Source organism: Pseudomonas sp. B21-009 (assembly GCF_024749345.1).
Lineage (GTDB): Bacteria > Pseudomonadota > Gammaproteobacteria > Pseudomonadales > Pseudomonadaceae > Aquipseudomonas.
This window is the reverse complement of the sequence record NZ_CP087199.1, coordinates 890,091-945,068: the sequence shown is the minus strand read 5'-3', so window position 1 is coordinate 945,068 and position 54,978 is coordinate 890,091. Positions and strand designations below refer to the sequence as shown.

Sequence of the window (54,978 nt, the reverse complement as noted above, 5' to 3'; positions counted from 1 at the left end):
CCCTGGTACTGCACCAGCACATGCTTGTCGACGTCCACCTCGGCACGGCCGCGCAGAGTCTGGCTGCCATCCAGGTGGCGCACCGGCACCGCATGCCAGGGGCTGGACACCCGGGTCAGGCCGTCGGCCAGGGCCACGGTGAATTTTGGCCCGGCATTGTCGTACTGATGCACCGACAGGCGGATGTCGTCGGGGAAGAAGCGATTGACCGCAGCATTCAGCGCCTGGCCGCGGAACATCATCTGATAGGCCTTGTAGCCGATCTGCTGCAGGTGCTCGTCTTCGCTCTGCCCAGCTTCGCGGCACAGGCGCAAGTCGTTGTAGAGGTGGCTGCAGAGCTTGTCGTGGGCGTGGCTGAGGGTTTCATCAGGGCGGCTCTGCTCGATCAGTGCCTCGACGTTCTTCCACGGCAAACGTGCCTGTTTGACCAGGGTCGCGCGTACGGCATCGGCACTGCTGGCCTGGGGGAACAGGTCTTCCATGCTCACCCAGTTGATCGTGTGGGTGGTGCACAACTCGCGCAGGGCCTGGTTGTAGGCTTTGCGCAGGTCATCAGGTACACCAACGATGTCGTTGAAGGTGGTGCCATCGCTGAGGATCGACACCACGCAGCCCGGCGCGTGCAGCGCGGCAATGTCCTGGCCGAGTTGGTCGAGGCGCTCGATGGCCATGGCTTCGCCGTAATCCGGCATCGTGCCGAAGGTCTGGTCGCGGGCGTTCGGCGACTTGCACGGGAAGCCCGGCAGCACCAGACGCACCGGCGCCTGCTGATCGTAGAAGCGGGCCAGGCTGACGGCCAGATTGGCCCTGCCCGCCGCGTCAAAGCGATCGTCATTGTCCTTGAGCAGATAACCCGCCAGCACGTCGCTGACCGCCTTGATCCAGGTGTCCTTGTGTTGCATGACCTTTCTTCCTTGAGAGGTGGTGTTTCAACGTTGGCTGGCGAGAGTGCCAGCCATGCAAGAAGTGAGTGCCTGTTGCAGGGCCCGCAACAGCTCTGCCGGCTGCTCGCAGTAAAGATCCGCCGCCTGTGCCTGCAGGGCATAGACCGGGCCATAGCCCCAGGTCACGGCGGCGCAGTGCATGCCGGCCGCCCGCGCGGTCATCAGATCGATGACGGTATCGCCGACAAACAGGCAACGCGCGGGCTCGACGGCCAGGTAGCGGGCCGCCTCCAGAGCCGCGTCTGGCTGCGGCTTGAGCGGGTGGCCGCGGCGCTGGCCAAGGACAAGCTCGAAGGTGCCCGACGGGAACAGCTGCGCAGCCACCTGCAGCGCCATGTCATGGGCCTTGTTGGTGACGATGGCCATCGGCAGTTGCAGCCGGCGACAGCCTTCAAGCAGCTCCGGCACGCCATCGAACGGTCGCGAGAACTGCACCAGGTGCTGCTGGTAGCAGGCGATGTAGTGCTCATGCAGAGCCTTGTCGTCGACAATCCCCAGGCGCGCAGCAACCCGCTCGAGCATCGCCCCGGTACCGCCGCCTACGTAGGCACTGATGGTCTCCAGTGACAGCGGCGGGTAGCCCTGCTCTTGCAGCACGTGGTTCAGGCACCAGACGATATCGGGCAAGGTGTCGACCAGGGTGCCGTCGAGGTCGAAGATCACCGCATCAGCCGCCAGCGCTACCGGCATCATTGCGCACTGGCGTAGTGGCAAGGACGGCCCTGGCGGAACACCAGGCGGCTGTAGCGCTCATCGATGTTGCTGCGCTTGTCGAGCATCACTACCCCGCTACGCTTGATCGCCACCGAGTGCCAGGGCGTACGCCAGAGGTCGCTGGTAGGCACCAGGCGAATGCCGATTTTCGCCGATACCGCCAACTGCGGGTGGATCGACAGGCGCAGGCACTGTGGATAACGCGCCTGCAGCAAGGCACTCCAGGCTTCACTGCGCTGGATCACCCGTTGCGAGGCCGGCTTGGCGATCTTCTTCACCGCGTTCAGGCTCATGCCGGCGAACTCGCCAAGGCCTGAGTAATCCTCGGACAGAAAGCGGTGGATGCCGCAGTACATCAGCATCATGTGTGGCTCGTCCTGAAAGCGCTGGCCCAGCGCAATCAGCGACTGGCCGTACTCGATCATCAGCTCTTCGCGCATGGAGTCCAGGCAACCCAGTTGCGGATAGGCATCCTTGAGATCGAACAGGGCGAAGCTGTTCGGGTAGTGCTGCTCGGCGTAGCGCTGGATCTCGTCGGTGTAGGCTTTGACGTGCTCATCCGGCACGCGCACCAGGTCGGAGAACACATAGCCGTCGGAGCAGATGTGAATCAACGCACCCGGTGCGTACAGGGCCTGGATTTCCGCGCACAGCTGCTGCAGCTCGTCGATGGCGTGGCGCTCGGCAAGGTCTGGCAGGTGGCTGAGGGTTTTCTGCCGGTTCGGCGATTTGCCCGGGAAGGCCGGCAGAACCATCTCGATGCGCTGGCCGGCTTCGATGGCGGTGAGGACTTTATCCAGATGCGGTTCGAGCACCTCGGCCGACAGCTCGTCATCCTGCCCGGGCGCCAGGCTGCGACGACGGAACAGGCAATCGAGCACCTGCAAGGCGGTGTCGAAATGAGCGGAAGTGTGGCGTTCGCGCAACAGCGCGAGGCACGCCCGTTGAGCAACGGCGTTTGGCTCGGTCATGAACAGTCCCTTGTGTGATGAATCACGGCCAGCATCCTCTGGCCCTGCGCAGATACTCCTTACCTGCGCGGCGATAAAATCCGGCAAACACGGGGTACTTGTCAACAGCAGTTTCGGTCGTTTGTAGAAACGCCGCACAAACAAAAACGCCCCAGGCTTCGCAGCCTGGGGCGTTTTCATTACACGCTGATGAATCAGTGCGCGTAAGTCAGCAGCAGCTCGGTCGGCACTTTGGTGTCCAGCGACATCATCACGCTCAGGGCAGTGATGGTGAAGATCGAGAACACGAACAGCTTGCGTGCCCACAGGCGGTCATCGACAGCCTTGTAGCCGGTCCAGGCCATGTACAGCCAGTACATGCCCATGGCCGCGGCTACGGCCATGTAGCTCATGCCGGCGTAGCCACCCAGGGTCAGCATCAGGGTCGCTACCAGGAACGCCACGATGTACCAGAGGATGTGCTTCTTGGCCACCAGGATCCCGCGCTTGACCGGCAGCACCGGAATCGATGCGGCCAGGTAGTCGTTGAAGCGGAAAATCGCAATGGCGTAGGAATGCGGCATTTGCCACAGGCTGAACATCACCAGCAGGGTCAGTGCAGCCAGGTCGAAGCTGTTGCTTACCGCGCAATAGCCGATCACCGGAGGCATGGCACCGGACAGGCTGCCCACCAGGGTGCCGTGCACCGATTTGCGCTTGAGGTACAGGCTGTAGAACCCGACGTAGATGACAAAGCCGATCAGGCCGAACAACGCTGCCAGAGCATTGGCCTGCACATACAGCAGGCCAAGGCCGGCCACCCCGAGCAGGGTGGCGTAGGCCAGCGCGACTTTCAGCGAGATCTGGCCCTGGACCATCGCCCGGTTCTTGGTGCGCTCCATCTTGATGTCGATGTCACGGTCGATGCAGTTGTTGAACACGCAACCAGACGCCACCACCAACGAAGTGCCAATCACCGTGGCCAGGAACAGCATGAAGTCGACATGCCCTTGCGCGGCAAGGAAGAAACCGCCTGCCACAGAAAGCACGTTACCGAAAATGATCCCCGGTTTGGTGATTTGGATAAAGTGCTTAACGGACATGTCGTCTTACCTCACTTCGCCATCATGCTGGTGTGGATGCTGAACATGATCCACAGCGACAGGCCGACCAACAGTGCAATGACCATCACGGTAAACATGAAGGTCGACACGTTGGAGCGCTGCTCGGCGGAACGGTCCATGTGCAGGAAGTACACCAGGTGAACCACGACCTGGATGACCGCCAGGGCCACCACGACCATGATCGTGATGTCCTTCGGCATGCTCGGGAACATCACCAGGCCGAACGGAATCGCTGTCAGGATGACCGACAGGATGAAACCGATCACATAGGACTTGACGCTACCGTGGTTGCCCTCGGCGTGGCTGTTATGTGCGTTAGCCATTTACAGAACCCCCAGCAGATACACGACGGTGAACACGCAGATCCAGACCACGTCCAGGAAGTGCCAGAACAGGCTCAGGCAGCTCATGCGGGTCTTGGCGGTGCCAGTGATACCGTGCTTGTTGATCTGGTACATCATCACCGCCATCCAGATCAGACCTGCGGTTACGTGCAGACCGTGGGTACCGACCAGCGCGAAGAACGCCGACAGGAAGCCACTGCGCTGCGGGCCGAAGCCCTCGGCGATCAGGTGATGGAACTCATAGACTTCCATCGCGATGAAGCCGGCACCGAACAGGAAGGTGACAGCCAGCCAGCCCAGCACGCCGCCCTTGTTGCCTTTGAACATCTGCAACATGGCGAAGCCGAAGGTGATACTCGAGAACAGCAGCAGTGCGGTTTCGACCGCGACAAAGTCCAGCTGGAAAATGTCGTGACCCGACGGGCCGCCGGCAAAACTGCCGGACAGCACCGCGTAGGTGGCGAAGAGCGACGCAAACAGGATGCAGTCGGTCATCAGGTACAGCCAGAAACCGAATACGGTCATCTGGCCCGAGTCGTGGTGGTGGTCGTCATGCCCATGGTCGTGACCATGAGCATGAGTATCAGCGTTAATTACATGACTGGACATTGATTAAACCCGTTCAAACGATTCGACACGTGCGCCAACCGGGGTACCGGTAGCCAGGCCCAGGGACTTCATGCGCTCACCTTCGATGCGCGCCACTTCCTCGGCTGGAACCATGTAACCCTGGTCGTCACGAGCAGCGTGGGCGACGAAGACCGCGATGGTACCGATCAGGCTTGCGCCGACCAGCCACCAGATGTGCCAGATGAAGGCGAAACCGAACACGGTCAGCAAGGCACCCATGAACACACCGGTAGAGGTGTTGTTCGGCATGTGGATCGCTTCGTACTTGGCTGGAACCTTGTAGGCAACACCGGCTTCCTTGGCTTCGTGCCAGGCATCCAGGCCGACTTTCTCAGGCATGGTGGCGAAGTTGTAGAACGGTGGTGGCGACGAAGTCGACCATTCCAGGGTACGGCCGCCCCATGGGTCGCCGGTCACGTCCATGTTGTCCTTGCGGTCGCGGATCGACACGTACAGCTGGATCAGCTGGCAAGCGATACCGAACAGGATCAGCACGGCGCCGACAACGGCTACGTACAGGTAGGGTTCCCACAGTGGGTTGTCGGAGTGGTTCAGACGACGGGTCATACCCATGAAGCCCAGTGCGTACAGCGGCATGAAGGCCACGTAGAAACCGGAGATCCAGAACCAGAAGGCAGCTTTGCCCCACTTCTCGTTCAGGGTGAAACCGAAGGCTTTCGGGAACCAGAAGGCGAAGCCGGCGATGTAGCCGAATACCGCACCACCGATGATCACGTTGTGGAAGTGAGCGATTACGAACAGGCTGTTGTGCAGAACGAAGTCAGCACCTGGAACAGCCAGCAGTACGCCGGTCATACCACCGATCGAGAAGGTCACCATGAAGCCCAGGGTCCACATGATCGGCGCGGTGAAGCGCAGACGGCCCTGGTAGATCGTGAACAGCCAGTTGAACAGCTTCACCCCGGTTGGGATCGAGATCAGCATGGTCGCCAGACCGAAGAAGGTGTTGACGCTGGCGCCCGAACCCATGGTGAAGAAGTGGTGCAGCCATACCGCAAAGCCCAGTACCGCGATCGCGCCCGAAGCGTAGATCATCGACTTGTGGCCGAACAGGCGTTTGCCGGCGAAGGTCGAGGTGACTTCCGAGAACACACCGAAGGCCGGCAGGATCAGGATGTAAACCTCAGGGTGACCCCAGGCCCAGAACAGGTTGACGTACATCATCGGGTTCCCACCAAGCTCGTTGGTGAAAATGTGGAAGTCCAGATAACGGTCAACGGTCAGCAGAGCCAGTGCAGCGGTCAGGATCGGGAACGAAGCGACGATCAGCACGTTGGCCCAGGTGCAGGTCCAGGTGAAGATCGGCATGTCCATCAGCTTCATGCCAGGCGCGCGCATTTTCAGCACGGTGGCGAGGAAGTTGACACCCGTTAGCGTCGTACCCAGGCCCGATAGCTGTAGCGCCCAGATGTAGTAGTCGACACCCACGCCAGGACTGTACTGGATACCCGCCAACGGTGGATATGCGACCCAGCCGGTCTTGGCGAACTCACCAACACCCAGCGAGACGTTGACCAGCACGACGCCGGACACCAGCAGCCAGAAGCTCAGGGAGTTGAGGAACGGGAAGGCAACGTCACGTGCACCGATCTGCAGAGGCAGGGCCAGGTTCATCAGGCCGGTGAAGAATGGCATTGCCATGAAGATGATCATGATCACACCGTGAGCGGTGAAGATCTGGTCATAGTGTTCGGGCGGCAGGTAGCCCTCGGATCCGCCGGTGGCCATGGCCAGCTGCGTGCGCATCATGATGGCGTCAGCAAAGCCGCGCAGCAGCATGATCATCGCGACGATGATGTACATCACCCCGATCTTCTTGTGGTCGACCGAAGTCAGCCACTCGGACCACAGGTAGGTCCACTTCTTGAAATAGGTGATAGCACCAACGAGCGCGAGACCGCCGAGCGCGATCATGGCAAGCGTCACCATGACTATCGGCTCGTGATACGGAATCGCATCCAGACTTAGTTTACCGAACATCTCTTACTCCTCTGCCCCAGCAGCTGAATGCATACTCACGTCCATCCCTTCGGTACCGGCCGCTTCTTTGCTCTGCTCTTGTTCGTGGACCGGCCGGCCGCGGTTCATGCCTTCGTACTTGTCGACGATGGACTGGAACTGCTCAGGCGAGGCCACGCTGTACAGCGCGACTGGATTGTTTTCGCTTGTTTTGGCCAATGCTGCGTATTCAGCGGCATCCAGCTTTTTAGGCGATTGCTTGACTTCGTTCACCCATGCTTCGAAATCGGCCTGGGAGGTGGCGGTTGCCTTGAACTTCATACCGGTGAAACCAGCACCGCTGTAGTTGGCGGAGATACCGTCGAACTCACCGTTCTCGTTGGCGATCAGGTGCAGTTTGGTGGTCATGCCCGCCATTGCGTAGATCTGCCCGCCCAGGCCCGGGATGAAGAAGGAGTTCATCACCGAGTCCGAGGTCACGCGGAAGTTGACCGGGGTGTTGGCCGGGAAGACGATCTTGTTGACCGTGGCAATGCCTTGTTCCGGGTAGATGAACAGCCATTTCCAGTCCAGGGCGACCACGTCGATCTGCACCGGCTTCACGTCGGAAACCAGCGGACGATACGGGTCCAGCTCATGGGTGGTCTTGTAGGTCACGTAACCCAGGGCAATGATGATCAGCACCGGGATGGTCCAGACCGCCACTTCGATCTTGGTCGAGTGCGACCAGTCCGGGGTGTAGGTGGCTGCCTTGTTGGAAGCGCGGTACTTCCAGGCAAACGCCAGGGTCATGAAAATGACAGGAATCACCACCAGCAACATCAAGCCGGTAGCGATCAGGATAAGGTTCTTTTGCTCAATGCCGACCTGGCCCTTCGGGTCGAGCAGGGTCCAGTTGCACCCACTGAGTAAAAGCATGCCTAAAAAGGGCAGAATGCCAAACAGTCTGGGGTAACGCTTTTTACTCATCTCACGACCTCTAGAGCAGCTTGCTTCAATGCAATTTGTGTTTTGGTCGCCAACACTTCGTCCTGCCAAGCGTCAGCATTTATGGGATCGAATACGGTCATACCTTGAGGCCAGCTGCGGCGGCTCGGCATAAACCGGGTATTGCGGTGTTTATTATTTTGACTTCAGTAGGCAACAGGCCTGTGTTCAGACCAATTCCATTTGGTGCGGGAAATCACGGAGGGGGGTCAGCCCGGCATCGCCGCAGGCGATGCTCGTCAGAGTCAGCGAAAAGAGCCCTGGAGCTCCTTTAATCCTGCGACTCGCAAGCGGTGCCGAACGGAAATTGGGGGCGATTGTAGATAGGTAACCTATCGTTGACTATGACTTATTGAGCAACAGTCCTTTACCAATTGTGTAACAATCGCACCCGAAAAATCAGTTTCGCGACAGTTTGTCGCACCCCTTTCAATACCCCTGGAACGCCCGTTCTACAAGGGTTAGAACTTGATCAGGATCAAGTTTGGTGCGACAAACTTTGCAAATCTGATTGCACAACAGGCTTGCGTCAATACATGACTTTTGTCTAAGCCTGACGGCGGTTGCGGTAGATACCCAGGGGTACCAGTACGGCGGTCAGTATAAAGGCTACCAGTGCCCATTGCGCCAGGGACAGGCCCATGACCGGCGGGTACGGCGTGGAACAGAAGCCATCGACCTGGAACACCAGCGGCAGCACCGAGGCCAGCGGCAGGCCGTCGACGATCGGTTGCAAGGTGTCGATGCCGCAGCTGACTGCCGGATTGGAGAGGATGTACACGTGGTTACCGGCAGCGGCGATGCCACCGATGGCGCTGAGCACCACCAGGCCTTCGAGCAGGGTCAGGCTGCGCTTGCCGGGCATGGCTGCGCCAATGAAGGCAAACACGGCGATCAGCAGCAACGCATAGCGCTGCAGGATGCACAGCGGGCATGGCGCCTCGCCGAGCACGATCTGCATGTACAGCGCACCGCCGATCAGCGCCAGGCAGATCACCCCCAGCAGTACCAGAAAGCGCCGTTCCCGATTCAGGCGCGATGTTTGCTCGTTCATTGCTGTTCCTTCGTAGACTGGATGGCTCGACTGCCGATGCGCAATTCTACACGCTGAAGCAGACCATAGAGAGCGGCAAAAGTGCCGTCCCAGGCCCTGGTGAAGAATGGGCAACAGCAGAATACTGATTTGCCACTATCTTAGTCCTGTGGATTACCCTATCATTAACACTGTACAAATAAACAGTATCGAATACATCGATTACCAAAGGCATGTGAGGTGATGAATGGCCGTCGAAGTGGTATACCGCAGCAGCCGCGACCTGGAGCGCTTGTTCATGGATAAAGCCGAAGCAGACCGTCACGACAAGATGCTGGAGCTGGCCGAGCTGCTGGCCGAGGTCCTGAAAAAAGCCGTGCCGTCGCTGAGCGAACAGCAGGTCGAGGATGCCGGTATCTATATGGCGAAAAACCGTGACGTGTTCGCCAAGGCCTTCAAGAGCCAGCCCGACGCCCTGTCCGAGCTGCTCGCCGAGGGCGCCGCCGAGTAGGCGCCGTTCAGTTGTAGATCATCTGCTCGGCGAGCATCTGCGCCACTCGCGCCGGCGAGCGTTTTTCTGCCTGGGCGTGGGCGAACACTTCGGTCAGGCGCGAGGGAATGCGCGCCAGGTGCGCGGTAATGGTGCCCAGGTCCTCGCCACGGTGCTTGAGCGCCACATAGATCAACCCGCCGGCATTGATCACGTAATCGGGCGCATACAAAATGCCGCGGCTTTCCAGCTGGTCGGCCACCTGCAGGGTGGTCAGCTGATTGTTCGCCGCCCCCGCCACCGCCGCACAGCGCAACTGCATCACGCTCTGGCCGGTGAGTATCGGCCCTACCCCGCACGGGGCAAAAATGTCGCAGGGCGTGCTGATCAACATTTCATTGGCCACCGGCCGGGCATTGAACTGCTCGATCGCCAGCTGCACCCGGCCCGGGTCATGGTCACTGACCAATAGCTCGGCGCCCGCGGCATGCAGCTGCTCGGCCAGGGCGTAGCCGACATTGCCCAAGCCTTGCACGGCGATGCGCAAGCCTTCGAGGTTGTCACTGCCCAGGCGCGCCATCGAGGTGGCGCGAATGCCGGCGAACACGCCCATGGCCGCATGGGGTGACGGATCACCGGCAGCGGTGGTGCTGGTGACGTGTTGGGTGGTCTGGGCGATGCAGTCCATGTCCAGGGTCGAGGTGCCGCTGTCCACGGCCGTGATGAAGCGCCCCTGCAGGGTTTCGACGAAGCGCCCGAACGCCTCGAACAAGGCCGCGCGGTTTTCCACATGGGGGTTGCGAATGATCACCGCCTTGCCGCCACCCAACGGCAACCCGGCCAGGGCGGCCTTGTAGCTCATGCCCTGGGCCAGGCGAATGGCGTCGACCATGGCGCTGTCGTCGTCCGGGTAAGCCAGGTAGCGACAGCCTCCCATGGCCGGGCCCAGGTGTTCGCTATGAATGGCGACCACTGCTTTGAGGCCGGTCGGCGGATCGATGCACAGGTGCAGCGACTGCGTGCGAGTGCTTTGCATGAGAGCGAACATCGGCAGGCTCCTCGATGAGGTGCTGATCCCAGTATAGGTCGCGCTTTACACCCCGATGACAACACTCGGACCACTGGACGAAAGGCCGCGCCAGCGCTACAACAGAAGCTTGAGCGGAGGTTGTGATGAACCCACGTAGTGCCTGCCTGGCTTGCCTTGAACGTGACCCGGTCGCCTTGCTGGAGGCGGCGCTGTGGATCGCTGCCGAGCACGATGACAGCGTGGTGCCTGCGCGCGTCATGGCCGAGGTTCAGGCCCTGCAGCAGGAAGTCAGCACCGGGCTGCCGATGCTGCCGCTCAGCGAACTGGCCCAGCCGTTGTTACGCCGCCTCAACGCCCTGGGCTTCCAGCAGGACGAATACCACCCGCTGCGGCCCCAGGCGGCGCTGCTCGACAAAGTCATGCAACGCCGCCGCGGCCAGCCCCTGGCCTTGGCCCTGCTGAGCCTGGAACTGGCCCGCGGCCTGTCGATCCCTCTTGAGGGAGTGAACTTCCCCGGGCACTTTCTCTTGCGCGTGCCCGGTGCCGACCACCTGCTCGACCCCTGTGGCGGCCGACGCCTGTACCCGGCCGATTGCCGCGAGCTGCTTGGCCGTCAGTTCGGCCCGCAACTGGCCTTGAGCGCCGACCACCTGCTGACCGCCAGCCCGCTGCAGATGCTCCAGCGCCTGTCACGCAACCTGCGCCAGCTGCACGCCAGCCACGACGATCATCTCGAAGCCCTGAAGGACGCTGAACGGGTGTTGCAGCTAGGCCCTGGCACTGCCGCCGACTACATGGCCCGCGCCACCCTGTATCAGCACCTGGAGTGCCCCCAGGCCGAACGCTTCGACCTGGAGCACGCCTTGCTGCTCAGCGACGATCCAATCCAGCGCTTGCGCCTGACGGAACGCCTGAGCCATCTGCCGCCAGCGTCGCAATCGGTGCACTGACATTCTGCTCCGGGCTGAGCAGCATGATTTATGGTGCGTCGGGCTGCCTCGACGGATGAGCCTGGGCAAACGCCGAATGCGCCTCGGCCAGGGCCGCGACCCGGCGAATGCGCGGGAAGCCACTGAGGTCGATATTGAAGCGCTCGGCGGCGTACAACTGCGGAACAAGGTAGACATCGGCCAGCCCCGGCTCGTCGCCAAAGCAGAAGCCCTGGTCACCGATCAACTGCTCGACCGCGGCAAGGCCCTGGCTGATCCAGTGGCCGATCCACTGGTTGACCTGGGTGTCGTCATGACCCAGGCCGCGCAGCTGATTGAGCACGCTGACGTTGTGCAGGGGGTGGATGTCGCAGCCGATCAGCGCCGCCACGCCACGCACCTGGGCCCGGCGCAGCGGGTCCTGGGGCAACAGCGCGGGTTGTGGATAAACTTCTTCCAGGTACTCGATGATCGCCGGCGACTGCACCAGCAGCTCACCGGAGTCGATCTTCAGCGCCGGCACTCGCCCTTGCGGGTTGAGGGCCAGGAACTGTGCTTCGCGCTGTTCGCCCTTGAGCAGGTTGACCGGCACCTGCTGGACCTCCAGCTGCTTGAGCGCCAGGGCAATGCGCACCCGGTAGGATGAGGTCGAGCGGTAGTAACCAAAGAGTTCCATGGCCCTGCCCTCTCAGTGCGCCGGCAGGATCTTGCCGCGGCACTCGCCGAAGCCGATCGAGGCTACGCCGTCGCGCTTGCAACGGGCACGCAGGATGATTTCGTCGCCGTCCTCAAGGAACTTGCGCACCTCGCCCGAGGCCAGTTCGACCGGTTCCTTGCCGCCCTGGGTGATTTCCAGCAGGCTGCCGAACTGGCCAGGCTGGGCACCGGACAGGGTGCCGGAGCCGAACAGGTCGCCCGGCTGCAACTGGCAACCGTTGACGCTGTGGTGGGCAACCATCTGCGCCACGGTCCAGTACATGCTCAAGGTGTTGCTCAGGGTCAGGCGATGGGCTGGCAGGTTCTGCTCGCGCATGCGCTCGGTCAGCAGCAGCACTTCCAGCTCGATATCAAAAGCGCCATTGGCCTGGTCGCGTTTGTCGAGCAGGTACGACAGCGGCTGCGGATCACCTTCCGGGCGCGCCGGCTGGGCGCAGCGGAACGGCTCCAGGGCTTCGGCAGTGACTACCCACGGCGAAACGGTGGAGATGAAGCTCTTGGACAGGAACGGCCCCAGCGGCTGGTATTCCCAGGCCTGGATGTCACGCGCCGACCAGTCGTTGAGCAGGCAGAAACCGGCGATGTGCTCGGCGGCTTCGGCCACCGGAATCGAATCGCCCATGTCGTTGCCTTGGCCGATCCAGATACCCAGTTCCAGCTCGTAGTCCAGACGCGCGCACGGGCCGAAGCTTGGTTCGCTCTGGCCAGCAGGCAGGGTCTGGCCTTTTGGCCGGCGCACGTCGGTGCCCGAGGGGCGAATGGTCGAGGCGCGGCCGTGGTAACCGATCGGCACATATTTATAGTTGGGCAGCAGCGGGTTGTCGGGCCGGAACAGCTTGCCGACGTTCTTGGCGTGCTCGATGCCGACATAGAAGTCGGTGTAGTCGCCGATGCGCGCCGGCAGGTGCAGCTGGCACTCGCTGGCCGCATGCAGCAGCGGCTTGAGCGCGGCCTGGTGCTCGCTGTGCTCGCCGAGCAGCTCCAGCAGGCGTTCGCGCAGGGCTACCCGGGCGCCCCGGCCAAGGGCGAAGAAAGCGTTCAGCGCACCACCACGGGTGGCCTCGACTGCGGCGCGGGCCTGGCCGTCGAACAGGCCGGCGGCCAGCACTGCTTCGAGGTCGAGAATGGCATCACCGATGGCCACGCCACAGCGCGGCGCCTGGTCCTTGCGGCTGAAGATGCCCAGCGGCAGGTTCTGCAGCGGGAAGTTGCCGTGGCCGTTGGCGTGTTCTACCCAACTGCGGGCAAGGGCGGACTGATTCATGGGTTATCTCCGATTCGGGGTAAAGGTGCTCGGCAACGAGGCCCAGCAACTATCGTAGTCGGCCTGCAATTGCGGGCATTCGAGCGCATGACGGCTCGGGCGCAGCACCTGGCTGGTCTCGAACATGAAGGCCATGGTGTTGTCGATCTTGTTCGGTGCCAGCTCTACGGCGATAGCCTTGCTGCAGGTCTCGGCATCCGGGCCGTGGGCGCTCATGCAGCTGTGCAGCGAGGCACCGCCGGGCAGGAAGCCTTCGGCCTTGGCGTCGTACTCGCCCTTGATCAGGCCCATGAACTCGTTCATCAGGTTGCGATGGAACCACGGTGGACGGAAGGTGTTCTCGGCCACCATCCAGCGCGGCGGGAAGATCACGAAGTCGAGGTTGGCCATGCCCGGTACGCTGGTCGGCGAGGTCAGCACGGTGAAGATCGAAGGGTCCGGGTGGTCGAAGCTGACCGTGCCGATGGTGTTGAAGCGGCGCAGGTCATATTTGTACGGCACGTTGTTGCCGTGCCAGGCGACTACGTCCAGGGGCGAATGATTGAGCTGGCAGCCCCACAGTTCGCCGAGGAACTTCTGCACCAGCTGCACCGGGGCGTCGGTTTCTTCGTAATGGGCCACCGGCGCAAGGAAATCGCGCGGGTTGGCCAGGCCATTGCTGCCAATCGGCCCCAGGTCCGGGATGCGCAGCGGCGCACCGTGGTTCTCGGCCAGATAGCCACGGGCCTTGCCGTCGAGCAGTTCGACGCGAAACTTCAGGCCACGGGGCAACACGGCAATCTCCAGCGGCTCGACTTCCAGCACGCCCAGCTCGGTGACGATGCGCAGGCGACCTTGCTCGGGCACCAGCAGCAGTTCGCCATCAGCGTTGAAGAACACCCGCTCCATGGAGCGATTGGCGCAGTAGGTATAGATGCTGATGCCGGCGGGTTTCTCGCCTGCCGAGTTGGCCGCCATGGCCACCCAGCCGTCGATGAAGTCGGTGGCCTCGCTCGGCATCGGTTGCGGGCTCCAGCGCAGGCGGTTGGGCGTCACCGGGCCCAGCGGGCCACCGGCCAGTTGACGCTGCAGGCGCTCGAAGCGCGGGTGCAGGGCCGAAGGGCGAATGCGGTACAGCCAGGTGCGGCGCTGTTCGTTGCGGGCCATGGTGAAGGCAGTGCCGGAAAACAGTTCGGCATACAGGCCATACGGGGCTTTTTGCGGCGAGTTCTGCCCGACCGGCAGCGCGCCAGGCAAGGCTTCGCTGGCGAATTCGTTGCCGAAACCGCTCTGGTAGCCAAGGACGGGGGTGTTATCGAGGTTCATCGAGCCTCCGGGCCCAGTGCAGGCCGGTCAATGGCAGTTGGCTGCGGGCCTTGAAGGAATGGCAGCGCTTCTGCGTTATTTTTATCGTAATCACATTACGCATAACGTAATTTGATTGGTGAAGACCGTCAAGCTATAAAGACGCCCATCTAACTCCCCGGATCGACTCCCCCCATGGCCAAAGCCAGCTCCCCCGCCGACAGCTCCGGCAAACAGAAGGTCCGCTCGGCCGAGGTCGGCACCGACATCCTCAAGGCCCTGGCCCAGTTATCGCCGTCCACCTCGCTGTCGCGCCTGGCCGAGCACGTCGACATGCCGGCGAGCAAGGTCCACCGCTACCTGCAGGCCTTGATCGCCAGCGGCTTTGCCGAGCAGAACCCGGCCACCAACCATTACGGCCTCGGCCGCGAAGCCCTGCGCGTGGGCCTGGCGGCACTGGGCGGGATGGACGTATTGAAAGAGGCGGCGCTGCCGCTGTCGCAACTGCGCGACGAGCTCAACGAAAGCTGCTTCATCGCCGTGTGGGGCAACCAGGGCGCCACCGTGGTCAACATCGAGCCGGCGGTGCGCGCGGTTACCGTGGTCACCCAGATCGGTTCGGTGCTGCCCTTGCTGACGTCCTCCACTGGCCTGGTGTTCGGCGCTTACCTGCCAGAACGTGAAACCATCGAGCTGCGCGAGCAAGAGCTGGCCGCATCAGGTCACAGTGCCGACGAATACCAGGCATTGTTTGCGACCATCCGCCAACGCGGCCTGCATCATGTGCATGGCCTGCTGATGCCCGGAGTCGATGCGCTTTCCGCTCCTGTGTTCAACGCCGTGGGCAAGATTGCCGCAGTGCTGACCGTGGTCGGCCCGACCTCGATTTTCCACGCGGATGAACAGGGCCCCGCTGCGCAACAACTGCTGGCCACCGCCAGGACCATCAGTTGGCGCATGGGGTATGAGGCCTGAGCCCATCTCGTCAGGCAGGAACCGTTCGCTCCAGGTACTTGAGGAACAAGGTGAGTTCATCGTCCAACGCCTCACCGACGCTGGAGACTGTTTCCGAACCCGCCTTGCCCAAGTCGGCGACCAGCTTTTTCAGTAGCTCGGTGGTCGGCGAGCCGGGGCCCTTGGACAGCTTCGATAGCGCTTTGGCGAAGCGCCCTGCCACGCCGGAAATCGACACGACCCCCACAGCCGTGACAACAAACCACTTCAAGGCTGAAGCCCGATCGCCATCCTCGTAGGCCAGCGCACCTTGCACGAACGAGCGCAGGGTCAGCACCACGTTCAGCGCCAGGGTGGCCGGTGGAAAGGGAATCGAAAGAATCGCCGCAACGCCGATGGCGACCTCGAAGAGGATGCCCCAGATTCGTTCGGCCACACTGGTGGTGTCGGCGTCCACATCGGCAATGATCCGCTCGACCATCACGTCGAATTCATGGGCAAGATCGGTCACGCGCTTATAGTCGCTGATCGCCTCGAGGACCATTGCCTGACCATCAGCTGCTCGTTCAACACTGTCGATCAGGCTGCCGATGGCCGGCTGATCATCGATGCTCACGCGCAGGTAGAAATAGTCCTGCAGCGCTTCCCATTGAAGCGCCAACGCTTGCGGCGTACGGAAGATCAGGTCATCCGGCGCATCGGGGGTGTAGACAAGATCTTCGACAACACTTTGCGATACGTTCCTGAACAGGTACACACCCTCTACCCTGCGGCCCCTCAGGGCCAGCTGGAACAGACCGTTCTTGCCAGAGGTCCGCTCACCGCCAACGACCGCAGGCTCCAGATCAACCAGCTTGTCGACAGCAATGCCCAGCCACCCGCTCTGCTCGGACGTCAGGCGCCCCGCCATGCTTTCACTCAGCCAGGCGCGGCGGATCTGCAAACGCAGCAGCTCGCGGTGAAGCAGGCGACGGCGCTTGTACTGTGGCTCAACGGGGACGAGCAGGCGCCGGCGAATCATCTGGATGTAGCGCTCACCCAGCTTGGCAGATCGAATGTAGCCATCGACAGAGGGACGATCGAGTCGCGACAGGTCCTGGCCGATGGTGGAGGTGATTCTGGCAAAGTCGGCGAAGTTGAAACTGCTGTCGTAACCTTCAATGACCGTGCGGGTGAGCGTCTTTATGTCACCGTCCTCAAGCTCCACCAGTACGGTATCAGGGTCTATATCAGACGCAGGTAGAAGCTTCTTGATCCAGTCCTGCACCTGGCGATGGGCGTATTTGGCAAAGGGCTCGATAGTGTTGAGCTGTTGGTAGGCGTCCTGTATCGCACCCAGTTGAGCATCAACATGGCTCAGTTGCTGGCGCTGAACTCGGGATGCATCGATGAACCACTGAGGCGTGGCCAATTGCTGTTGCTCAAGTAACGCCGAGACCTTCCTGAAAGCAACTTGCGACAATACCCTCGGCCAGCTCGCATCGGGCCAGCGCTCCAGGGCCACTGTTTGTCGGGACCAGGTGCCCGGCAATTTTTGCGTCTGCTTGAGAAACCGACTGAAGCTCATCCTGGCGTTGACCGGCACTTGGCCAAGCAGATAGGTTTGCCCCTGGTCGGTCAGGGCCCACCGGGCAATTTCCAGGCTGAGCTGCCCCACATTGCTGAACACCCGCAGATCCGCCTCCGGCGCGCCAGGGGCATAGAGCAGGAAACGATGAGTGTCCTGCGAGCCAAAACTCAGGTAGAGCATATCCTTGAACGCCAACTGCAAGGGCTCAAGGATCACCGCACCCGCGTCGATCCCAAGCGCAGCCAGGGCGCCTGTATGGTTGCGAGCAGCTTCCAGAGCGTCGCAAGCCTCCCGGTCGAACCCTTGGTAGCGCGCGGCCAGGGCGCTCAAGGCTAACCGTGCATTGACCACGTCGCTCATCAGTTGAGGGCCAGAGCCATCGAGGTAGGAAGATTGCAGCGCTTGCCGGTAACTCAATCGAACGCCAAGTTCATCGATCATGCGCTGAAGGAAATCCGGCGTCAGCTGCGCGGCCAGCTTTGCATCGATGATTTGCGCTTGAAACTCGCTGCCGGGGTAACCACCGGACAACACCCACTGCACCAGCGACATCTCGCGCTCGCCCTGTATCGTTTCATCCTCGACGTCCAGTACATGCCTGACTCGAACGCGCAGTTGCCCGGCATCTGTTTCAGCACCCATGGCTTGCGCAATGTAAGCGGCTATCTGTGTCGCGGCATAGTCCTCAATGCTGGCCGTGCCTTGCAGGTGTTCATCAACCCGTTGCTGGCACTGGGCAGCAGCTCGTTCGCGTAACTCGTAGGCCGTACGCTCTTCACCTTGGAGAAAGCGTAACCACTCAGGCAGTTGGGCGCGACGGTGCTGCCTGAACCTGGTTGCAAGGCGTTGCTGCAACAGGTCTTGCACAGGTACCTCGCGCAGGGCTTGGCGGATATCGTCTACTTGGCTTCGAAACGGACTCTCGCTCAGCGGCACCAAGGTCAATTGCGGCGCTTGGCCTTGTGCAAGGCGCTGTTTTATTCCGTGTGGCAACGGCTGCACCAAGGGGTCGCCGGCAGCCGGTGCGCACAGGCGCAGCGTCATCCTGTCGATGAATCGCCGCTCATCCCCCTGCGCTTGCAACCCCTCCTGCAGGCTGTAAAACCAAAGCCTGCTAGATGATGACGGGTCGAACGACTCGCTGATGACAAACGCCAACGGCAACATCGCCGTCTCTCCCTGGATATCGAGGGTCAGAATGCGAACGTGCTCAACGGGATAGAAAATCTGCTCCTCCAGCGCTGCCATTTCCGGCTGCTGCCAGGGATGGCGCAAAGCAAAGTAGCGCAGATCGAAAAAAAACAATTTAGACAGGTGCACAAACAGGCTCGGCGGCTTTGTACTCGGCTTGCGTGCCCTCTCCCAGAAACTGATCAGCGCCGCATCCTGCAACGTTGCCACCGACTCAAGCTGGCGCTGGATTTCAAAAGTACTGCTGGTCATTTCCAGCAGCAGTGTCTCCACAGTACTGTCGTCGTAGCTCAACGCGGGTGTGTCAAGCGAACGGGTCGATTCCATATGCTGATGTCCGTTGGTGGTTGATAGTCATAACGCGACTAATTGACTTGCCCACCTTCAGGGAAATTTCAGCGAAACCCGTCCCGGTTGCTATCTCTGGAAAGTGCCCAGGCTCCCGTTTCTTCAAACCCAATGAATTGCCCTACAGCTAACTAAAGCAACAGCTCACTTCCATATAAGAATAAAAGGACAGTGTGCACAGTTGCTTACACTCGCTTACTGACTTTCGTGAAACAGCGGGTTACTGTCTTGGGGGCTGACTGTTACCTGAGTTGTAACAGTGAATGTCAGAAATACCTATTTTTCCGATTCTGACAGGCGCCTATTCTGGTTACACCAAGACGGTGCAGACGCCAAATCAAAGCGTCAGCCCATTCCATCAACCGGCGTGCACACCCCGCCTGATGGCGTCTTCTCCAGGTTCACCGACGTTGATTTTGAAGCTCCTTGATCTGCGTCTTACTTGGCCGCTGCACTGCAGCGGCCTTTTTTATGCCTGCAACTCAGTCGTCGTCGGCGTCATCAAAGTGGAATCGGTGCAACAATCGGTGAGCGATGGGCGCCAGGATCAGGCCGATGCTGGCGACGAACACCAGGCCGACATACAGGCCGTAACCTGCAAAAAACAGCTTGCCGCCAATAGACTCGGGGAGGATCACCGGCCCTACCCCGCCCAGCAGCAAGGTGGCGTTGAACACGGCATCGTGCCAGGGCACTTGCGGCTCGAAGTACAGATGGCCAACCACGCCAAACAGGATCGAGCCGATCAGCAACAGGCAGGCCGCGATCCCGTGCCACATCAGGCGATAGCCGAACTGTCGGGTAGAGATGACAGCGTCCGTTCTGGATTCGTACATCCTCTGTGCTCCTGCAACCAAGGTGGCCGTCCAGCATAGGCAACTTCAGCCGGCGACCACAACCTTGGGCAAGGTTCAGCCCTGTGGATACTTCTGCAGGTTGGCCATCATCTGTTGCAGGGCTTCGAGGCTGTCCTTGGGATGTACGGCGTTGTCAAAGCTGCCGATCTGCTGCCAGTTGGCAGCGATGTCTTCAGGCGAAAAGCCCTCGCGCGGGTCGAAGCCAACACCCAGGCTACGCTCCCAGCGCACCTTGCCGACCCAGCCGCCGCCAACTTCATACAAGCCGCCGCTGTCCTGGCAGGCGTCACTGCCCAGGTACACCACCAGCGGGCTGACCAGCTCCGGCTTGAGTTGTTCGAACACCTGTGGCGGAATCAGCCCTTCGGTCATGCGCGTGCCACCCGTGGGGGCGATGGCGTTGACCAAGACGCCGTGCTTGCGCCCTTCGATGGCCAGGGTGCGGGTCAGGCCATACAGGCCGAGCTTGGCCGCGCCATAGTTGGCCTGGCCGAAGTTGCCATAAATGCCCGAGGTCGAGGCGGTGAAGATCACCCGCCCCCAGTTCTGCTCGCGCAAGTGCGGCCAGGCGGCGCGGGTGACTTTGTAGGCCCCTTCGAGGTGTACCTGGTAGACCTGCTCCCAATCGCTGTCGTCCATTTTGTGGAAGGTCTTGTCGCGCAGGATACCGGCGTTGTTGATGACGATATCGACGCGGCCGAAGCTGTCCAGGGCCTGTTCGACAATGCGCTGGCCATCGGTGACCGAGTCATGGTTGGCCACGGCCATGCCGCCCGCTTCACAAATCTGCGCCACCACCCGGTCGGCAGCCGAGGCGCTGGCGCCTTCGCCGTGGGTCGAGCCGCCCAGGTCGTTGACCACCACTCGCGCGCCATGGCGGGCAAACAGCAGGGCATGGGCGCGACCCAGGCCACCGCCAGCGCCGGTGACAATCACCACTTTATCGTCCAAGCGAATCGTCATGCTCAGTTCTCCAGCAGAACAAGGGAGGGATGCCCGAGTGTCGACCAGCCGCGGCTGGCACACAATCAAGCGGGCAGGCGCTGAATGGCAGGCGATAAGGCCAGGCGATGATTGCGCACGCCGGGTCGCTCAGGACCAGGCGACTTTCTGCGGCACACTCACCAAGGGTTGTTCACGAAACGCCAGGTAATGGCGCAGCACCTGTACCGGTGCTTCGGTATGGGGGTAATGACCGATGCCCTGGAGCATCACCGTATCGGCATTGGGCACCAGCTCCTGGTAACGCTCGAGCATATGCGCCCCGGACACCGGATCGACCGCGCCGTTGATCAGCCGCAGTGGCACCCCTTCGGCCTGCATCGCGCCAACCCAGCGCTCGCGGTGGGCGACCCGCTCGGGCAGGTAGGCAATGAGCTTGTGCAGGATGCGCGTGCCACGGTTGGAAGCAATCAGGCTCCAGTAATCGTCCAGCGCACTCTCGCTGGGATGGGTGCAGGGGCCGTAGATCTGGGTAACGTGGCGCACCAGGTCATCGCGCCCGAACGAGCGCCCGACCAGCCAGCCCAGGCGGCTGAGCAGCAGTTTCTGGATCATCAGCGGCCGATGACGCTCGGGGAACAGGCCGCCATTGAGGAACACGCAACTGGCGATCTGCACCCGGCCCTCATGGTGGCGGGCGAGCAACTCCTGAGCGACGCTGCCGCCATAGTCATGGCCGAGCACATGCACCGGCTGCTCGACCTGCAGGTGCGCCAGCAGCGCCTGTTGCAGGTCGGCCTGTTCCAGCAGGCTGTAGTCATGATGCAGCGGTTTGGCCGAATCGCCAAAGCCGAGCATGTCACAGGCAATCACCCGGAAACGCTGGGCCAACGGCGCCCACAGGTAGTGCCAGTCCCAACTGGCGGTGGGAAAGCCATGAATGAGCAGTAGCGGTTCGCCCTGCCCTGCGCTCCAGTAACGAATGGTCTGGCCACGGAACGAGAAATTCAGGCCCCGGGTCCGCCAGACGCACAATGGAATCTCGGCCAAAGGCATCACAGTGGTCCCGGTAAGTTACAGGTAGTCGTGTTGGGCAAGGCATCGGCTGCGATCATTGCAATCACCTCGGCACATACGTGTGCTCTATTGATCGTCAGTCTAGTCAGGCAGGCCCTGGCCGAGAGTTGCGTTGGCAGCCAGCTTATTGACCTTGGGAGTCAGGGCGCAAAATAGCGAGGTGAATCACAGCAGCAAGGTCAGCAACGGCGCGGCAAACAGATTGAGCAGGCCGGTGAGAACCATCACCAGGCCGGCCACCGAACCCTCTTCACCGCCCACTTCATGTGCGCGGCTGACGCCCGCTCCATGGGCGCCGACGCCGAACAGCGCGCCACGGGCCAACGGCGTGCGCAGCGGCAGGTACTTGAGCAGCACGCCACCAAACATCGCCCCGAGCACTCCGGTGAACATCACGAACACCGCGGTCAGCTCCGGCACGCCGCCCAGGTCCTTGGCCAGCGGCATGGCAAAGGGCGTGGTGATCGAGCGCGGCACCAGCGACAGGCTCACCGAGCTGTCCAGTGCCAACAGCTGCGCCAGGCCCCAGGAACTGCCAATCGAGGCCGCACTGCCGACCAGCATGCCGAGGGTCAGGGCCGGCCAGTGGCGGGCGAGCAAGGCGCGCTGTTGCCAGATCGGTACGGCAAAGGCCACCGTGACCGGGCCCAGCACCGACATCAGCCAGTGAGTGTTGCGCGCGTACTCGGCATAGGCGGTGTGCAGCGGCACGGCGATCGCCAGCAGCACGGCCGGCACCAGGATCAACGGTGACAGCAGGTAACGCCCGGTGCGCCGGTACAACCAACGGCTGCCAAGATAGGCCAGCAGGGTCAGGGCCAGCCAGAACAGCGGCATCGGCTCAAGCGTCATGGCGCAACCTCCAGCGGCAGATCCACTCCACCGTCACCGCCGTCACCACCATCACCAACAGGGTACTCACGCCGATCACCAGCAAAATCCGCCAGCCCTCATCGCGCAGCAGGCTGCCGTAATCAAGCAGGCTCATCAGCGCCGGAATGAAGAACAGCAGCATCTCGGCCATCAACAACCCGGCACCGAGCTGCAACATGGCCGGCTTGAGTACACCCAAAGCAAACAGCAGCAGCAACAGCGCAAGGCCCATGACCCCGCCGGGAATCGGCCAGGCCAACCAGGCGGCCAGCAGGCCACCGACCTTATAAAGAGCAAGCAACACCGCAAGCTCGGCGAGCAGGCGGACAAACCGGTTTAACGCAGGGGGTTTCATCGCGGGGGTCCTCTCAGGCCTGTATTTTAAAAGCCTGCTCCCCACGCCAAAAGCGAATTGTTAGACTGCCAGCTATTCCAGATTGGAATTCAGGCTATGGAATTCAAACAGCTACGCAGTTTTCTTGAAGTGGTGCACCGTGGCGGCTTTACCCAGGCCGCGCAAACCCTGCACATCAGCCAGTCGGCGGTGAGCAAGCAGGTCGCGCAACTGGAGCAGGACCTCGGCGTGCCGCTGCTGGAGCGCCAGGGCTCGCAGTTGCACCTGACCGCTGCCGGCAAGATCGTGCTTGAACGCGGCGAGGCCATGCTGCGCCTGCGCCAGGAGCTGCTCAGCGAGCTCGATGACCTGAGCCAGCTGGCCCGCGGCGAACTGCGCCTGGGCTTGCCACTGCTGGGCAGTGATGCGCTGTTCGCACGGTTGTTCGCCGAATACCGGCGGCGCTACCCGAACATCAGCGTTCAACTGTTCGAAGGCGGCAGTCGCAGCGTCGAGCAGGCCGTACTGAGCGGTGAACTGGAACTGGGCGGCAGCCTCACCCCCAGCGACCCGGCCTTTGCCTACCAGCCATTTTGCAACGAGCCCCTCGATGCCCTGCTGCCCACCGAGCACCCTTTAGCCGCTGCCGGCCAGGTCAGCCTGGCGCAACTGGCCGACACGCCGTTCCTGCTTTATCAGCGCAGCTTCGTGCTCAATGACCGACTGCTCGGCGCTTGCCAGCAATTGGGCTTCACCCCCAGGGAGGGTGGCCGTAGCGGCCAGGCCGACTTTCTCGCCGCGCTGGTGGCGGCAGGCCAGGGGGTGGTGCTGTTGCCCAGTGTGGTGGCCCGCGGCCTGGAACGACCGGGGGTAGTGCGCCTGGCACTGAGCGCGCCGACCGACCTGCGCTGGGACATCGCCTTCATCTGGCGCCAGGGCGCCTACCTGTCGCGCGCCGCCCAGGCCTGGCTGCAGCTGCTGCGCGAGCAGCCACAGCCGTAATGATCAGCCGCGCAGCTTGTTGGCCAGCTCGGCAAGCCACGGCTCGGCGTCGGTTTCCGGGGTAACGGTTTCGCTGGCATCCAGGCGCAGCATCGGCTGAACCTCTACCAGGCCCATCTCGGCGAACAGCTCGCGCAGTTGCTCGCCGCCACCGCAGAAGGTATCGCCATAGCTGGAATCGCCCAGGCCGATCACCGCGCCCTTGAGGCCGCGCCACTCGGCCGGCAGCGCATCGCGAATGGTACTGAACAGCGGCATGAGGTTGTCCGGCAGCTCGCCCATGCCGGTGGTCGAGGTCACGGCCAAAAATGCCTGCGGGGCAAAGCCCTGGATGTCCTGCAGGGTAGCCCGGTGGGCGTGCCAGGCCTCGAAACCCGCTTGTTTGAGCAACTTCTCGGCATGCCGAGCGACTTCTTCGGCGGTGCCATAGACCGAACCGGAAAGGATCACGACTTTCATAGAGGTTTCCGAAACTGAGTAAAAACGTAGGATACTAGCATCAGGCACTGGCAAAGGCCTTAATCTGCCGCTGTACAGCGACGGCCAATCCACTAGAATCAGCCAGCATGCCCGATCTACAGCCCTTGCGGACCTAACAAGATGATCAATGCCACACTGCTGCAGCGCATGATTGATGCCTCTAACGACGGGATCGTGGTGGCCGAACAGGAAGGCGACGACGACACCATCCTGATCTACGTCAACCCGGCCTTCGAGCGCCTGACCGGCTATGACGCCAACGACATCCTCTATCGCGACTGCCGCTTCCTGCAGAACGACGATCGCGACCAGGGCGCCCGGGTATTGATCCGCCAGGCGATCAAGGATGGCCTGCCAAGCCGGGAAATCTTGCGCAACTACCGCAAGGACGGCAGCGCGTTCTGGAATGAACTGTCGATTACCCCGGTGCTCAATGAGGCTGACAAGCGCAAGTATTTCATCGGCATCCAGAAGGATGTCAGCCACCAGGTCGAAGCCGAACAGCGGGTAGTCGAGCTTGAGCGCCAACTGGCCGACGCCCGCGCGCGCATCGCGGCGCTGGAAGCCGACCAACGGTCTTAACAAACACGCCGTTTGGTTGTCCATGACGGTGAAGAAACGCATTCACGATTGTAACTTCGAGTTCGACCATGCAAGCAGATGCCCTTCTGACCCAGGATGAGCTGGATTTCATCCGCTCCATGCAGCACGCGGCCCAGCCCATCCCGGCTGAACCGGCGTCGCGCCTGATGGTCAATGGCGGCAGCGCAATCAAAAACCTGCTGACCCGACTGATCGCCGACGAGCAGGTAACCCTGCAGGCCCAGTTCAATAACCAGCAGATGACCTTTCCGCTGCAGTTGGTTGAAGACGAGTTCCATGCCCTGCACCTGCAACTGGGTGCACCGAACATCTATGAAGAAGGCGCCGTGGTTCGCCCCTGGCGCCTGACCCTGGAGCAACCGGTGGCACTGGAAGACGAGCTGGGCCTGAGTACCGGCTTGTGGGTGCGGGAAATCTCGTTCAAGGGTGTGCTGCTGGAAGTGCGCGAGCTGCCCGAACCACCAAAACACTTCGACCTCTGGTTCAGCCCCGACGGCGATGCCCCGATTGCCTTGCACGGCACCTTGCAGCGGCGCACCGGCGAACGCCTGGCCGCCTATAACCTGGGCCAGAGCTTGCCGGCTGAAATCGAGCGGCTACGCGAATACATTCTCCAGGCACACCGGCGCGCCCATCCGGAGCTGCACCCTCAAGAATCCAGGTGACCGGCCAGGTACTGCTGCAGCCGCCGGCGCATCAAGCGTCCTTCGCTGCCCAAACACGCGACTTGCGAGCCGATCAGGCTGTCCTGAGCCAGGTCCGCCGCCTCTCCCGCCAGCAACAACGGACACTCCAGTGCCAGCGCCAGGCGCGCCAGGCGCTTGGGTAAATCACTGGCCGGCGGATGATTGGAAAACAGCACCAGGGCATGCGGGGTCATGCGCTCGCAGACCAGGCCAAGCTCTTCCAGCGGCTGACCGAGGCCGAGCACGCTGATGGCGATTTCGCTGGTGCCGAGCAACAACGCCGCCACCAGCAACTCAAGTTCCCGGCACTGGCCGGGGATCGCCGCCAGCAGCACGCGCACTTCCTGCTGCTCACGCGCCAGCTGCAAACGTTGCAACACCCGCCCGCGCAGGAAGCTGTCGAGAAACAACCATTCACTGGCCTGGCCGAAAGCTTCGTGGGTACTGCGCAGCGCCTGCCAGACCGGCATAAGGATGTCCTGGAACACCACCAGCTGTGGATAACTACTGAACACCTGGCCGTATACCCGCTCCAGGCGGCGTTCGTCGAAAGCCCTCACGGCCTGGCGCAGCTGGGTTTGCCATTGGTTGAAATCGGCCTGGGATTCGTCGCTACGCGGTGACTGGCTTTCGCTCTTCAGATTCTGGCTTTTGGCCAAAATGCGCCCGACCTTGCTGACGGCAACCCCGCGCTCGATCCAGCCGAGGATGCTACGTACCTCGTCGATGTCCGCTTGCGAGTACAAACGGTGCCCACTTTCGGTGCGCGTGGGCTGAATCAGCCCATAACGGCGCTCCCAGGCACGCAGGGTGACCGGATTGATACCGGTCAGGCGGGATACTTCGCGGATCGGGAACAGTTCTTCGTGGTCAAACTCACGGGAATTCAATGAAGGCTGGTCTGGTTCGATCATTGCCGGGAAACCGCGGGTTTATGGGCCAATTGTCATTCTACTCCGCCAATCACCAGCACCACCATTGGCATTTCTAACAGGTGGGCGAGTACCAGCACTGACGAGTCAGCTTATTTAAGGAATAATCCGCGCCCGATTCTTGCATCGATTCTTGCACAGAAGCGAATACCGCCCAGCACCCCGGGCGGCGTTCAAGGGGCAGGCCTACCCGCCACGCCCAGTTGCCAGGAGATATACCATGTCTACCCCACCCGTAACCCTGATGGTTACCCGCCGCGTCGCCGATGGTCGCTACCAGGACCTGATGGCCTGGCTGCACGAAGGCGAACAGCTGGCCACCGACTTTCCCGGCTACCTGGGCTCGGGCGTGCTCGCGCCGCCGCCGCAAGGCGACGAATTCCAGATTATCTTCCGCTTTGCCAACGAGCAGACCATGCATGCCTGGGAGCATTCGGCCTCGCGCAAGGCCTGGCTGGCCCGTGGCAATGGCCTGTTCGCCGAGCCATCGGAACAGCGGGTCAGCGGCCTGGAAGGCTGGTTCGGCAATAACCCGGTGCAGCGCCCGCCGCGCTGGAAGCAGGCGGTGGCGATCTGGCTGGCGTTCTTTCCGGTGTCACTGCTGTTCAACCTGATCTTCGGCCACTGGCTGGGCGCGCTGGAGCTGGTGCCGCGCATCCTTCTCAGTACCCTGGGGCTGACGCCGTTGATGGTGTATTTCTTTATTCCATTGTCGACCCGCCTGCTGGCCAACTGGCTGAACGCCAGCCCCGCCCGCCCGGGGCCGCAGGGCGCGCGCAATCCCGCTTAGTTCGGGTATGCTGGGGGTTATCCAAGCGAACCAGTAAAAGTTGACCGCCCCCACCATGAACAGCCCAATTCTTGTCACCGGAGCCAGCCAGCGAGTCGGGCTGGCGCTGGCCCTGAACCTGGCGCAGGCCGGCCATACCGTGGTCAGCGCCAGCCGCAGCAAAAGCCCCGAGGCCGCGCACCCGAACATCATCCAGTTCCAGGCCGACCTGTGCCAGGAAGCCGACCGCCTGGCCCTGATCGAGCACCTGCAAAGCAATTACGACGGCTTGCGGGCGATCGTGCACAACGCCTCGTTGTGGCTCGACGATGACCTGGCCAACCTCAACACCATGTTCAAGCTGCACGTCGAGGCGCCCTACCACCTGAACCTGGCCCTCGGCGCGCAACTGGCCAAAGTCGACAAAGCCGACATCATCCATATCTGCGACGAGACCTCCTCGCGCGGCAGCGGCAGCCATATCGGCTATGCCGCCACCAAGGCGGCCTTGCAGAACATGGTGCTGTCGTTCGCCGCCAAATACGCGCCGAGCATTCGCGTCAACGCAATCCTCCCGGGCTTGCTGATCCTCAAGGAAAACAGCGACGAGGCCTACCGCCAGCAGACCCTGAAAAAGGCTCTGCTGGAATTCGAACCCGGTGCCCAGCCGCTGATCGATGCCGTGCGCTTTTTGCTCGACAGCCAGTACAGCACCGGCAGCAACCTGGTCATCAACGGTGGCCGCCACCTGAAAAACCGCATCGCGGTAGACTGACCTACCGCTGTCACGAGAACGTCCATGAACGATCAACAGAAACTCGAACTTGAAGCCGCCGCCTTCCGCCGCCTGGTTGCCCACCTGGACAGCCGCAAGGACGTGCAGAACATCGACCTGATGAACCTCGCCGGCTTCTGCCGCAACTGCCTGTCCAAATGGTACAAGGCCGCCGCCGACGAAAAGCAGATCGAGCTGAGCATGGATGAGGCCCGCGAAGTGGTCTACGGCATGCCTTACGCCGAATGGAAATCCCTTTACCAGCAAGAAGCCAGCGCCGAACAACAAGCGGCGTTCGCCAAAGGAAAACCCAATGACTGACCTGAGTACCCTGCGCGCCAGCCTGAAATCCGGCGAACATGCCTTCGCCGACACCCTGGCCTTCATCGCCGCCAACTACAGCTACCAGCCACAAGCCTTCAACAACGGCGGCGTCGACAACGCAGCCGGGCAAAACGAAGGTTCGTGCAAGACCCTGGGCCTGGCCCTGCTTGAGGGCCTGAGCGATGACGAAGCACTGCTGGCGTTTGGCGAGCACTACCGCTCGGTGCTGGCCACCCCGCAAGGCAGCGACCACAGCAACATTCGCGCGTTGATCGAGCATGGCCTGGCGGGCGTCAAGTTCGCCGCCCAGCCGCTCAAGCGCCTGGGCTGATCAAGCGCCCTGGCGTGCCTTCGGCCAGTTGCCCGTGCTGCAACCAGTGCAGGGCAATTGGCCACAGCCGGTCCTGGAAGCGGCTGTGGAAAAAGGCGAAATGACCGATCCGGCTTTCATCGATATCCCCCGGGGCGATGCGCAGATGGCTGCGCTCACTGGCCTCGAAGTACGCCAGTAAGCGCTCGATCGCCGCCACCGTGCCAAACGGGTCGTCGCTCAGGCTGATGGCCAGGGTTTGCGCCCTGACCCGGGCGAAGGGCAATTCACCCAGCGCCCGGCCACTGGGGCGCTGCTCATACGCCGCCGTGCGCGTACTCCAGTCGCGCACCACCCCGGCCGGGGTGTCTTCCAGCCAGCCCAGGCGCTTGCCGGGAAAGTAACCGAACACGCGGGTCAGCAACGGCATCAGCACGTGCCATTTGCCGAACAGTTGCCAGCGGCTGTCGGCGGCATAGTCGCGCCAGTAGGCAAACTGCGCGCCCACTGTGACCAGCCGGCGCAATTGCCCCGCCGAAGGCGCCAGCCCCGCCGCGCAACCGCCAAAACTGTGGCCGACCACATCGATGGGCTGGCCGCGGAACTCGCGCTGGGCACGTTGCAGGATGGCTTCGAAATCCAGCACGCCCCAGTCGCTCCAGGACGCCTGGAAATGGCGCATGGACGCCGGACGCGACTCACCGATGCCACGATAGTCATAGGTGATGACATCCAGGCCATGGCCGAACAGGTACTGGGCAAAACGGGCGTAGTAGCTGCAGCGCACTGACGTGGCGGCATTGATGATCACCAGCGGGCGCGTGGCGTCCGGCACCTGCTGGCGCCAACAGAAACCGCCGAGGGCATAGCCATCGGCGGTGATCTCACGAAAGGCCTCGCCGCGGTTGCTGGCAACGGGCAAAGCCGGGAATGCTTCGAGACTGCTCATCGACCTCTGTCATGCCGAAGCCGCTACCCGCGGTGCAGGGACCTTGCGCAAACCGCTCAGTCGCGAGCCATCGTAGCGGGTTTCACGGAACAGGCGCCAGCGTCCGAACAGGCCATACACGTGCATCACCCGCCCCTGCTCGTGATAGCCCATGCGCAGATGCAGCTTGAGCGCCGGAATGTTGTGGGTTTCGCAGACGTCCACCACCTTGTGGCAGCCCTTTTCCCGCATGGCTTCCCACAAATTGACCTGGGCATCCACCGACAGCCGGGTGCCAAAGAAGGCACGGGTCATCTCGCCGCCGAACTCAAAGAACTCGCCGGGCTTCACCGGGAAGGTGCAGCCGTAGTAATGACGGTCGTGATAGTCGCGCATGCTGGCAAAAATAAACGCCACGGCGTCGCCCTGCTCGTCCAGGTACATGTGCCCGGTGTGACCTTCGGCGGCCAGTTCGCGCATGGTCTGCACGCGGTCGCCAAAATAGCGGGCGAAGGCATCGGCGTTGTCCGTGGTGATTTGCACCAGGCGCACCGCAGGATGCTCACGCAGGTTGTGCGGCGGTACCGGGCTGATCAGGTCGCGCTCCATCCACAGCAACTCCCAATGGAAGAAGATGTAGCGCTCACACAGGGTTTTGAGGACCTTTTGCAGACCCTTTTGCCTGATCCGCTCTTTTAGTTTTTGCAGTCCACTCATGGTGCCTCCTGTCGAAACCTTGACGGTTTAAAGGGCATTTGAATGAGTGGTATAGATCAGTGCCGAGGAGGGGGTAGCAAAAGGCCACTGACATACTTGTTTCAAATTGTGTTTCGAGTTTGAAACTGTTGCCGCACCCGAGGAAAAACAGGTGCGACAACAAAGAGTTAGCAACGCCTAATTACAGCTCGACGCAGTCGAACCGTACGTCGGTCGCCACATCGGCGTCATAGTCAACATCCTGACGCTCGAAACCGAACAGGTTGAGGAACTGCTTCTTGTAACCGGCGTAGTCGGTCATTTCGAACAGGTTCTCGGTGGTCACCTGCGGCCACAGGGCCTTGCAGGCATCCTGTACATCGTCACGCAGTTCCCAGTCGTCCAGGCGCAGGCGGCCTTTCTCGTCCAGCTGCGGCGCAGCACCGTCCGCACGGTACATACGGTCACGGAACATGCGATCCAGTTGATCCTGGGTCCCTTCGTGAACGCCCTTTTCCTGCATGATCTTGAAGACCATCGACAGGTACAGCGGCATTACCGGAATGGCCGAACTGGCCTGGGTAACCACCGACTTGAGCACCGCCACGTTGGCGCTGCCACCGACCTTTTTGCTCAGGCGCAGGGCAGTTTCGTCCAGGTCCTGCTTGGCCTTGCCCAGGGCACCGTGCCAGTAGATCGGCCAGGTGATCTCGGTGCCGATGTAGCTGAAGGCCACAGTGCGCGCTTGCGGCGCCAGAACACCAGCGGCGTTCAGGGCGTCGATCCACAGCTCCCAGTCCTGGCCGCCCATGACGGTGACGGTGTCGGCAATTTCCTGTTCGGTAGCCGGCTCGATGGACGCCTCAATGATGGTGTCCTTGTTGGTGTCGATGGCGGTCGACTTGTACGGCTGGCCGATTGGCTTGAGCGCCGAACGAACCAGCTCGCCTGCGCGCTCACCGGCCGAGGCAGGCAGTTTGCGCACTGGCGAGGCCAGCGAGTAGATCACCAGGTCGACCTGGCCGCCCATTTCGTTCTTGATCAGCTCGATGACCTTGGCCCGCGCTTCGTCAGAGAAGGCATCGCCATTGATCGACTTGCTGTACAGGCCTTCGGCCTTGGCGAACTTGTCGAAGGCGGCAGCGTTGTACCAGCCCGCGGTGCCGGCCTTGGTTTCAGTGCCCGGTTTTTCGAAGAACACGCCCAGGGTGTCGGCCTTGAAACCGAACGCTGCGGTGATGCGCGCTGCCAGGCCGTAGCCGCTGGATGCACCGATCACCAGTACTTTTTTCGGACCATCCTCGCGCACGCCCAGCTTGCGGGTGGCTTCGATCTGATCACGTACGTTCAGCTCGCAACCGGTCGGGTGCGTAGTGGTGCAGATAAAACCGCGGACTTTGGGATGGATGATGGCCAATGTCTGTACCTCGTCAGTGAATTTGCTGAGGGAGCCGAATCGCGTGGACTCGAGGTTCCGTTTGCTGTGAGGGTGAGACTACACCCGCAGCGTTGCCGACACATCCGGCTCCCTGGAATCCTGCAGGGCGCTACTTTGTCACAGCGCGGAAAACTTCAGCAACCGCTGATCTCAGACCCGGAACGCACCGATCAGACGCTTGAGTTCCAGCACCTGGGTCGACAGCTGGCGGCTGGCGTCCTCGGTCTGGTGCGCGCCCTGGGTGGTGTTTTCCGCCGCCCGGTTGATCTCGACGATGTTCTGGTCGATGTCATGGGCCACCGCCGTCTGCTGCTCCACTGCGGCGGCGATCTGCTGGTTCTGGTCGACGATACTGCCGATGGCGCCAAGGATGTTCTCCAGCGCCTGCTGCACCTGTTGCGACTCGCCGACGGTGCCCGAGGCCATCTGATGGCTGCTGTCCATGGCCTTGACGGCAGCCCCTACCCCGCCTTGCAGACGCGAGATCATCTGCTCGATCTCCTCGGTGGAGTGCTGGGTACGCTTGGCCAGGGTCCGCACTTCATCGGCGACCACGGCAAAGCCACGGCCCTGCTCGCCCGCCCGGGCCGCTTCGATAGCAGCGTTGAGGGCCAGCAGGTTGGTCTGCTCGGCGATGCTCTTGATCACCTCCAGCACCCGGCTGATGGCCTTGCTGTCGCTGGCCAGCTGATTGATCACCGCCACCGACTGGTCGATTTCGCCGGCCAGGCGGGCGATATTGCCCTGCTGAGTTTGCACCAGGCCGCGGCCGCTGACGGTTTCGCGGTTGACGCCGTGGGCGCTGTTGACTGCCGCCGCGGCGCTGCGCGCTACCTCCTGGGCGGTGGCCGACATCTGGTTCATGGCCGTGGCCACCTGTTCGATCTGCCCACGCTGGCCGCTGACCGCCTGGTTGCTGCGCGCCGACACCGCGTGCACCTGCTCGGCCTGGCGCTCGACCTCGGCGACGGTATGGCCGACCTGTTCGATCAGGTCATGAATGCGCCGCACGGTGCCGTTGAATACCTGGCCCAACTCGCCCAGTTCATCGCGGCTGCTGGCCTGGAAGTTCACCGTCATGTCACCGGCAGCGACCTTGTCCATCACCGCGCCGAGGCTTTTGAGGGTGTTGCGGGTCGAGGCGTAGAAGCCGCTGTAGAGGTAGACAATCAGCAGGAACACCGCGGCCAGCGCGCAGACCTGCAGGATCATGTGCGAGCGGTGTTCCGCCAGGCGTTGCTCGAGCTGGTGGCCGAGGAACTCGCCGACGGCGCTGTTGAGCGTGTAGGTCTGCTCGATCAAACCGCTGAACTGCTTGTAGAACCCCGGCCAGGGCGCGTCGAGGGTGTCGGCGACCACGACCTGCTCCTCGATCAGTTCACTGGCCTGCTTGAGCGACGCCTGGCTGCTGCTGGCCAGGCTGCCCAGCCGCGCTTGCGCGCCGGGCTCGGTAGCCAGCGCTTCATCCAGGCGGATGGCGTAGTCGGCGCCGAGTTTTTCCAGTTTCTGCAGCAGGTCATCGAAGCGTGCGCTGGACGCCGAATTGACAAAGCCCTGGCCGAGCGAATACGAGCCGATCGCCCGTCCCTCGCCGAGGGTCTGGGTCACCTGCGCAGTGACCGTGGTCATCAGTTCACTGAGCTGGCGAATCGCCGAGTCACTGTCCTGGCTGAGCCCGGCCTGGCTGGCAATCACTTTGCTGAGCACCTGGGCCTGGCCCAGCAGCTTGTCGAAAAACGCCACCTTGCTGGACAGCGAAGACTCGCCCTGGGCCGCCTTGAGGGTCTCGAGCATCTCGCTGCGCTTGTCATCAAAAGCCTTGACCTGTGCTTCATCGCCGCTCATTGCCGCCAAGGCGGACAGGCGCCGCTGCACCTGTTGCTCGACGCCGGCTATCTGCGTCTCGAGATCCGCGGCCTTGCCCGATTGGCCGAGCACGGCATTGATCTGCACCAGGTTGCCGAGGGCTTCCACCTCGCCGCGCAGGGCCAGGCTGCTGGCCAGCAACTCCAGGCTCTGCAGCTCGGTGCGGGTGGCGTGGAACTGCGCATAGGAATCGCGGACCAGGTAGTAGTTGGTCACCAGCATGGGCAGGAAAAACAGGATACTGATCAGGCTGAACTTCATCCCGAAGCTCAGTCGGTTCATCAACGCGATGGCCGGATACAACAGGCTGTTCACAGGTGGCGCCCTCCGATTCTTATTGTTCTGCGCACAGTGGCACAAGGCCACTGAGTGTATTCAGCAGCACCTGTATAGCGCATATCGGATCGGGGGTTTGTAACTTAAGGTTAACCGGCTGCGGAGCGACCAACGGCCGCTCCGTCACGACTCTTAGCCAAGCACGGTCCACAGGGCGAAACAGGCGTACCAGAGCACTGCCGAGCGCAGCAGCAACTCCCACAGGTTATCCAGCCCGAGCAGACCATCGGGGCCTGCCGACGTGCTGGCCGGCAAATCACCGGCTACACGGCCAACTGTGCTGATCAAGCCGGCGGCACTGATGTGCCAGTTGAGCAGTTCGTGCAGCATCACCCGGCTGACCGCGACGAAGTTGCCAACCAGGGCAAAACTCACGCCCAGCACGCGCACCGGCGCCCAGTCAAAGGCGTGGCGCAGTTGCAAGGCATGCTCGCGCAACGCAGGGGTGCGCCCATGTTCGGCGGTCAGCGCCAATAGCCGATAGGCCAGGGCAGCCGCTGGGCCGAGCAGGAAGTACCAGAAAATCACCGCGAAAAAGCTCTGGTAGGCCTGCCACAACAGGTTGCCCTGCACCCGCTCCAGCAATGCCTGGGCATCGTCGGCGGTCAGGCCCAGGTCGCGCTCGGCGACATGCACCGCCGCTTGCTCGTCACCACGGCGCCAGGCATCGCGAAACGGTCCTTGCGCGGCCTTGATGTCGCCACGACCGAGGCTGTAGATCAGCACCAGCAAGTGCACCGGCAAGGCCAGCAAACCGTAGGCCACCGGCTCCAGCACGTGCAGCAGCAAGGCCAGCAGGCCCACCGGCAGCAACACCAGGATGCCCAACACCCACCAGGGGTGGCGTCTGCCGTCACGCTCCAGGCGCGCAAGCTCGGTGACGAAAAAACCGTCGCGTTGCAGGCGCTGGCGCAGGGCCGAGAACTTCTCGAACCACAGCACCAGCAACAGCACCAGAAAACTCATGGGTGTTCCTCCTTGTCCTTGAGGCCGGCGCGGTAGCGCGGCCAGTCAAATGCATCACCAGGGTCGGTCTTGCGTCCCGGGGCAATGTCGCTGTGGCCCTGAATCCGTTCAGTGCCAATGGCTGGCCAGGCAGCCTGGATCTGCCGGGTCAATGTTTGTAGCGCCTGATACTGGGCATCGGTGAAAGGCAATTCATCAGTGCCTTCAAGCTCGATACCGATGGAAAAGTCGTTGCATGCCTCACGCCCGTCGAAACAGGACACTCCGGCATGCCAGGCGCGGTCCAGACAAGAGACAAACTGAGTGACCTTGCCGTCACGTTCGATGAGAAAGTGCGCCGACACGCGCAGGTGCTGGATACCTTCGAAATACGGGTGTTCGCTGGCATCCAGGCGGTTCTGGAAAAATTCCTGGACCTTGCCGGTACCGAACTGTGCTGGCGGCAGGCTGATGTTGTGGATAACCAGCAGGGAGATGACTTCGCCCTCGGCGCGGGCATTGCAGTTGGGCGAGGGACAGTGGCAAACGCCGGCGAACCAGCCAGTAGCGCGGTCCAGTTGCATAGAAAATCCTGAGACACGGGGGCACTGGCTCAGTATGCCCCGTGGTGACGCGGGATGCATCGTTAAAACGCGCAGGAAACTAGCGTGCCTGCGCCTGGCGTAACTGGCTGAGCACAGAGTCCAGGGCCCGGTCGAACAGCAGGGTGTCGTCCAGCTGGCGCACATGCCCGCGGCGCAAGGCCACGGCCAGGGCCATGCGCGACCATTCGCGGACCTTGAGGCCGGTACGGTTGACGAAGATGAAACGGTCGGTGCTGTCGATCTGGGCAATCAGCTTGCAGCGCTGCACCTCGTCTTCATCGAGCAGCTCGACCCAGGCACCGATGCGCAGGCGCTCGACCTGCAGCAATGCCGGGTCGTCATCGGCCAGGCGTACCTGGGCTGCTTGCGGCTCGCCGGCCTCAGGCGCGCGCAGGACGATTTCATCAAGCACCAGCACCCGCTCGCTGACGTCGTTGGGCACCACCCGCCCACCGACCACCGGCGTATCGAACATCTGCACATGGAGAATTTCAAGCTGGGCAAAGAATTCGCTGGTGGCAAACGGATCGAACGCGGCGCTGGCCAGGCCATCGCGCAAGGCCTTGAGCAGGCCCGGCACCAGCTCCAGCAGGCGCAGGCGCGCTACGTCTTCAGTGTGCGGTTGCACGCTCCAGATCAGCTCATCCATGGTCTCCAGGGCTTCGAGCCACTGGCTGGAGGTGTCGCCATGCTTGAGGCAGGCCAGCAACAGCACCTGGCTCCAGGCCTCTTCAAGCAAGCGCACCACCACCCGCGGCAGCGAGCGGCCGAGCAGGCGCCGGTTGAGCTCCTGCTGCACCCGCTGACGGGCCAAGGCAGTACGTGCGCGGCCTTCTTCGGCGTCGCGGGTGCGTTGTTCGAGCAGCTCATTGCGACGTCGCTCATCACTGCTGAAGGCGAGAAATTCGGCGAGCAGTTCGGAAAATATCGCCGGGTCGTCGACAAAGTCGCTGAGCAGGCGCTGGACGATTTTTTCTACCCGCAGGTACAGGCTGTCGCGCTGGCAATCATCGCTGGCGCCCCAGCCCATGGCCGCCGTGGCGATTTCGTTGAGCAGGCGCCGGGCCGGATGGCTGCTGCGGCTGAAAAAACTCTTGTCGAGGACCGCGACCTTGAGCATCGGGATTTGCATGCGGCCGATCAGGGCGCGCAGTGAACGCGGCAGGTTGCGATCGGCGAGGATGAACTCGAAGAGCATGGCGATCAGGTTGATGACATCTTCGTCGACCACCTCGATCTTGCGGTAGGTGCCGCTCTTTACGCTGACCCGGGTCAGCAACTGTTCAAGCTGCTGGTGCAGGTCGAAGTCATCGGTCTGCGCTGTCGGCGGCACGTAATGCTGCAGGTGCGAAAGCAGGCGCAACAGGTCACGGGTGCTGATCGCCTGGACCTGCTCACAGGCCTCCAGGCGCGGGGCAACTCGCCCGCGCACCGGCGACAGCAGCGCCTGCAACGAGGCAAATACCGCCTGGCCGTTGGCATCCAGCGGATCACTGGGCGATTGCTGGTCGGTTGTGCTGGCCGCAGCCTCGCGCTCAGCCGACGGGCGGTCCTGGGCGCGGCGTCGCGGCACGGCCTTGAGTTCGGGCAACACGCCGGTGGCAATCAGCAACTGGTTGGCCTCGCCGTACAACTGGTCGGCGTCGTGCAGCACATAGCGCTCAAACAATTTGAGGATGATCAGCTTGACCTTGATGCCCACGCCCAGGCTGCGCCCGGCGCGCAAAAAATAATCGCACAGCATCGCCGGGCCCAGCGGGTTGCGCGGATCGTCCAGGGCCTGGCCAACCAGGGCGCTGAAGCGCAAGGTCAACTGGTTGAGGGCGATACCGTCGCGGGCCAGCACCCGCGCAACCATGGCATCCAGGGCCACGGTACGTTCCAGCTCGTCATTGGCCACCAGCGCCAGGCGGTCGTAGCCATGGCTGTGCAGGGCCGGCAGGGCCTCGGGCTGGCCGATCTGCACGAACGCTTCATAGAAATGGTCGAGGTAACCGCGCTCGATGTTCTTGCGCTTGAGGCGCAGGTCGCGCATGGCTTCGAAAAGGATGTTCTGTTCAACGTTGCTCGCGGCCTTGTCGGCCATCTCGAACAGGGTATCGTCGGCGTTGTCGAACAACGCCTGCAGGCCCTGGCGCAGTTGCAGCGCGGCCTTGTCACGTACCTGCAGAAGCACCACCGGCAGACGAGCGAGGGGCGCTGTGTGCGCCTGATCGGTGATGGCCTTGATCGGCACCACCTTCCCGTCGTTGTGCATCCTGGTCTCCTTGCAGGTTCGATTTTGAGCTTTTTAGCGGTCGTCAAAGCTATGACGCCAAATACAAGGCGCATTATCGAGTAAAAACCTCCTGCTCGCCAGTGCGCACATGCCGCTGCTGATAGACCGGTGCATGGACAAAAAGCTCAGTTGGCCTGACCAAAGGTCAAGCTTTGGCCGCCACTACAGTGTTTGCTGCAAGCGCGGGCTGCCCTGCCCTATAATCGCCAGCACTTAGCTTGTGGAGCCCGCCATGCCGAATTTACGCCTCGCCGACCTGACCGCCGAAATCGAAGCCAACGTGCGCCGTGCGTTGCTTGAAGACATCGGCAGTGGCGACATCACCGCCCAGTTGATCCCGGCCGAGCGCCTGGCCAAGGCCACCATCATTACCCGCGATGACTGCGTGATTGCCGGCACGGCCTGGGTCGACGCGGTGTTCCGCCAACTCGACCCACGGGTTGCGGTGCACTGGCAAGTCGCTGATGGCGAGCGCGCCAGCGCCAACCAGGTACTGTTCCACCTTGAAGGCCCGGCCCGATCCTTGCTCAGTGGCGAGCGCTCGGCGCTGAACTTCCTGCAGATGCTTTCGGGCGTTGCCAGCCACGCGCAATTCCTCGCCGACAAGGTCGCCGACACCCAGGTCAAACTGCTCGACACTCGCAAGACCCTGCCCGGCCTGCGCCTGGCGCAAAAGTACGCGGTCACCTGCGGCGGCTGCCATAACCACCGCATCGGCCTCTACGACGCCTTCCTGATCAAGGAAAACCACATCGCCGCCAGCGGTGGCATCGCCCAGGCGATCAGCGCCGCGCACCGCATTGCCCCGGGCAAGCCGGTAGAAATCGAGGTCGAAAGCCTGGATGAGCTCAAAGAAGCGCTGGAAGCGGGCGCCGACATCATCATGCTCGATGAACTGAGCCTGGACGACATGCGCGAAGCGGTGCGCCTGAATGCCGGCAAGGCCAAGCTGGAAGCCAGCGGCGGGGTGACGGAAAGCACCTTGCGGGTAATCGCCGAAACAGGTGTCGACTACATCTCCATCGGGGCGATGACCAAGGATGTAAAAGCGGTGGACCTGTCCATGCGCCTGAGCCTCTGAGGCAGAATGCAGAGACAAAAAAACCGGCCATCAGGCCGGTTTTTTGTTCACCATCAAACCTGTCAGAGCGCTGCGTTCTGCAGCCCATCCAGGTAACGCTCGACATCCAGCGCGGCCATGCAGCCGGCACCGGCCGAGGTGATGGCCTGGCGGTACACGTGGTCAGCCACGTCACCGGCAGCGAACACACCTTCAACGTTGGTCGCGGTGGCGTTGCCGTCACGGCCACCGTTGACTACCAGGTAGCCGTCTTTCAAGGTCAATTGGCCTTCGAACAGCGAGGTGTTCGGGGTGTGACCGATGGCGATGAACACGCCGTCGACCTTGATTTCGTCGAAGCTGCCGTCGTTGTTCTTCAGGCGCGCACCGGTGACGCCCATGTCGTCGCCCAGCACTTCGTCCAGGGTGGCATTGAGTTTCAGCTCGATCTTGCCTTCGGCCACGCGGGCGTTGAGCTTGTCGATGAGGATCTTCTCGGCACGGAAGGTCTCGCGGCGGTGAACCAGGGTGACCTTGCTGGCGATGTTGGCCAGGTACAGGGCTTCCTCGACGGCGGTGTTGCCACCACCGACCACGGCGACCGGCTTGTTGCGGTAGAAGAAACCGTCGCAGGTCGCGCAGGCGGAAACGCCTTTGCCCATGAACGCTTCTTCCGATGGCAGGCCCAGGTAGCGAGCGCTGGCGCCGGTGGCGATGATCAGCGCGTCACAGGTGTAGGTGGCGCTGTCGCCCTTGAGGGTGTACGGCTTGCTGGCCAGGTCAACGGCGTTGATGTGGTCGAACACCACTTCGGTTTCGAAACGCTCGGCGTGTTCCTGCATGCGTTGCATCAGCGCCGGGCCGGTCAGGCCGTGGGCGTCGCCCGGCCAGTTGTCGACTTCGGTGGTGGTGGTCAGCTGGCCGCCGGCCTGCATGCCGGTGATCAGCAGCGGCTTGAGGTTGGCGCGCGCGGCATAGACGGCGGCGCTGTAACCGGCAGGGCCGGAACCGAGGATGATCACTCGCGAATGGCGTACTTCAGACATGTCACACTCCTGTCGAGCTGGCACTTGCTGGCCAGCATCGTTTTGCCGGGATCGCCGGCTGGAATAAAAAAGAACCTGCGAAGCACTTGGGGAAGGCTTTGGGTCGCAGGTCCTGAAAAGCGTTAAGCCACAGCCTTACAGGCTGGCAGCGTTTTCGGCCAGGTAGTCGGCAACGCCCTTGGCGTCGGCCTTCATGCCTTTCTGGCCCTTGCGCCAGCCGGCCGGGCAGACCTCACCGTGCTGTTCGGTGAACTGCAGGGCTTCGACCAGGCGGATCATCTCGTCGACTTCACGGCCCAGCGGCAGGTTGTTGACCACCTGGTGCTGGACAACGCCTTGCTGGTCGATCAGGAACGAGGCACGCAGGGCCACGCCGTCATCGTGCTCGATACCGTAGGCACGGGTGATCTCGTGCTTGACGTCGGCGACCATGGTGAACTCGACCGCGCCGATACCGCCCTTCTCCACCGGCGTGCTGCGCCAGGCGTGGTGGGTGAACTGCGAGTCGATGGAAACACCGACCACTTCCACACCCAGCTCGCGGAACTTGTCCATGCGGTTGTTGTGAGCAATGATTTCCGACGGGCAGACAAAGGTGAAGTCCAGCGGCCAGAAGAACAGCACGACGTACTTGCCGCGCAGGGAAGAAAGCTTGAAGCTGTCGACGATCGAACCGTCGCCCAACACTGCCGCCGCGTCGAAATCAGGGGCTTGCTTGTTGACCAGAATGCTCATGGAAACTCCTTGAAAGTCAGAATTCGAAGGCGTTGAAAAGATGTGCGCACTTTAGCGAGGTGGCAGAGATTAAGGAAATATCCTTAGACAATCCACCTTATAGGCCGGCTCTATTCATCAGCAAAGGCGCGCGCGGTTTATCTATGAGCCCTGGCCGAAGATGCTGCCGAGGTTTTGTTACAGCCCGTTTCTCGCTCTGCGCCGCGCTTTCGCCCGTCGCGCAAACTCGGTAAGGTCAGCGCGTTTGCCTTTACCCGGAGCCTTCCCTTATATGCAAGCCCCTGTCCTCTCTGGCCCACAGTACCTGCGTGAAGGGCTGAAACTGGTCCTGAGCCCGAGCCTGCGCCTGTTCGTGTTGCTGCCGCTGGCAGTCAACCTGCTGCTGTTCGTTGGCCTGATCTACCTGGCCGGCCACCAGTTCAGCCTCTGGGTCGACTCGCTGATGCCCAGCCTGCCGAGCTGGCTGAGTTTTCTCAACTACGTGCTGTGGCCGCTGTTCGTGGTGTTGGTGGGGCTGATGGTGTTCTTCACCTTCACCATGCTGGCCAACATCATTGCCGCGCCGTTCAATGGTTTCCTGGCGGAAAAGGTCGAAGTGGTGGTGCGCGGTACCGATGACTTTCCGGCCTTCAGCTGGGCCGAACTCACCGCCATGGTGCCCCGTACCCTGGGCCGCGAAGCGCGCAAGCTGGGCTACTTCCTGCCACGGGCGATCGGCCTGTTCATCCTCTCGCTGATCCCGGTGGTGAACATCATCGCCGCGCCGCTGTGGCTGCTGTTCGGGATCTGGATGATGGCCATCCAGTACATCGACTACCCGGCCGACAACCACAAGATGAGCTGGCAGGACATGCTTGCCTGGCTGCGCGAAAAGCGCTGGCAGAGCCTGGGTTTTGGTGGCTCGGTGTACCTGGTGCTGCTGGTGCCGTTTCTCAACATCCTGATGATGCCGGCAGCAGTGGCTGGCGCCACGCTGTTCTGGGTCCGCGAGCGTACCTGAAGCAGCGCCGCGTAGCCGCCCGGCTACGCGGCACTACCATCAGCTCGACAGCTGGTTGGAAAACTGCCCTACCGCGTTGACCACCTTCTGTGCACCGTCCTGAATCTCGACGATCACCGTGCCGGTCTGCCCGGCCAGTGACAGGCCCTGCTCGGCCTGGCGCTTGCTGCTGTCGATGATGTCCACCGCCGCCTTGGCCAGTTGTTCGTTCTGCTGCACCACCCGGGCGATTTCCTCGGTGGCGGTGCTTGTGCGCGAGGCCAGTTGCCGGACCTCGTCGGCGACCACGGCAAAGCCGCGGCCCTGCTCACCGGCACGTGCGGCCTCGATGGCGGCGTTGAGGGCCAGCAGGTTGGTCTGCCCGGCAATGTCGCTGATGGTCTTGATGATCGAGCCGATCACCTGCGACTGCTTGTCCAGCGCCTCGATGCCTTCGGCAGCCTCCTGCATGTAAGTTTCCAGGCCGCGCATGACGTCAACGGTCTGGGTCACCACTTCGGTGGCCTTGCGCGCACAGGCGTCGGTTTCCAGCGAGGTGGTGTAGGCAATGTCGGCGGCCTGGGCCACGGCCGTTTCCTGGTTGACCTGATCGGTGATCACGGTGGCGAACTTGACCACTTTGTAGAGCACGTCGTGGGCATCGATGATCGGGTTGTAAGACGCCTCCAGCCACACCACGCGGCCATGGGCATCAATGCGCTTGAAGCGTTCGGCGACGAATTCACCACGGCGCAGCTTGTCCCAGAACGCGTGATAGCCCACCGAGTTGTACTCTTCCGGCTCGCAGAACAGACGGTGATGCTTGCCCACCACCTGGTCGAGCTTGTAGCCCATGGTCTGCAGGAAGCGCTCGTTGGCGGCCAGCACCTCACCGTTGAGGTTGAACTCGATCACCGCCGTGGAGCGCATCAGCGCCTTGATCAGGCTCTCGTGCTCGCGGGAGGTTTCGATGGTGCGGGTCAGGTCGCTGGAGTGCAGGGTGAAATACTTGATGCGCCCTTCGCTGTTTTTCACCGGCTGCAGGATCGAGCGCAGCCAGGCCTCTTCGCCATTGCCCCGCAGCAGGCGGAAAGCACCATTGAGATGCTCGCTACGGGCAATGGCGTGCTTCATGCGCTGGTAAAAGTCGAGTTGCTTGACGTGCGCCGGGACGATTTCCTCGATGTTGCGGCCAATCAGTTGATGGCTGCTGTAGAGCATCTCTTTTTCGAAATTGCTGTTGACCGATTCGATGCGCCCCTGCGGATCGAGCTGCAGCACCAGCATCTCACTGTCGAGGCTGCACTTTACTTGCTCCACTGATTGCAGTTCTTCGCGCAGCCGGAGGATTTCTTGCTTGAGTTTGCTGTTGAACATGACGCTCTCCCGGAGCGAAATCAGTCATTCGAATGCTTCTGCATCGGCTGGCGGACCTGCAATCTTGAGTCACTTGCTGGGAAATATTTGCGCACCTGTAATCGCCAGTAATCAGGCGTCATCGATCTGTCATTTTGCGGTCATAGAGCAGCAATCGGCACGGTCGAAACTGGCTTCATGAGCACACCGCCCCTGCATGTCACCCTGATCAGCGAAACCTTCCCACCCGAGATCAACGGCGTGGCCAACACCCTTGGCCGCCTCAGCGATGGCTTGCGATCGCGCGGCCATCGGGTCGAGTTGGTGCGCCCGCGGCAAGCGGCCGAACTGCCCTCGGCCAGCGACGACAACCTGCTGCTGTGCCGCGGCTGGCCGTTGCCGGGGTACCCGGGTTTGCAATGGGGCCAGGTGTCGATGCACAAGCTGCTGCGCCGCTGGCGCCGGCAGCGCCCGGACGTACTGTACATCGCCACCGAAGGCCCGCTGGGCCTGAGCGCTCTGCGCGCGGCGCGGCGCCTGGGGATCGCCGTGGTCAGCGGTTTTCACACCAATTTCCAGCAGTACTCCAGCGAATACGGCCTGGGCCTGCTGGCGCGCCTGCTGACCCACTACCTACGCTGGTTCCACCGGCGCACCCACAGCACCCTGGTGCCCAGCCCAAGCCAGCGCCTGGAGCTGGAACGGCGCGGCTTCGACAACCTCAGCCTGATGGCCCGGGGAGTCGATAGCCAGTTGTTCAACCCGGCGCGGCGCAGCCAGGCGCTGCGTGAGCAATGGGGGGTGGGCGCCGATGATATTGCCCTGTTGCATGTCGGACGCCTGGCCGCCGAGAAGAACCTAGGTTTGCTGCAACCTTGCCTGGACGCCCTGCAACAGCAGTATCCGCAACGGCGCATCAAATTGATCGTGGTCGGTGACGGGCCGCAACGCAGCGTGCTCGAACAACGCCTGCCGGGCGCAATATTCTGCGGCGCCCAGCGCGGCGAAAGCCTGGCTGAACACTATGCATCAGGGGATATTTTTGTGTTTCCCAGCCTGACCGAAACCTTCGGCAACGTCGTGCTAGAAGCCTTGGCCTCAGGCCTGGGTGTGGTTGCCTACGATCAAGCCGCGGCAGCCCAGCACATTCGCCACGGGCATAGCGGTGCGCTGGCCATGCCGGGGGATGCAGCAGCCTTTATCGATGCCGCCTGCTGGTTGCTGGAAGAGCCGGAAACTCTGCGCCGGGTGCGCCTCAATGCCCGCCAGCACGCCAGCCGCCAAGGCTGGCCGGCGATTGTCGAGCAGTTCGAGGCGCACCTGCTGGCAGCCTGTCGCCAGAGCCAGGGCAGCGTTGCGCGCCCAGGCCCGGCGACGCTTGCGATCAAACCAGGGTCGTCAACGCCTCACGGCTGAACGGCAGGATGTCTTGCTCGCGGCCATCGCGCACCTTGGCGGCCCACTCCGGGTCGACCAGCAGCGCCCGGCCCACCGCCACCAGGTCGAACTCATCGTTGTTCAGGCGCTTGAGCAGGTTCTCAAGGCTGGCCGGTTGCGCCACCTTGTCGGTCGCCACCATGAACTGCAGGAACTCGCCATCCAGGCCGACGCTGCCGACGGTGATGGTCGGCTTGCCGGTGAGCTGGCGGGTCCAGCCGGCCAGGTTGAGGTCCGAGCCTTCGAACTCCGGCTCCCAGAAGCGCCGGGTCGAGCAGTGGAAGATATCCACACCGGCGTCTACCAATGGCTGCAGGAAGGCGCCGAGGGCCTCGGCGCTCTGTACCAGGCGGGCGCTGTAGTCCTGCTGCTTCCACTGCGAAAAGCGGAAAATGATCGGGAATTCCGGGCCCACCGCCGCACGCACCGCCTGGATCAGTTCGATGGCAAAACGCGAACGGCCGGCCAGGTCGCCGCCGTACTCATCCGTGCGCTGGTTGCTGGCCTCCCAGAAGAACTGGTCAATCAGGTAGCCGTGGGCACCGTGGATCTCGACGCCATCCATGCCGATGGCCTGGGCATCGCGAGCGGCCTGGGCAAACGCCTCGATCACTTCGCGGATATCGGCCTTGCTCATGCCGTGCACCACAACCTGGCCATCCTTGAGCTTCTCGCTCGGGCCATAACCCGGCACGCTGGCGTCCGGCTCGGTGCCCAGGCGGCGCACGCTGCCCACGTGCCAGAGCTGCGGCACGATGCGCCCGCCTTCGGCGTGCACGGCATCGACGACATTCTTCCAGCCAGCCAGGGCGTCGTCGCCGTAAAAACGCGGCACATTCGGGTAGCCGTTGGCAGCCTGGTGACCGACGGTGGTGCCTTCGGTGATGATCAACCCAACGCCGGCAGCGGCGCGGCGGCGGTAGTACTCGACCACTTGTGCGTGGGGCACGCCGCCAGGGCAGAAGGTGCGGGTCATCGGTGCCATGACCACGCGGCTTGGCAGCTCGAGGGCGCCCAATTGGAAGGGTTTGAACAGTGCGGTGGCGGACATGCGGCGCTCCTGGGAAGGGGGAATGCGCCTGAGGATAGGGTGAGCCGTTCGGGTGGCCCAGTACTATTGATCTGGGTGATTAAACAGCATCGCGGGGCTAGCCCCGCGATCAACCGATCAGGCCAAGGCCTTCTCGATCGCCTGCACCACCGCCGGATCATCCGGCGCGGTACGCGGCGAGAAGCGCGCCAATACCCGGCCGTCCTTGCCAACCAGAAACTTCTCGAAGTTCCAGGTGATATCGCCAGGGAACTCGGCACCTTCACCGGCCAGCAAACGGTACAACTGATGGCGGTCATGACCATTGACCTCCAGCTTGCTGCCCAACGGAAAGGTCACGCCGTAATTCAGGCTGCAGAACTTCTGGATTTCTTCTTCAGTGCCCGGCTCCTGCCCGGCAAACTGGTTGCACGGCAGGCCCAGTACGCTGAAGCCTTTGCCCTTGTACTGCTGATAGAGGTTTTCCAGCGCCGCGTACTGCGGGGTCAGGCCACACTTGGAGGCGACATTGACCACCAGCACCACCTGGCCCTTGAACGGCGCCAGAGGCAACTCCTGGCCATCCAGTGCCTGCAACTTCAGGTCGTGAAATGCACTCATGACGTACTCCCCTTTCCAGATCCCGGTTGTCGCTGCGGGCTGCAATCAATAAAACCAGCCCATTAAAAAGGCGCCCTGCCAAGCCGTCTTCCCCTGCTGGAGTGCGACGGACTTGCCCGGGCGCCTTCGCGACTCTCTGAGCTTAGCGCAGAAAATCAGTGGTGATGGCCACCTTCGCCATGGATGTGGCGATGAGCGATTTCTTCTTCGCTGGCATCACGAACATCGACGACCTTGACCTTGAAGTTCAGGCGCTGGCCAGCCAGTGGGTGGTTGCCATCAACGGTGACGTCGTCGCCGTCCAGGTCGCGAATGGTGACGATCTGCATCTGGCCATCCGGCGCCGAAGCGTGGAACTGCATGCCCACTTCCAGCTCGTCGACACCTTCGAACATGCTGCGGTTCAGGGTGCTGACCAGCTCGGCCAGGTATTCGCCGTAGGCGTCTTCCGGCTCGACGGCGACTTCCAGCTCGTCACCGGTGGTTTTGCCTTCCAGGGCTTTTTCCAGGCCCGGGATGATGTTGCCTGCGCCATGCAGGTAGACCAGCGGAGCGCCGCCGGCGGAGCTGTCGATGACCTCACCAGCGTCGTTGGTGAGGGTATAGTCGATGGAGACAGCCTTGTTGGCGGCGATCAGCATGGGGCGAGACCTTTTGCATAAGAATGTAGAACGAACAAGTGTAACCAAGGCATCGCCTGAAAGCGAACGCAACCCGGACAAACGGGTTGCCGGATACTTCAGCCAGGTGCTGGGTTTCCATCAGGACGAGGACGGCCACTGGGTGGTCGAGCTGTCGTGCGGACACACCCAGCACCTGCGCCACCAGCCGCCCTGGCAATCACGCAGCTGGGTGCTCGACCCCGAGCAACGCCAGCAACGCATCGGCCAGGCATTTGCCTGTGGCTGGTGCGCTCAGGGGGCCGATAGCGCTACCCTTGGCAATTGATTCTTTGCACAGCTCATTTCGAGAAGCTCGCATGCAGACATTTTTTATCGCGCCGACCGACTTTGGGGTCGGCCTGACTTCGATCAGCCTGGGCCTGGTGCGCACCCTGGAGCGCGCCGGCCTCAAGGTCGGCTTCTTCAAGCCGATCGCCCAGCCGCACCCGGGCGATACCGGCCCGGAACGCTCCACCGAACTGGTTGCCCGCACCCATGGCCTGAAGCCGCCCCAGCCGCTGAGCCTGGCCCATGTCGAGCGCATGCTCGGCGATGGCCAGCTGGATGAACTGCTCGAGGAGATCATCACCCTGTACCAGCAGGCCTGCGTCGGCAAGGACGTGGTAGTGGTCGAAGGCATGGTCCCGACCCGCCACGCCAGCTACGCCGCGCGGGTCAACCTGCACCTGGCCAAGAGCCTGGATGCCGAGGTGATCCTGGTCTCGGCGCCGGAAAACGAAGTGCTCACCGAGCTGTCCGGGCGCGTCGAGCTGCAGGCCCAGTTGTTCGGCGGCCCGCGCGACCCGAAAGTGCTTGGGGTGATCCTCAACAAGGTGCGCACCGACGAAGACATGAACGCCTTCGCCGCGCGCCTGACCGAGCATTCGCCGCTGCTGCGTGGCGGCGACTTCCGCCTGCTCGGCTGCATCCCGTTCCAGGCCGGCCTCAACGACCCGCGCACCCGCGACGTCGCCGAGCTGCTCGGTGCCCAGGTGCTCAACGCCGGTGACTACGAAACCCGGCGCATGAACAAGATCATCATCTGTGCCCGGACCGTGGCCAACACCGTGCCGCTGCTCAAGCCCGGCACCCTGGTGGTGACGCCGGGTGATCGCGACGACATCATCCTCGCCGTGAGCCTGGCGGCGATCAACGGCGTACCGCTGGCCGGCCTGCTGCTGACCAGCGACAGCAAGCCCGACCCGCGCATCCTCGAACTGTGCCAGGGCGCGCTGCTGGCCGGCTTGCCGATCCTCTCGGTGAGCACCGGCTCCTACGACACCGCTAACCAGCTCAACGGCCTGAACAAGGAAATCCCGGTGGATGACCGTGAGCGCGCCGAGCTGATCACCGATTTCGTCGCCAGCTACCTGGACGCCGACTGGCTGCACCAGCGCTGCGGCACCCCGCGCGAACTGCGCCTGTCACCAGCGGTGTTTCGCTACCAGTTGATCCAGCGCGCCCAGCAGGCCAACAAACGCATCGTCCTGCCCGAAGGCGCAGAACCGATGACCGTGCAGGCCGCCGCCATCTGCCAGGCTCGCGGCATCGCCCGCTGCGTGTTACTGGCCAAGCCCGACGACGTCCAGGCCGTGGCCCGCGCCCAGGGCATCACCTTGCCCGAGGGCCTGGAGATTCTTGACCCGGACCTGATCCGCGAGCGCTACGTCGAGCCAATGGTCAGCCTGCGCAAGAGCAAAAGCCTCAATGCACCGATGGCCGAGCAACAACTGGAAGACCCGGTGGTGATCGGCACCATGATGCTCGCCCTGGACGAGGTCGACGGCCTGGTCTCGGGCCTGGTGCACTCCACCGCCAACACCATCCGCCCGGCCCTGCAACTGATCAAGACCGCCCCCGGCTGCAGCCTGGTGTCATCGGTGTTCTTCATGCTTTTTCCCGAGCAGGTGCTGGTGTACGGCGACTGCGTGATGAACCCGCACCCGACGGCCAATGAACTGGCGGAAATCGCCCTGCAGAGCGCCGATTCCGCCGCAGCCTTCGGCATTGCCCCGCGGGTGGCGATGATCAGCTACTCCAGCGGTGATTCGGCCACTGGCGAAGAGGTCGAGAAGGTCCGCGAAGCCACCCTGCTGGCCCAGGAAACCCAGCGCGGCCTGCTGATCGATGGCCCGTTGCAATACGATGCCGCCGCCAACCTGGAGATCGCCCGGCAACTGGCGCCCAACAGCCAGGTGGCTGGCCGCGCCACGGTATTCGTGTTCCCCGACCTGAACACCGGCAACACCACCCACAAGGCCGTGCAGCGCAGCGCCGATTGCGTCAGCCTGGGGCCGATGCTGCAAGGCCTGCGCAAGCCGGTCAACGACCTGCCGCGCGGCGCCCAGGTCGACGACATCGTCTACACCATCGCCCTGACCGCCATTCAGGCCAACCGCTCACTGGATAGTTGAACATGCTCGGATTGCTACCCGCGCCACTGCGCGGGGTTATCGCCTCGCTGCTGCTGGGGCTCAACACCATCGTCTGCTGCACCCCGCTGTTCATCGTCAGCCTGTTCAAGCTGTTGCTGCCGTTCGCCGCGGCGCAGCGCCTCACCGATGAACTGATGCGCCACATTCACGAGGCCTGGATCAGCAACAACAATGCCTGGATCAACCTGCTGGGCAAGGCCCGCTGGCAGGTCGAGGGCCTGGCCGGGCTGGATTACCAGCACAGCTACCTGGTCACCAGTAACCACCAGAGCTGGGTCGATATCCTGGTGCTGCAATACGTGCTCAATCGGCGTATCCGCCCGCTGAAGTTCTTCCTCAAGCAGGTGCTGATCTGGGTGCCGGTGATTGGCCTGGCCTGGTGGGCGCTGGGCTTCCCGTTCATGAAGCGCTATTCCAAGGCGTACCTGGCCAAGCACCCGGAAAAGGCCGGCAAAGACCTGGAAACCACTCGCCGCACCTGCGCCAAATTCCGCGGCAAGCCGACGGCGATCTTCAACTTCGCCGAAGGCACGCGCTTCACCGCAGCCAAGCATCGCCAGCAGCAGTCACCGTTCAAGCACCTGCTCAAGCCCAAGGCCGGCGGCATTGCCTTTGTGCTTGATGCCATGGGCGAGCAATTGCAGTCGATCGTCAATGTCACCATTCATTATCCGAACGGTGCGCCAGGGTTCTGGGACTTGTTGTGCGGGCGGGTCAGGCACATTGTCGTGCACTTCGAGGAGCTGGCGATTCCGGCCGAGTTCCTGGGCAGGAACTACGACCAGGATGAAACCTACCGCCTGGCTTTCCAGCAATGGATCAACCAGCTGTGGAGCGACAAGGACGCCCTGCTCGAACGGCTGCGACAAAACGCCGACGGGTAATTTGCCAGACAGCATCTATGCTCACTTCCTACGATGATTTCACTAGCAATCACAAGGAACGTAAGCCTATGAAACCGCTGCGCCGCTTCGCCCATGCTGTTGCTGTCGTTTCGCTTCTGTCTGCAGCCAGTTTCACGGTGCAGGCAGAAGACATCCTGATCGACGCTGTCGCTACACAAGATATGGTGGATACCAAAGTCCTTGCCATCGACCATGACAAGCGCATCGTTACAGTGGCTGGCCCTAAGAACTCCGAGGTGCCGATTCAGCTGAGCGAACAGGCCAAGGACCTGCATAACCTCAAGGTCGGCGACCTGGTCAACATCACCGTCAACCGCTCGGTTGCTACCGTACTCGAAACCGACCTTACCAAGGCCCCGGGCATCAGCAAGGACGCTGGCGTCATCCGTGCCACCAAGGACAACCCCAACCCGGGTGGTGAGGCGTTCCGGCAGATCAAGGTCACCTCGAAGATCACCAAGATTGACCTGAAAACCCACGAAGTCACGCTGATGCCGCCTGAAGGCCCGCAAAGGGTCGTGAAGGTCGAAGACCCTGAACTTCAGGAGCGCATGAAGAATCTCGAGGTCGGCCAGTCTGTGGTCATCGTGTTTACCGATGTGCTGAAAGTCACCACCAAAAGCCCAAGCTAAGTAAATCGCGGGTCAAGTCGAGACGTCGCACCGCCGCTCCCACAGGATTTGTGCTGTCTCTGTGGGAGCGGGCTTGCCCCGCGATCAGCCGCCTCAAGCCTTGATTGCCCGGCTCTCCAGCCCATCGAGCAAGGCATCGATCAATGCCTTGGCCATTTCATGGGAATGCAGGGTCGCCTGAAGAAGCCCTCGCCCCGGCTCACGGGTATGCTCAACCGCCAGCGGCCCGGTCAGGCTCGCGCACTTCAAATACAGCGATGCATGCACCAGCGCATCTTCGACATTGACCCCGGCGCGCACGGCGAATAACTGTGGATGACCGACATCGCAGAGGCCGAATGGGGTTTCTGTGGTTTCGAGAAGGTGGAATTCAGGTGGGTCTGGAACGATCTTTTTCATGAGGAAGCTCCTGATGTGAAGGGAGCTGCACCACCTCTGTCGCCAAACAGAAATGGTGGCAGCTGTACGCAGGTTGGCGAACCGAGACATCAGGACAACCCGGCAGGGCCGAAGCCCTCCCGCGCACAACTGCCATAACGACTGACGTCATGGAAGCAGAATGATGTACTCGGGTCGCCAAACCCGATCGCTGATACTTCAGCGACCCGGTGAGCCTAGTGGCGTACTTCCCCCGGAGCAATCCTCTGCAGGGCGACAGAATTCGTAGGATAGGTCCTAGGACACTCAAACCACCAGCACAAGGCTGTTGCAGGATGCTAGCCAGGCCTCTGTGGGAGCTGGTTTGCTAGCGATGAGGCCGTTACAGGCACAAAAAAAAGGGGAGCCTGGCTCCCCTTTTTTACACCCTCAAGTTACTGGTACTGCTGCCCAGGAATCGGCTTGAGGTTGACCTCTACCCGACGGTTCTGCGCGCGGCCGTTGGCGTCGGCGTTGCTGGCGATCGGCTGGTCCGGGCCCAGGCCGCGGGCGCTGACGCGGCTGCCATCGACGCCCTGGGAAGTCAGGTAGGTAACCACCGATTGTGCACGACGCTGGGACAGGTCCATGTTGTGCTGGCGGCTGCCGGTGCTGTCGGTGTAGCCGACCACTTCAATGGTGTTCTGGTTGAACTGCTTGAAGGAGTTTGCCAGGTTGTTCAGCGGCGAGTAGAAGCTCGGCGCGATGTTGGCCGAGTCGGTGGCAAAGGTGATGTTACCCGGCATGATCAGTTTGATCTGGTCGCCCTGGCGCTGCACCTCGACACCGGTGTTGGCCATGCTTGCACGCAATTCGGCTTCCTGTTTGTCGGCGTAGTAGCCATAACCTGCTGCGGCAGCACCGACGGCGGCAGCGCCGATCAGCGCACCCTTGCCGCGGTTGTTATGGTCGATGGCGGCGCCCGCGATGGCACCGGCCAGCGCACCCAGGCCGCCGTACTTGGCGGTTTTGCTCATCCCTGTGGAACCCTGCTGCGCCTGACCCTGGCTGTCATACGGGTTGGGGCTGGCGCACCCGGACATCAGCGCGGCAGCGGTAGCGACGATAATCAAACGACGCATGGTGAACATGGACAAGCTCCTACTGTAATTCGAAAGTGCAGCGGATCTGATTCGGATCTATGCCAGCCTTGGATTGCAGCAAAGCAGAAAAATTCCCTGGAATCTCAGGCGCGCACAAACGGGTTCTGGCGCATCTCATCCCCCAGGCGGGTGTCCGGGCCATGGCCGGTGACCACCGTAGCCTCTTCATCCAGGCTGTACAGGCGCTGCTTGATGGAACGAACGATAGTCGCCTGGTCGCCACCCCACAAATCGGTGCGACCAATCCCACGACGAAAAAGCGTATCGCCTGCAATCAACAGCTTGGCCTCGGCGAACCAGAAGCTCATCGAGCCCGGTGTGTGCCCCGGCGTGTGCAAGGCCACGCCACAGCCGCAGGCCAGCTCTTCGTCGTCGGCCAGCCAGCGGTCCGGCGGCGGAACCGGGGTGTAGGGCACGCCGAACATCTGACACTGCATTTCCAGGTTGTCCCAGAGGAACTGGTCGTCCTTGTGCAGGTGCAAGGTGGCGCCGGTCATCTCCTTCAACTGCCCGGAGGCGAGGAAGTGATCCAGGTGCGCGTGGGTATGGATGATGCTCACCACCTTGAGGCCATGGGCATCAAGGCGGGCGAGGATCTGCTCGGGGTTGCCGCCCGGGTCAACGACGATGGCCTTTTTGCTGATCGGGTCGCCGATGATCGTGCAATTGCACTGCAGCGGGCCGACGGGGAAGGTTTCGCGGATTAGCTGGGGTTGAGCAACGTGCATGGGGTTACCGGAAAATAGTGGGGGCACTGAAGCGATGCCACTTCTTAACCTCATTTCTGCCTGTTGGCCAGCCCCGGCCATCGACCTGGCAGACGCACAGGTGCCTTGCAGTTCACCAGACATTGATCTTGCACAAAGCAATCTCTGAATAGCCACCTAGACTTGCCGGGGTCAACCTGCCTGCGCGCGTCAGCGCAAAGTGCAGCATTACAACAAAAAAAGGAAGAATCAGGATGTTCACTCCCTCACTCAAGGCACTGGTTTGTGCGCTGACCCTTTCGGCCGCTGGCTGGGCCCAGGCCGCTGACCCGATTACCATCAAGTTTTCCCATGTTGTTGCCGACTCAACGCCCAAGGGCCAGGGCGCAATCATGTTCAAGAAGCTGGTGGAAGAGCGCCTGCCAGGCAAGGTCAAGGTCGATGTCTACCCCAACTCGTCGCTGTTCGGTGATGGCAAGGAAATGGAGGCACTGCTGCTGGGCGATGTACAGATCATTGCGCCGTCGCTGGCCAAATTCGAGCAGTACACCAAGAAGGTTCAACTGTTTGACCTGCCCTTCCTGTTCAACGACATCCACGCCGTGGACCGCTTTCAGATGAGCCCCGCCGGCCAGGGCCTGCTCAAGTCCATGGAGGACAAGAACATCACCGGCCTGGCTTATTGGCACAACGGTATGAAGCAATTGTCGGCCAACAAGGCCTTGCACGTTCCCGCAGATGCCCGCGGTCTGAAATTCCGCGTGCAGGCTTCGGCAGTGCTGGAAGAGCAGTTCAAGGCGGTGCGTGCCAACCCGCGCAAAATGAGTTTTGCCGAGGTCTACCAGGGCTTGCAGACCGGTGTGGTCAATGGTGCGGAAAACCCCTACTCGAACATCTACAGCCAGAAAATGCACGAAGTGCAAAAGTACATCACTGAGTCCAATCATGGCGTGCTCGACTACATGCTGATCACCAACACCAAGTTCTGGAACGGCCTGCCAGCCGATGTGAAGCCAGAGCTTGAGAAAATCATCAGCGAAGTCACCCAGCACGTGAACAAAGAAGCCGAGGCGCTCAACCAGGGCGACAAGGAACGCATCATTGCGGCCAAGACCACCGAGATCATTACGCTCACGCCTGAGCAACGCGAGCAATGGCGAACGGCGATGAAGCCGGTGTGGAAAAAATTCGAAGGTGAAATCGGTGCCGAGCTGATCCAGGCAGCCGAGGCGGCCAACCAGGCGCAGTAAGCCCGCAGACAGTTGCCGCCGCCACGGCGGCAGCTGTGACCGCTACACATCGGAGAATACGCATGAATGCCTTACGGCGTATCTGGGAACATTTCGAGGAGGGCTTTATCGTCTTCCTACTGGCCGCCATGACCTTGGTGACCTTCGTCTACGTCATCCTCAACAACCTCTACACCCTGTTCTACAGCCTTGCCGAGCGCTGGCCCGGTGCGGCCGACCTGTTCAACAGCATAGGCGACCATGTGATGGACGCCGCCCAGTCGATGACCTGGAGCAATGCCCTGACCAAGGCGCTGTTCGGCTGGCTGATTTTTTTCGGCCTGTCCTATGGCGTGCGCGTGGCCGGGCACATTGGTGTCGACGCCTTGGTAAAACTGGCCAGCAAGCCGGTTCAACGGCTACTCGGCATGCTTGCCTGTCTGTGCTGCCTCGGTTATGCCGGCTTGCTGAGCATCGCCAGTTTCGAGTGGATTCAAACCCTGTTCAATGCCGGTATTGGCGCCGAGGACCTGGGTCACTTCGGCATCATGCAGTGGCAAGTTGGCCTGATCGTACCGGTGGGCTTTGCCCTGGTGTTCATCCGTTTCACCGAAATCCTGGTACGAATACTCCAGCACCGCCAGACCGGTTTGGGGTTGGCCGACGAAGCGGCGGATGCGCTGAAACTGGCCGAGCATGAGGACGACAAGCGATGACCATCCTCTTTCTCTTCGTCACCCTCTTCGCCCTGATGTTCATCGGCGTCCCCATTGCCATTTCCCTGGGGCTCTCCGGCTCGCTGACTATCATGCTGTTCAGCCAGGACTCGGTTCGCTCGCTGGCGATCAAGTTGTTCGAGACCTCGGAACACTACACCTTGCTGGCAATTCCGTTCTTTCTCCTGGCCGGGGCGTTCATGACCACCGGTGGCGTGGCTCGGCGCCTGATTGACTTTGCCAATACCTGTGTCGGACACATTCGCGGAGGTCTGGCGATTGCCGCCGTATTAGCCTGCGTACTGTTCGCCGCACTGTCAGGTTCTAGCCCGGCAACCGTGGCTGCGGTCGGCTCGATTGCGATTGCCG

At 62.0% G+C, this 54,978-nt stretch carries 56 protein-coding genes and 3 pseudogenes (2 of these 59 running past the window's edge); 20 read left to right on the top strand and 39 right to left on the bottom strand.

All coding sequences use genetic code 11. The features are described 5' to 3' along the window. The 9 genes from LOY34_RS04245 to LOY34_RS04205 form a co-directional block, all read right to left on the bottom strand. On the bottom strand, nt 1-902 hold the 5' portion of the coding sequence (locus LOY34_RS04245) for an L-tyrosine/L-tryptophan isonitrile synthase family protein (protein ID WP_195885693.1). Its footprint begins 859 nt before the window's first position; 902 of the gene's 1,761 nt are visible here — the first part of the coding sequence; it begins with the start codon at nt 900-902; its stop codon lies off the left edge, out of view. Between the two features lie 27 nt (nt 903-929). Next, a complete protein-coding gene (locus LOY34_RS04240) occupies nt 930-1,637 on the bottom strand; it encodes an HAD family hydrolase (protein ID WP_195885692.1) in 708 nt (235 codons plus the stop codon). Beyond that, complete coding sequence (locus LOY34_RS04235) at nt 1,634-2,629, bottom strand: isocyanide synthase family protein (RefSeq protein WP_093388028.1); 996 nt, start codon at nt 2,627-2,629, stop codon at nt 1,634-1,636. Before LOY34_RS04235 ends, LOY34_RS04240 begins: the two co-directional genes overlap by 4 nt. A 194-nt stretch (nt 2,630-2,823) precedes the next feature. After that, nucleotides 2,824-3,711 (bottom strand): heme o synthase, encoded by an 888-nt coding sequence (cyoE, locus tag LOY34_RS04230; RefSeq protein ID WP_038997062.1) that lies wholly within the window; start codon nt 3,709-3,711, stop codon nt 2,824-2,826. An 11-nt stretch (nt 3,712-3,722) separates the two neighbouring features. Continuing rightward, the gene (cyoD, locus tag LOY34_RS04225; RefSeq protein WP_038997063.1) at nt 3,723-4,055 is read right to left on the bottom strand and encodes a cytochrome o ubiquinol oxidase subunit IV; all 333 of its coding nucleotides are present in this window, start codon (nt 4,053-4,055) and stop codon (nt 3,723-3,725) included. Then, nucleotides 4,056-4,685: a cytochrome o ubiquinol oxidase subunit III gene (locus LOY34_RS04220; protein ID WP_026001353.1), complete on the bottom strand. Its 630-nt coding sequence runs from the start codon at nt 4,683-4,685 to the stop codon at nt 4,056-4,058. Between the two features lie 3 nt (nt 4,686-4,688). Then, the gene (gene cyoB / locus LOY34_RS04215) at nt 4,689-6,707 is read right to left on the bottom strand and encodes a cytochrome o ubiquinol oxidase subunit I (protein ID WP_045196135.1); all 2,019 of its coding nucleotides are present in this window, start codon (nt 6,705-6,707) and stop codon (nt 4,689-4,691) included. Between the two features lie 3 nt (nt 6,708-6,710). Next, on the bottom strand, nt 6,711-7,655 hold the full coding sequence (cyoA, locus tag LOY34_RS04210; RefSeq protein WP_045196132.1) for a ubiquinol oxidase subunit II: 945 nt from the start codon (nt 7,653-7,655) through the stop codon (nt 6,711-6,713). A 565-nt stretch (nt 7,656-8,220) separates the two neighbouring features. Then, nucleotides 8,221-8,727: a disulfide bond formation protein B gene (locus LOY34_RS04205; protein ID WP_195885690.1), complete on the bottom strand. Its 507-nt coding sequence runs from the start codon at nt 8,725-8,727 to the stop codon at nt 8,221-8,223. 226 nt (nt 8,728-8,953) lie between these two features. Here LOY34_RS04205 and LOY34_RS04200 point away from each other — a divergent pair, with 226 nt between their 5' ends. Further along, nucleotides 8,954-9,217, top strand: coding sequence for a YebG family protein (locus LOY34_RS04200; protein ID WP_045196128.1), 264 nt, complete (start codon nt 8,954-8,956; stop codon nt 9,215-9,217). A gap of 7 nt (nt 9,218-9,224) precedes the next feature. Here LOY34_RS04200 and LOY34_RS04195 read toward each other — a convergent pair whose 3' ends face one another. Further along, the gene (locus tag LOY34_RS04195; RefSeq protein WP_045196126.1) at nt 9,225-10,244 is read right to left on the bottom strand and encodes a Glu/Leu/Phe/Val dehydrogenase dimerization domain-containing protein; all 1,020 of its coding nucleotides are present in this window, start codon (nt 10,242-10,244) and stop codon (nt 9,225-9,227) included. A 125-nt stretch (nt 10,245-10,369) separates the two neighbouring features. On the opposite strand from LOY34_RS04195, the gene LOY34_RS04190 reads away from it, so the two are divergent. Continuing rightward, a complete protein-coding gene (locus LOY34_RS04190; RefSeq protein WP_045196124.1) occupies nt 10,370-11,176 on the top strand; it encodes a SirB1 family protein in 807 nt (268 codons plus the stop codon). A 28-nt stretch (nt 11,177-11,204) separates the two neighbouring features. Here LOY34_RS04190 and maiA read toward each other — a convergent pair whose 3' ends face one another. Genes maiA through hmgA form a run of 3 tightly spaced genes read right to left on the bottom strand, consistent with a single transcriptional unit; the run spans nt 11,205 to nt 14,441 of the window. Then, nucleotides 11,205-11,831, bottom strand: coding sequence for a maleylacetoacetate isomerase (maiA, locus tag LOY34_RS04185; RefSeq protein WP_195885689.1), 627 nt, complete (start codon nt 11,829-11,831; stop codon nt 11,205-11,207). A gap of 12 nt (nt 11,832-11,843) precedes the next feature. Further along, the gene (gene fahA, locus LOY34_RS04180; RefSeq protein ID WP_195885688.1) at nt 11,844-13,136 is read right to left on the bottom strand and encodes a fumarylacetoacetase; all 1,293 of its coding nucleotides are present in this window, start codon (nt 13,134-13,136) and stop codon (nt 11,844-11,846) included. Nucleotides 13,137-13,139: 3 nt separating this feature from the next. Continuing rightward, a complete protein-coding gene (hmgA, locus tag LOY34_RS04175; RefSeq protein ID WP_045196118.1) occupies nt 13,140-14,441 on the bottom strand; it encodes a homogentisate 1,2-dioxygenase in 1,302 nt (433 codons plus the stop codon). A gap of 174 nt (nt 14,442-14,615) precedes the next feature. On the opposite strand from hmgA, the gene LOY34_RS04170 reads away from it, so the two are divergent. Then, entirely contained in the window at nt 14,616-15,395 is a 780-nt protein-coding gene (locus tag LOY34_RS04170; protein ID WP_045196116.1) for an IclR family transcriptional regulator, read from the top strand. Nucleotides 15,396-15,405: 10 nt separating this feature from the next. Here LOY34_RS04170 and LOY34_RS04165 read toward each other — a convergent pair whose 3' ends face one another. From LOY34_RS04165 to LOY34_RS04140, 6 genes are all read right to left on the bottom strand, one after another. Continuing rightward, nucleotides 15,406-18,462, bottom strand: a complete 3,057-nt coding sequence (locus tag LOY34_RS04165) for a hypothetical protein (RefSeq protein WP_258664306.1) — start codon at nt 18,460-18,462, stop codon at nt 15,406-15,408. A 503-nt stretch (nt 18,463-18,965) separates the two neighbouring features. Further along, nucleotides 18,966-19,319, bottom strand: a complete 354-nt coding sequence (locus tag LOY34_RS04160) for a hypothetical protein (RefSeq protein WP_045196112.1) — start codon at nt 19,317-19,319, stop codon at nt 18,966-18,968. A gap of 75 nt (nt 19,320-19,394) precedes the next feature. Further along, a complete protein-coding gene (locus LOY34_RS04155; RefSeq protein ID WP_371128689.1) occupies nt 19,395-20,303 on the bottom strand; it encodes an SDR family oxidoreductase in 909 nt (302 codons plus the stop codon). Nucleotides 20,304-20,432: 129 nt separating this feature from the next. Then, complete coding sequence (locus tag LOY34_RS04150; RefSeq protein ID WP_093388012.1) at nt 20,433-21,338, bottom strand: alpha/beta fold hydrolase; 906 nt, start codon at nt 21,336-21,338, stop codon at nt 20,433-20,435. Nucleotides 21,339-21,524: 186 nt separating this feature from the next. Continuing rightward, nucleotides 21,525-22,211, bottom strand: coding sequence for an LrgB family protein (locus LOY34_RS04145; RefSeq protein WP_093388009.1), 687 nt, complete (start codon nt 22,209-22,211; stop codon nt 21,525-21,527). After that, nucleotides 22,201-22,587 carry a CidA/LrgA family protein gene (locus LOY34_RS04140; protein WP_093388007.1) on the bottom strand — a complete coding sequence of 129 codons (387 nt, stop codon included), beginning with the start codon at nt 22,585-22,587 and terminating at the stop codon, nt 22,201-22,203. Before LOY34_RS04140 ends, LOY34_RS04145 begins: the two co-directional genes overlap by 11 nt. A gap of 96 nt (nt 22,588-22,683) precedes the next feature. On the opposite strand from LOY34_RS04140, the gene LOY34_RS04135 reads away from it, so the two are divergent. Beyond that, entirely contained in the window at nt 22,684-23,568 is an 885-nt protein-coding gene (locus LOY34_RS04135; RefSeq protein WP_195885686.1) for a LysR family transcriptional regulator, read from the top strand. Between the two features lie 3 nt (nt 23,569-23,571). Here the strand turns inward: LOY34_RS04135 and LOY34_RS04130 are convergent, their stop codons facing one another. Further along, a complete protein-coding gene (locus tag LOY34_RS04130; RefSeq protein WP_045196103.1) occupies nt 23,572-24,027 on the bottom strand; it encodes a flavodoxin in 456 nt (151 codons plus the stop codon). A 141-nt stretch (nt 24,028-24,168) separates the two neighbouring features. Here LOY34_RS04130 and LOY34_RS04125 point away from each other — a divergent pair, with 141 nt between their 5' ends. Together LOY34_RS04125 and LOY34_RS04120 are read left to right on the top strand one after the other, a co-directional pair. Further along, nucleotides 24,169-24,630, top strand: a complete 462-nt coding sequence (locus tag LOY34_RS04125) for a PAS domain-containing protein (protein WP_195885685.1) — start codon at nt 24,169-24,171, stop codon at nt 24,628-24,630. A gap of 68 nt (nt 24,631-24,698) precedes the next feature. Continuing rightward, nucleotides 24,699-25,316 carry a hypothetical protein gene (locus LOY34_RS04120; RefSeq protein ID WP_093387998.1) on the top strand — a complete coding sequence of 206 codons (618 nt, stop codon included), beginning with the start codon at nt 24,699-24,701 and terminating at the stop codon, nt 25,314-25,316. Here LOY34_RS04120 and LOY34_RS04115 read toward each other — a convergent pair. Further along, the gene (locus tag LOY34_RS04115) at nt 25,301-26,251 is read right to left on the bottom strand and encodes a MerR family transcriptional regulator (protein WP_195885684.1); all 951 of its coding nucleotides are present in this window, start codon (nt 26,249-26,251) and stop codon (nt 25,301-25,303) included. The genes LOY34_RS04120 and LOY34_RS04115 overlap by 16 nt on opposite strands. 238 nt (nt 26,252-26,489) lie before the next feature. Between LOY34_RS04115 and LOY34_RS04110 the strand changes: the two genes are divergently transcribed. The 4 genes from LOY34_RS04110 to LOY34_RS04095 are packed head-to-tail and all read left to right on the top strand — an operon-like array spanning nt 26,490 to nt 28,468. Continuing rightward, a complete protein-coding gene (locus tag LOY34_RS04110; protein ID WP_045196096.1) occupies nt 26,490-27,059 on the top strand; it encodes an antibiotic biosynthesis monooxygenase in 570 nt (189 codons plus the stop codon). Between the two features lie 55 nt (nt 27,060-27,114). Beyond that, on the top strand, nt 27,115-27,813 hold the full coding sequence (gene folM, locus LOY34_RS04105; protein WP_195885683.1) for a dihydromonapterin reductase: 699 nt from the start codon (nt 27,115-27,117) through the stop codon (nt 27,811-27,813). 24 nt (nt 27,814-27,837) lie between these two features. Continuing rightward, the gene (locus tag LOY34_RS04100; protein WP_045196092.1) at nt 27,838-28,134 is read left to right on the top strand and encodes a DUF1244 domain-containing protein; all 297 of its coding nucleotides are present in this window, start codon (nt 27,838-27,840) and stop codon (nt 28,132-28,134) included. Beyond that, nucleotides 28,127-28,468, top strand: a complete 342-nt coding sequence (locus LOY34_RS04095) for a HopJ type III effector protein (protein WP_045196090.1) — start codon at nt 28,127-28,129, stop codon at nt 28,466-28,468. Before LOY34_RS04100 ends, LOY34_RS04095 begins: the two co-directional genes overlap by 8 nt. On the opposite strand, the gene LOY34_RS04090 is transcribed toward LOY34_RS04095, so the two are convergent. The 8 genes and pseudogenes from LOY34_RS04090 to LOY34_RS04060 all read right to left on the bottom strand — a co-directional run bounded on the left by LOY34_RS04090 (nt 28,452) and on the right by LOY34_RS04060 (nt 37,518). Next, the gene (locus tag LOY34_RS04090; RefSeq protein WP_195885682.1) at nt 28,452-29,396 is read right to left on the bottom strand and encodes an alpha/beta fold hydrolase; all 945 of its coding nucleotides are present in this window, start codon (nt 29,394-29,396) and stop codon (nt 28,452-28,454) included. The genes LOY34_RS04095 and LOY34_RS04090 overlap by 17 nt on opposite strands. 9 nt (nt 29,397-29,405) lie before the next feature. Continuing rightward, the gene (locus LOY34_RS04085) at nt 29,406-30,092 is read right to left on the bottom strand and encodes a GNAT family N-acetyltransferase (protein ID WP_045196087.1); all 687 of its coding nucleotides are present in this window, start codon (nt 30,090-30,092) and stop codon (nt 29,406-29,408) included. A gap of 181 nt (nt 30,093-30,273) precedes the next feature. Continuing rightward, nucleotides 30,274-31,488, bottom strand: a complete 1,215-nt coding sequence (gene fabV, locus LOY34_RS04080) for an enoyl-ACP reductase FabV (protein WP_123564434.1) — start codon at nt 31,486-31,488, stop codon at nt 30,274-30,276. Between the two features lie 171 nt (nt 31,489-31,659). Next, a complete protein-coding gene (locus LOY34_RS27460; RefSeq protein WP_408980721.1) occupies nt 31,660-32,364 on the bottom strand; it encodes a methyl-accepting chemotaxis protein in 705 nt (234 codons plus the stop codon). A gap of 150 nt (nt 32,365-32,514) precedes the next feature. Beyond that, nucleotides 32,515-32,721 (bottom strand): annotated as a pseudogene (locus LOY34_RS27455) (HAMP domain-containing protein); the annotation flags it as partial. 1,122 nt (nt 32,722-33,843) lie between these two features. Next, a complete protein-coding gene (gene ampE, locus LOY34_RS04070) occupies nt 33,844-34,677 on the bottom strand; it encodes a regulatory signaling modulator protein AmpE (RefSeq protein WP_045196081.1) in 834 nt (277 codons plus the stop codon). Next, nucleotides 34,674-35,240, bottom strand: coding sequence for a 1,6-anhydro-N-acetylmuramyl-L-alanine amidase AmpD (ampD, locus tag LOY34_RS04065; RefSeq protein WP_093387983.1), 567 nt, complete (start codon nt 35,238-35,240; stop codon nt 34,674-34,676). Before ampD ends, ampE begins: the two co-directional genes overlap by 4 nt. 79 nt (nt 35,241-35,319) lie before the next feature. Continuing rightward, nucleotides 35,320-37,518 (bottom strand): DUF1631 domain-containing protein, encoded by a 2,199-nt coding sequence (locus LOY34_RS04060; protein WP_258664303.1) that lies wholly within the window; start codon nt 37,516-37,518, stop codon nt 35,320-35,322. 253 nt (nt 37,519-37,771) lie between these two features. Here LOY34_RS04060 and nadC point away from each other — a divergent pair, with 253 nt between their 5' ends. Next, nucleotides 37,772-38,620: a carboxylating nicotinate-nucleotide diphosphorylase gene (nadC, locus tag LOY34_RS04055; RefSeq protein ID WP_045196075.1), complete on the top strand. Its 849-nt coding sequence runs from the start codon at nt 37,772-37,774 to the stop codon at nt 38,618-38,620. Between the two features lie 62 nt (nt 38,621-38,682). On the opposite strand, the gene trxB is transcribed toward nadC, so the two are convergent. Next, nucleotides 38,683-39,645 (bottom strand): thioredoxin-disulfide reductase, encoded by a 963-nt coding sequence (gene trxB / locus LOY34_RS04050; protein ID WP_045196073.1) that lies wholly within the window; start codon nt 39,643-39,645, stop codon nt 38,683-38,685. Between the two features lie 135 nt (nt 39,646-39,780). Next, nucleotides 39,781-40,380: a peroxiredoxin gene (locus tag LOY34_RS04045; protein ID WP_038993853.1), complete on the bottom strand. Its 600-nt coding sequence runs from the start codon at nt 40,378-40,380 to the stop codon at nt 39,781-39,783. Between the two features lie 271 nt (nt 40,381-40,651). Between LOY34_RS04045 and cysZ the strand changes: the two genes are divergently transcribed. After that, the gene (cysZ, locus tag LOY34_RS04040) at nt 40,652-41,380 is read left to right on the top strand and encodes a sulfate transporter CysZ (RefSeq protein WP_045196071.1); all 729 of its coding nucleotides are present in this window, start codon (nt 40,652-40,654) and stop codon (nt 41,378-41,380) included. Between the two features lie 39 nt (nt 41,381-41,419). On the opposite strand, the pseudogene LOY34_RS27450 reads toward cysZ, so the two are convergent. After that, nucleotides 41,420-41,779: pseudogene (locus LOY34_RS27450) on the bottom strand (methyl-accepting chemotaxis protein); the annotation flags it as partial. Nucleotides 41,780-42,010: 231 nt separating this feature from the next. Beyond that, nucleotides 42,011-42,646: pseudogene (locus LOY34_RS27445) on the bottom strand (PAS domain-containing protein); the annotation flags it as partial. A 267-nt stretch (nt 42,647-42,913) separates the two neighbouring features. Here LOY34_RS27445 and LOY34_RS04030 point away from each other — a divergent pair. After that, nucleotides 42,914-44,131, top strand: coding sequence for a glycosyltransferase family 1 protein (locus tag LOY34_RS04030; protein ID WP_195885679.1), 1,218 nt, complete (start codon nt 42,914-42,916; stop codon nt 44,129-44,131). Here the strand turns inward: LOY34_RS04030 and LOY34_RS04025 are convergent. The 3 genes from LOY34_RS04025 to LOY34_RS04015 form a co-directional block, all read right to left on the bottom strand. Continuing rightward, entirely contained in the window at nt 44,100-45,203 is a 1,104-nt protein-coding gene (locus tag LOY34_RS04025; RefSeq protein WP_045196064.1) for an NADH:flavin oxidoreductase, read from the bottom strand. The genes LOY34_RS04030 and LOY34_RS04025 overlap by 32 nt on opposite strands. 117 nt (nt 45,204-45,320) lie before the next feature. After that, nucleotides 45,321-45,803 (bottom strand): glutathione peroxidase, encoded by a 483-nt coding sequence (locus LOY34_RS04020; RefSeq protein WP_045196062.1) that lies wholly within the window; start codon nt 45,801-45,803, stop codon nt 45,321-45,323. Nucleotides 45,804-45,958: 155 nt separating this feature from the next. Continuing rightward, nucleotides 45,959-46,444, bottom strand: coding sequence for a peptidylprolyl isomerase (locus LOY34_RS04015; RefSeq protein WP_195885678.1), 486 nt, complete (start codon nt 46,442-46,444; stop codon nt 45,959-45,961). On the opposite strand from LOY34_RS04015, the gene LOY34_RS04010 reads away from it, so the two are divergent. The 4 genes from LOY34_RS04010 to LOY34_RS03995 all read left to right on the top strand — a co-directional run bounded on the left by LOY34_RS04010 (nt 46,413) and on the right by LOY34_RS03995 (nt 50,437). After that, the gene (locus tag LOY34_RS04010; RefSeq protein ID WP_082075423.1) at nt 46,413-46,751 is read left to right on the top strand and encodes a DUF3565 domain-containing protein; all 339 of its coding nucleotides are present in this window, start codon (nt 46,413-46,415) and stop codon (nt 46,749-46,751) included. The genes LOY34_RS04015 and LOY34_RS04010 overlap by 32 nt on opposite strands. Nucleotides 46,752-46,782: 31 nt before the next feature. Then, nucleotides 46,783-48,879, top strand: coding sequence for a phosphate acetyltransferase (gene pta / locus LOY34_RS04005; RefSeq protein WP_045196057.1), 2,097 nt, complete (start codon nt 46,783-46,785; stop codon nt 48,877-48,879). Nucleotides 48,880-48,881: 2 nt separating this feature from the next. Continuing rightward, nucleotides 48,882-49,784, top strand: a complete 903-nt coding sequence (locus LOY34_RS04000) for an acyltransferase (RefSeq protein ID WP_045196055.1) — start codon at nt 48,882-48,884, stop codon at nt 49,782-49,784. A 68-nt stretch (nt 49,785-49,852) separates the two neighbouring features. Beyond that, nucleotides 49,853-50,437: a hypothetical protein gene (locus LOY34_RS03995; RefSeq protein WP_195885952.1), complete on the top strand. Its 585-nt coding sequence runs from the start codon at nt 49,853-49,855 to the stop codon at nt 50,435-50,437. Between the two features lie 93 nt (nt 50,438-50,530). Here the strand turns inward: LOY34_RS03995 and LOY34_RS03990 are convergent, their stop codons facing one another. The 3 genes from LOY34_RS03990 to LOY34_RS03980 form a co-directional block, all read right to left on the bottom strand. Next, a complete protein-coding gene (locus LOY34_RS03990) occupies nt 50,531-50,836 on the bottom strand; it encodes a DUF3077 domain-containing protein (protein WP_082075422.1) in 306 nt (101 codons plus the stop codon). Nucleotides 50,837-51,249: 413 nt separating this feature from the next. Continuing rightward, a complete protein-coding gene (locus LOY34_RS03985) occupies nt 51,250-51,945 on the bottom strand; it encodes an OmpA family protein (protein ID WP_045196051.1) in 696 nt (231 codons plus the stop codon). A gap of 95 nt (nt 51,946-52,040) precedes the next feature. Next, complete coding sequence (locus LOY34_RS03980) at nt 52,041-52,685, bottom strand: MBL fold metallo-hydrolase (RefSeq protein WP_093387972.1); 645 nt, start codon at nt 52,683-52,685, stop codon at nt 52,041-52,043. Between the two features lie 233 nt (nt 52,686-52,918). Between LOY34_RS03980 and dctP the strand changes: the two genes are divergently transcribed. From dctP to dctM, 3 genes are all read left to right on the top strand, one after another. Beyond that, on the top strand, nt 52,919-53,914 hold the full coding sequence (gene dctP, locus LOY34_RS03975; protein ID WP_195885677.1) for a C4-dicarboxylate TRAP substrate-binding protein DctP: 996 nt from the start codon (nt 52,919-52,921) through the stop codon (nt 53,912-53,914). Between the two features lie 62 nt (nt 53,915-53,976). Next, nucleotides 53,977-54,609 (top strand): TRAP transporter small permease, encoded by a 633-nt coding sequence (locus LOY34_RS03970; RefSeq protein ID WP_195885676.1) that lies wholly within the window; start codon nt 53,977-53,979, stop codon nt 54,607-54,609. Then, nucleotides 54,606-54,978 carry the start of a C4-dicarboxylate TRAP transporter large permease protein DctM gene (gene dctM, locus LOY34_RS03965; RefSeq protein ID WP_093387964.1) on the top strand. It continues 908 nt past the right edge of the window, so 373 of the gene's 1,281 nt are visible here — the first part of the coding sequence; the start codon lies at nt 54,606-54,608; the stop codon falls past the right edge of the window. The genes LOY34_RS03970 and dctM overlap by 4 nt, the downstream gene beginning before the upstream one ends.

Bases quoted from the DNA above. Each gene is read 5' to 3' on its own strand.
- ampE (WP_045196081.1), bottom strand. From the start codon at position 34,677: ATGAGTTTTCTGGTGCTGTTGCTGGTGCTGTGGTTCGAGAAGTTCTCG.
- LOY34_RS04115 (WP_195885684.1), bottom strand. From the start codon at position 26,251: ATGATCGAACCAGACCAGCCTTCATTGAATTCCCGTGAGTTTGACCAC.
- fahA (WP_195885688.1), bottom strand. From the start codon at position 13,136: ATGAATCAGTCCGCCCTTGCCCGCAGTTGGGTAGAACACGCCAACGGC.
- LOY34_RS04195 (WP_045196126.1), bottom strand. From the start codon at position 10,244: ATGTTCGCTCTCATGCAAAGCACTCGCACGCAGTCGCTGCACCTGTGC.
- LOY34_RS04010 (WP_082075423.1), top strand. From the start codon at position 46,413: ATGGAGACAGCCTTGTTGGCGGCGATCAGCATGGGGCGAGACCTTTTG.
- LOY34_RS04170 (WP_045196116.1), top strand. From the start codon at position 14,616: ATGGCCAAAGCCAGCTCCCCCGCCGACAGCTCCGGCAAACAGAAGGTC.
- LOY34_RS04165 (WP_258664306.1), bottom strand. From the start codon at position 18,462: ATGGAATCGACCCGTTCGCTTGACACACCCGCGTTGAGCTACGACGAC.
- LOY34_RS04220 (WP_026001353.1), bottom strand. From the start codon at position 4,685: ATGTCCAGTCATGTAATTAACGCTGATACTCATGCTCATGGTCACGAC.
- LOY34_RS04085 (WP_045196087.1), bottom strand. From the start codon at position 30,092: ATGAGTGGACTGCAAAAACTAAAAGAGCGGATCAGGCAAAAGGGTCTG.
- LOY34_RS04145 (WP_093388009.1), bottom strand. From the start codon at position 22,211: ATGACGCTTGAGCCGATGCCGCTGTTCTGGCTGGCCCTGACCCTGCTG.
- LOY34_RS27460 (WP_408980721.1), bottom strand. From the start codon at position 32,364: ATGTCGGCCACCGCCCAGGAGGTAGCGCGCAGCGCCGCGGCGGCAGTC.
- LOY34_RS04090 (WP_195885682.1), bottom strand. From the start codon at position 29,396: ATGAGCAGTCTCGAAGCATTCCCGGCTTTGCCCGTTGCCAGCAACCGC.
- LOY34_RS03980 (WP_093387972.1), bottom strand. From the start codon at position 52,685: ATGCACGTTGCTCAACCCCAGCTAATCCGCGAAACCTTCCCCGTCGGC.
- LOY34_RS04125 (WP_195885685.1), top strand. From the start codon at position 24,169: ATGATCAATGCCACACTGCTGCAGCGCATGATTGATGCCTCTAACGAC.
- LOY34_RS04060 (WP_258664303.1), bottom strand. From the start codon at position 37,518: ATGCACAACGACGGGAAGGTGGTGCCGATCAAGGCCATCACCGATCAG.
- LOY34_RS04015 (WP_195885678.1), bottom strand. From the start codon at position 46,444: ATGCTGATCGCCGCCAACAAGGCTGTCTCCATCGACTATACCCTCACC.
- LOY34_RS04000 (WP_045196055.1), top strand. From the start codon at position 48,882: ATGCTCGGATTGCTACCCGCGCCACTGCGCGGGGTTATCGCCTCGCTG.
- LOY34_RS04130 (WP_045196103.1), bottom strand. From the start codon at position 24,027: ATGAAAGTCGTGATCCTTTCCGGTTCGGTCTATGGCACCGCCGAAGAA.
- LOY34_RS04240 (WP_195885692.1), bottom strand. From the start codon at position 1,637: ATGATGCCGGTAGCGCTGGCGGCTGATGCGGTGATCTTCGACCTCGAC.
- pta (WP_045196057.1), top strand. From the start codon at position 46,783: ATGCAGACATTTTTTATCGCGCCGACCGACTTTGGGGTCGGCCTGACT.
- cyoA (WP_045196132.1), bottom strand. From the start codon at position 7,655: ATGAGTAAAAAGCGTTACCCCAGACTGTTTGGCATTCTGCCCTTTTTA.
- LOY34_RS04235 (WP_093388028.1), bottom strand. From the start codon at position 2,629: ATGACCGAGCCAAACGCCGTTGCTCAACGGGCGTGCCTCGCGCTGTTG.
- cyoE (WP_038997062.1), bottom strand. From the start codon at position 3,711: ATGTCCGTTAAGCACTTTATCCAAATCACCAAACCGGGGATCATTTTC.
- LOY34_RS04110 (WP_045196096.1), top strand. From the start codon at position 26,490: ATGTCTACCCCACCCGTAACCCTGATGGTTACCCGCCGCGTCGCCGAT.
- LOY34_RS04140 (WP_093388007.1), bottom strand. From the start codon at position 22,587: ATGAAACCCCCTGCGTTAAACCGGTTTGTCCGCCTGCTCGCCGAGCTT.
- LOY34_RS04200 (WP_045196128.1), top strand. From the start codon at position 8,954: ATGGCCGTCGAAGTGGTATACCGCAGCAGCCGCGACCTGGAGCGCTTG.
- LOY34_RS03985 (WP_045196051.1), bottom strand. From the start codon at position 51,945: ATGTTCACCATGCGTCGTTTGATTATCGTCGCTACCGCTGCCGCGCTG.
- LOY34_RS04100 (WP_045196092.1), top strand. From the start codon at position 27,838: ATGAACGATCAACAGAAACTCGAACTTGAAGCCGCCGCCTTCCGCCGC.
- folM (WP_195885683.1), top strand. From the start codon at position 27,115: ATGAACAGCCCAATTCTTGTCACCGGAGCCAGCCAGCGAGTCGGGCTG.
- LOY34_RS04030 (WP_195885679.1), top strand. From the start codon at position 42,914: ATGAGCACACCGCCCCTGCATGTCACCCTGATCAGCGAAACCTTCCCA.
- maiA (WP_195885689.1), bottom strand. From the start codon at position 11,831: ATGGAACTCTTTGGTTACTACCGCTCGACCTCATCCTACCGGGTGCGC.
- cyoB (WP_045196135.1), bottom strand. From the start codon at position 6,707: ATGTTCGGTAAACTAAGTCTGGATGCGATTCCGTATCACGAGCCGATA.
- LOY34_RS04160 (WP_045196112.1), bottom strand. From the start codon at position 19,319: ATGTACGAATCCAGAACGGACGCTGTCATCTCTACCCGACAGTTCGGC.
- hmgA (WP_045196118.1), bottom strand. From the start codon at position 14,441: ATGAACCTCGATAACACCCCCGTCCTTGGCTACCAGAGCGGTTTCGGC.
- LOY34_RS03995 (WP_195885952.1), top strand. From the start codon at position 49,853: ATGAAACCGCTGCGCCGCTTCGCCCATGCTGTTGCTGTCGTTTCGCTT.
- LOY34_RS04205 (WP_195885690.1), bottom strand. From the start codon at position 8,727: ATGAACGAGCAAACATCGCGCCTGAATCGGGAACGGCGCTTTCTGGTA.
- cysZ (WP_045196071.1), top strand. From the start codon at position 40,652: ATGCAAGCCCCTGTCCTCTCTGGCCCACAGTACCTGCGTGAAGGGCTG.
- ampD (WP_093387983.1), bottom strand. From the start codon at position 35,240: ATGCAACTGGACCGCGCTACTGGCTGGTTCGCCGGCGTTTGCCACTGT.
- LOY34_RS04190 (WP_045196124.1), top strand. From the start codon at position 10,370: ATGAACCCACGTAGTGCCTGCCTGGCTTGCCTTGAACGTGACCCGGTC.
- LOY34_RS04095 (WP_045196090.1), top strand. From the start codon at position 28,127: ATGACTGACCTGAGTACCCTGCGCGCCAGCCTGAAATCCGGCGAACAT.
- LOY34_RS04150 (WP_093388012.1), bottom strand. From the start codon at position 21,338: ATGCCTTTGGCCGAGATTCCATTGTGCGTCTGGCGGACCCGGGGCCTG.
- LOY34_RS04155 (WP_371128689.1), bottom strand. From the start codon at position 20,303: ATGACGATTCGCTTGGACGATAAAGTGGTGATTGTCACCGGCGCTGGC.
- LOY34_RS04045 (WP_038993853.1), bottom strand. From the start codon at position 40,380: ATGAGCATTCTGGTCAACAAGCAAGCCCCTGATTTCGACGCGGCGGCA.
- dctP (WP_195885677.1), top strand. From the start codon at position 52,919: ATGTTCACTCCCTCACTCAAGGCACTGGTTTGTGCGCTGACCCTTTCG.
- trxB (WP_045196073.1), bottom strand. From the start codon at position 39,645: ATGTCTGAAGTACGCCATTCGCGAGTGATCATCCTCGGTTCCGGCCCT.
- LOY34_RS04135 (WP_195885686.1), top strand. From the start codon at position 22,684: ATGGAATTCAAACAGCTACGCAGTTTTCTTGAAGTGGTGCACCGTGGC.
- nadC (WP_045196075.1), top strand. From the start codon at position 37,772: ATGCCGAATTTACGCCTCGCCGACCTGACCGCCGAAATCGAAGCCAAC.
- LOY34_RS04020 (WP_045196062.1), bottom strand. From the start codon at position 45,803: ATGAGTGCATTTCACGACCTGAAGTTGCAGGCACTGGATGGCCAGGAG.
- LOY34_RS04120 (WP_093387998.1), top strand. From the start codon at position 24,699: ATGCAAGCAGATGCCCTTCTGACCCAGGATGAGCTGGATTTCATCCGC.
- LOY34_RS03990 (WP_082075422.1), bottom strand. From the start codon at position 50,836: ATGAAAAAGATCGTTCCAGACCCACCTGAATTCCACCTTCTCGAAACC.
- cyoD (WP_038997063.1), bottom strand. From the start codon at position 4,055: ATGGCTAACGCACATAACAGCCACGCCGAGGGCAACCACGGTAGCGTC.
- LOY34_RS03970 (WP_195885676.1), top strand. From the start codon at position 53,977: ATGAATGCCTTACGGCGTATCTGGGAACATTTCGAGGAGGGCTTTATC.
- LOY34_RS04025 (WP_045196064.1), bottom strand. From the start codon at position 45,203: ATGTCCGCCACCGCACTGTTCAAACCCTTCCAATTGGGCGCCCTCGAG.